The following is a 50,202-nucleotide window of genomic DNA, read 5'->3' as shown; positions in this document are numbered from 1 at the left end:
GACAGCTCAACGAAAGACCGAGAAAAACGTTAGACTATGAATCACCCGCAGAGCGTTTTAACCAATGTGTTGCATCCATCAGTTGAACTCACAGCTCTAAGCGGGCTTTGACTCGCGCGCCTGTTTGCGTTGTGCCAAAGCGGACTTAATTTATTTTAAAGATTAACTAACCGACAATTCGCAAAACCTATTTGTGCATAAACCCCGGCAGAATCAATTTGCTTTTCTCTCAGCCCGCTATCCCTTCCAGCGTGACCGATGCTCCGCCGCAAACAATGACCAGTACGTTATCAGCAGCGTTAAACCTGATCTTACGGTCGTACAAAAGTGAGAGTGACACGCCGCATGCTGGCTCAGTAAGTACTCGATGGTCATCGAGAAAGCGCCGGCAGGCTTGCAACGCTTCCTGGTCGGAAACCAGCATACTTCTGACATCCAGCCGTCTGGCCACATTGAAAACATTTTCGCACACCTGACTTGCGGCCAGCGTCGTGGCTATGCCGCTGACCTTATCAAGACGCACCAGCTTACCGGCATTAAGCGAGGCGTGAAGAGAGGCCGTGCCGTGGGTTTCTACGGCGTAAAGCGGAATATGGCCAAGCTGATGTTTCTCCAGCCCCTGAGCGATGCCGGACAGCATGCTTCCGCCACCAGTGGAAAGGATCACCGCATCAGGCTTTACCCCTTCGCTGATGACCTCATCCACGATTGTGCTGATGCCCTCCCACAAAAGTGGATGATCAAAGGGATGCACACAGATGATGTCATCTGTCGCCAGTGACAGGGCGTAGTCGTTCGCCTCACTCCATACCTTCCCGTGCACAATAAGCCTCGCGCCTTCCTGCTCGATAAGCTCTTTTGCCCTGGCAGACGTGCTTTCTGGCACCACGACAGTCACCGGCAACCCCAGTTTGCGGCCGCAATGTGCCACCGCTATGCCTGCATTGCCGCCAGATGAACTGATGAAGGCTGTTGCGCCCCTTTCCGCGTAGTGGCGACAAATATTCTCCGCGCTCCTGAGCTTGAACGATCCCGTCGGCTGGGAAGATTCCATTTTAAGCCAGACATGGCATTCGCAATGCTGACTTAAAGGCAGTGAATGTATAAGAGGAGTCCGGATACTTATTCCCATGAGTGTGTTCCTTATGATTTCTTTTCCTGATAAACGGGAGCGTTTCAGTCTGAGGGACAGATTTATCATAAGGGGTACGAGCGTAAAGGGATGGATACAACGTCTAACGAAAGTACTGGTTACAGTTACGTCCTAACAAAGTAATGGTTCGTCCGCTTCTCGCTCATAGCGGACCTTGTCTAAGACGCACTTCTGCTTCGTGCCAGAAGAGGACTTTAAGCACCTTAGCCGCCCTGAGGGCGGCTCTCAGTCTCAACTCATTTCTCAGAGTGAAAGGCCCAGTCAGCTGCTGTCGCGAGCGACACAAACGGGCCAGCTAGTGTGACGTTGTGGTGGCTGATGATTTCATTTGCGGAAAGGTAATTGTTATCCATTGTCGTGTGCGCATCTGAAATCAGCACGGTCCTGAATCCCTGTTCGGGTGCTGCGCGGCAGGTAGTGTCCACACAGAATTCTGTTTTCATCCCGGCGATAACCAGTTCCTTAACACCTCGCTGACTAAGCTGATGCTGCAGGTTCGTATCCCGGAAACAGTTGGGGTGCTTTTTGATAAACACGACATCGTGCTCAGCGTTCACATTCATTTCGGGTATCAGTTGTGTCAACGGACTTTGCTCAGAGAAGTGAGAATCATCAGGTCCGGTGTGGCGGGCAAAAAATACGGGCACCTTAGCCTGCCTCGCTTTTTCAATCAGCAAGCAGATGTTAGACAGAACCGAGTCGGCAAAATACGGTGAGGCGGTGCCACGGAAAAGTCCCTGCTGCATATCGATAACTAAAAGCGCATTTTCAGATGAAATCATGATGTATCTCCATTCAGTGAGTCATGAACGGAGAAATTTTCTTCCCCGTCCGGTTTGGCGGGGAGTCAGAGTCTGTTTTGTCAGGAGCCAGTCACAGATACGCCCACGCCGCCGAAAGTTCCGGTGGTGGTAACGGTTGTAACTGGATGAACTGACTTAATCATTTTCTGACTTTCTCTTATGGGTTGGGTATCAGGAACAGGAAACACAACGAATCCAAAAAAACTGCTCTTTTCTTTTAGCACTGAGATTTACCGGATTCAACAAATGTGTTTCCTCAATATTGCCGAGCTTTGTTGGCACCCCCTGCCCCGCAAAGGAAAGCAATTTGGCTTCCGCTTCTCGCTAACATGGGACATTGGCCTGACGTCATTACACTTTTTGGCAGAAGCAGATATTATCTGAGTTATGCAGTTTCACTTGGCTTAGCTCGTCTATTTATCTCATTGCATCTTATAGCAGGTTAATGCTGTTTATCAGATAGCAACGGCTTCATGAAACTGCGTTCGTGGCTAAGGATGAACTTTTTGTGGTTAGTTTCATCGAAAAGTTTGACACATTCAGCCTTACTTAAAGTGGCTACTCTGTATTCTTCATACTGCACAGGTGGCAGTAGCGGCCTGGATCAAAATGGCTCACCTGCGAAATGGCGACTATCTATTCCAGTCTCGCGTCGGCTCAGAACGCCACATCTCAACCCGGCAATATAACCGTATTTTTCACGGATGGATTGAGAAGCTCGGTCTCGACGATTCGCTTTACAGCACGCATTCTATGCGCAGGACTAAACCTTATCTAATTTACAAAAAACAAAAAATCTGAGGGTAATCCAGCTTCTGTTGGGCCATAAAAAACTCGAAAGCACAGTTCGTTACCTGGGCATTAAAGTCGATGATGCCCTGGAGATATCTGAATCGATTGAAGTCTAACTAGCGAGGGTTGCAACAGCAGCCCTGTGCCAGAAGCAGACGTTGATGATTTATTTATATGCTCTGCTAAAAAAGTCCCCTAAGCCCAACACATTCAATCCTCACTGGCTTCATGATTAACAAGACGCGCACGGCAGACATCCAGAATTTCATCAGCCAGAGCGGAATTATCTGGGCAGGCACGAGACAACACCAGTGCTCCCACAAGATGGGCGATGGTATCTATCAGGTCAGCGCGCGTGCCATTTTCAGCTCCTAAAACGGCGAGTTGGCTTTCAAGTCCGGCGGCAAATGTCGCCTTAATTGATTCAGACTGACGGGATGTATCGGTGCCCAGTGCTGACATCACGCACCCTTTTCCCATATCATCGCGATGTTGTCGGGAGAGGTAGTATTCAATAAATTTTTCCCGGTCCACACCTGCCGTGCTTTCTGCAGAACGCGTAAATCCGCAGCTCATCGCTTCCGCCATCAGGTCTGCCTTTGAAACAAAGTGCTTGTAAAACCCGCCATGGGTTAAGCCTGCCGCTGACATCAGTTCCGCCACGCCCACGCCATCGTAACCGCGTTCGCGAAAGAGTTCTGAGGCCGTTTCAACAATGCGTCTCCGGTTTTCCCGAACCTGTTCTTTCGACACTTTCATGCTTTCCTGCCCCTCTTAAAAATTGAGTTTAAGTATACATTGATGATGACCGTAATCAAACGAGTTGACATTATAGATTATGATCATCATCATTATATTGACACCTTAACCCACCATTAACGGGCGAATAAGCATGACGAATCAGACATTATTTCAACCCTATGAACTTGGCTCACTAACACTGGCCAACCACATCGTGATGGCACCGCTGACACGTAACCGAGCCGGAACGGGGCTGGTACCGAGCGAACTGGCGGCGACCTACTACGCCCAGCGTGCCACAGCAGGATTGCTGATCACTGAAGCCACGCAGATCTCCGCACAGGCGCAGGGCTATCAGGATACGCCGGGGATCTACACGCAGGCTCAGATCGATGGCTGGCGTAAAGTGACTGACGCGGTGCATGCCAAAGGTGGGCGCATATTTGTACAGTTATGGCACGTAGGACGAATTTCTCATGTCGATTTACAGCCGGGTGGTGCTGCACCGGTCGCGCCGTCTGCCATTCGCGCCGAGACAAAAACCTTTGTGAACAATGGCTTTGCTGATGTTTCTGAGCCACGTGCGCTGGAGTTGCAGGAAATACCGGGGATTATCGACGATTTCAGAACGGCATCGGCCAATGCCATTGCCGCCGGCTTTGACGGCGTAGAGATTCACGGCGCGAATGGTTATCTACTGGAACAGTTCCTCAAAGATGGCGCAAATCAGCGTACTGATGAATACGGCGGCTCTGTTGAGAATCGTGCGCGCCTGCTGCTGGAAGTCACGGCGGCTGTAAAAGATGAGATTGGTGCTGACCGCACCGGCGTACGTATTTCACCGGTTTCTCCTGCTAATGCGATTTCGTGCAGTGATCCGCAGCAGCAATATGATTACGTCGCTGACCAACTCAGCGCATTAGGCATCGTGTACCTCCATGTAGTTGAAGGTGCGACGGGCGGCCCGCGTGATGTATCCCCGTTCAATTACGACTCCCTGCGCCAGCGTTTTAAACACACCTACATTGGCAACAATGGCTATGACCTGGAACTGGCGTCTGCTCAGCTTGCGCAGGGTAAAGCCGATCTGTTCGCGTTTGGTCGCCCATTCATCTCCAACCCCGATCTGGTCGAAAGGCTGAAGACGGGCGCACCTCTGGCCTCAATCAATCCTGAAACACTTTATGGCGGTGGCGCAGCGGGATATACCGATTACCCGTCGCTGACTGAGACCAGTGAGTAAAGCACCGGTGTGACGGTTCTTCATACATCGCACATGGCGAATTCTGTTTACACTTTAATAAAGAAGATCAAATTATGACTAAAGCTTCAGTTCTCATTACAGGCGCATCCACGGGTATTGGTGCGGTTTACGCTGAACGGTTCGCCCGCCGGGGCCACGACCTGGTTTTGGTTGCGCGCGACAAAACGAAGTTAGAAATACTGGCCGATCGTCTGCGACAGGAAAATGGCATTTCTGTCGATGTTTTGCCTGCTGACCTTACGCAAACGAGCGATTTAGCTGTGGTCGAAGCTCGCCTGCGTGAAGACGCGCAGATTGGCATTCTTATCAATAACGCGGGTATTGCACAGTCCGGCAGTTTTACAGAGCAGACACCTGATTCAATAGAAAGCCTTATCGCGCTTAATGTTACTGCGCTGACGAGACTTGCCAGTGCCGTGGCACCACGCTTTGTGCAAGCAGGCGAGGGATCGATCGTCAACATCAGTTCCATCGTCGGCCTCGCCCCAGAATTTGCCATGACGGTTTACGGCGCCACCAAAGCCTTCGTGCTTTTCCTGTCTCAGGGAATGAATGTCGAGCTGTCATCTAAAGGCATTTATATCCAGGCGGTGCTCCCTGCCGGCACTTACACGGAAATCTGGGACCGTGCGGGTATCGACATCACTAACTCGGCAAAATTCATGGAAGTGGGCGAGTTAGTGGATGCCGCACTGGTAGGTTTTGACCGCCGTGAACGGGTTACCATTCCGCCTTTACATAATGCTGCCCGCTGGGACACCCTGGATGCTTCGCGTCAGGCTCTGCTTTCAGACATCAAACAAGATGAATCCGCAGAACGATATAAATCACTGTAATCAATGAGGTGTCCTGTGCAGAACGGTCTTCCGGCTGTTCTGCACAGCGGTAAATCCGACATAAATCCATTACAGCCTGTCGTCTCATCAGCGATGAGAAACCTAAAACATCTCATGAAGGCCTTATTCAGCATGGCAAAAAAACGTGTTGCACTGATTACCGGCGCGTCCTCGGGTATCGGCGAAGCGTCTGGTCATAAACTTTTAGCCGCAGGATTTACGGTATATGGTACGAGCCGGCGTGGCGCTCAGGCGGGAAAGCATCCATTTCCTTTACTGGCGCTGGATGTGACGGACGACGCTTCTGTCGAGGCCGCCATTGAGGAGCTGTTGCGTCTGGAGGGGCGAATCGATGTTCTGGTTAATAATGCGGGCTTTGGGGTTGCTCCTGCGGCGGCGGAAGAGAGTTCTGTCGAACAGGCCAAACACATTTTCGACACCAACTTTTTGGGCATCGTCAGGTTGAGCCGCGCAGTGATCCCTCATATGCGCCGTCAGGGCAGCGGGCGCATCATCAATATCGGTTCGATACTCGGCATCGTTCCGTTGCCGTATGTGGCACTTTATGCTGCCAGTAAGCATGCGGTCGAAGGGTATACCGGAGCACTGGATCATGAACTGCGCACACAGGGCATCAGAGTGTCTGTCATCGAACCTGCCTACATGAAAACACAGTTTGAAGCCAATAATATCGAGGCGGATGCAAAGCTTCAGGAGTATGACCAGATCCGGGCTAAGCTGACGAAAGTGGTGAGCAAAGCAATGGCTGAGGCGGAAAGTCCGGAGGTGGTGGCTGACGTGGTGGTTAAAGCTGCTCAGACTTTACGCCCGAAGGTGCGCTACACGGCGGGAAGGCTGGCAGGTCAATTGAATTTTATTCTCAGATTCGCCCCTGCGTCATTCCTGGATAATGTGGTGCGCAAAAGTCTTCAGCTTGATGCGAAAAAATAAATGAAGAATAAGACGATGAAAGCACTTACGTTTAAACGCTATGGTAAATCCCCTGAGCTGGGATTCGATAACATCGATTGCCCTTCCCCCGATGATAATGAAATCCTGGTAAAAGTTTTCGCTGTGGGTCTGAACCCGATTGATAACATGATCCCAACCGGAATATTCAAACCGGTTTTGCATTTTAAACTCCCCGCCACTTTGGGAAGCGACTTAGCCGGGGTTGTCATCGCCGTGGGGAGTCGAGTGATGCGGTTCAAGCCTGGTGACGAAATTTTCGCCAGCACTTTCGACACGGGAATAGGTTCTCTTGCGGAGTTTGCAGTGGTGCCAGAGAGCGCTGCAGCCATAAAACCCACGAACCTGGATTTCGTGCAGGCGGCTTCGCTCCCGATGGTGAGCCTCACATGCTGGCAGGCGCTGACAGAGCGAGCCGGGTTGCAGCCTGGTCAGAAGGTCTTCATCCCGGCAGGTTCCGGGGGGATTGGCAGTTTTGCCATCCAACTGGCGAAGCACCTTGGCGCACAGGTGGCCACGACAACCAGCACAGACAACGCCGGATGGGTGAGTCATCTTGGCGCAGACGAAGTGATTGATTATAAAAAGCAGGAATTTGAAAACGAGCTGAGCGGCTACGATGTGGTTCTCGGCACTATCAGAGGCGATTCAATTGAAAAATCCACCCAAATTCTCAAACCGGGTGGAAAGATTGTTTCTCTCATCGGTCCATTAGATGCTGCGTTCGCCCGGTCGCGGAGACTAAACGTCCTGCTGCGTTTAGTTTTCGGGTTGATGAGCCGCAAGATCATACGTCTTACAAAAAATCGAGGCCTCATTTATTCATTTCTTTTTGTCCGTCCTGATGGCGATCAGCTCGCCCAAATCGGCAAACTCATTGAGGCGGAACAAATCAAGCCGGTGATCGACGAGGTATTCCCTTTTACAGAAGCAAAGGAAGCTCTTGCCTATTTGGGTCAGGGGCACGCGAAGGGCAAAGTAGTCGTTAAGATGCAGGAGTCATAACTAATGAAATTTGAATCTGTTTAAGAATATCGAAAGAAAAACTCCACTAATTTGACGATATATCAAGGGCATGTTGTCTGCTAAATTGATGGCCGTGAATGTCCGCTATTCGCTCATAGCGAGCCTGACGCGCGCGTCCGTTTCCTGCCGTTAGCGGATGCGACGGCTCTGAATGAGAAATTAATAGTTGAAGGTATAAGATCTCTGGCTGACGGTGATTTTAATAATGAGCGAAAAGATCATCGGCTTAGTATCTTGTAGACGAATGTCATTACCGCCCATGAAACGCTCTTTGTTGAATTATTCAATAATGCGTATTAATAAAGATGATTTATACATTGCCGAATTTATTGAAAAGGCCAAAACCGAGCTTAAATTCAGCAAAGAGATCATCGCCCTTACCTTCAAAGGAGAACCGGTAAAAAAATCAGGGAAGAGCTTATCAAAGTAGTGAAGGTGCATTATATCAGGGCTAGTTAGCATAATGCTGCTCGGATTAAAAAATCGATTTAAAGCCACCTTTGATATTTATCTGCGAAGCGCCAATTGATGCTATCGAATTAGCTACGTTAAAACGTTAACATCTGGTGCATCGTGGCGGAAAGAATAAAGACGGAAATGCGGTCGTGGTGACAGATCATGATTTGGATGAGTTAATTGATAATGCCATGGCTATAGGTGAAAAAATTCACCTCAGTCTGGAAAATGCGATTAATGGTGAATCGGTTGAAACAAATACTGATTTCTAAACCGGCTTTAGCTGACTTATTGCTTTTGAATGAAATCACACTAACTGAACTCTGCATCAGAAGACCATGCCACGCATGACAGGTACGGCTTTGATATGTGGCCTGCCCGACCTCTGTCGCCAGAACACTCACGGCAGAACATCGGGCAATTGCGCGCTATCCCTGCCCGTTACGTAGCATAAAGTCAGACGCAGAGCCGTCCTCAGGGTTCACAAAAATGATATCATCAGGTTCCCGACGGGGACTGTCGATGGACAGGAAAACGACAGGCTCTTCAATGAGCGTTGGCAGCGCATGAACCACGTTACGCTCAAAAAATAACAGGTGACCCGGAGCAAACTCGGCCTCGGTGCTTTCATCTTCCATCCAGAACGTCCCTCTGCCGGATACAACATATAAATACTCATCACACTGCTGATGGAAATGCGGGGGAACACCTTTGTAGGCTCGGAAGACCCTACAACTGGCTTCAGGCCTGTCCGTCAGATATTCATCCGCTAGCATGCTTTCAGAGGTCTCAGGGAGTTTCTTGGCTATTTCAGCAGGAATGAACCGCTCGGATTTCTTTTGGCTTTTAGTTCCCATATTTAATCCCTTTTAAAGTTAACGAAATTTCAGATGCGTACTTTATGAGATAAATAAAGCAGATATTTTATGAACCCAACCATCTGATTAATACCTCACTACTCAAGCGCACCTGCCCCTTAAAACTATAGGCATACATTTTCATTCTTAATATACTGAGTTTTTTCTCATGCACTCATGAATTAAAAGCCCATTGGATAATTAGTGCTTAATATAAATAACTGGTGTGACAAAATACTTACATCGTGATAACAATTTGCGCGCTTTATTTAGTTTAATTATTCATACAGGCAAGGTCATAATCGTGAATCAACCTTCAAACTTCAAGAACCGTCCAGGATGGGTCGGTAAACTGCTTGCAGCAATACTGTTGCTGTTGGGAATCTACATGCTTGCCGGCGGTGTCTGGCTTATTTCGCTGGGAGGTAACTGGTATTACGCCATTGCAGGCGTCCTCAGCATTCTGTCTGGGGTGGCCCTTTTCAGGGGGAAAGCTATTGCGGTTCTCTGGTTCAGCCTGCTGTTCTTCGGCACGCTGTTCTGGACGATATCTGAATCCGGTACGGATTACTGGCGCTGGGTGCCTCGTTTCGCACTGATACTGGTGCTGGCGATCGCGTTCTCCTTCCACCTGTCAACGCTGCTTCCACGCCTGCAGCGTAAGCACAGCGGGGCTGTGACGGGAGTACTGGTTCTCACCTTTATTGGCGCGGGCGGTCTGGCATTTCTTCCTCATAACACGACCGAAGCCAATGGTTTTCCGGCACCTGACGGTAAAAACTTTTCCGCTGACACCGGCACCGGCACTACGTCACAGGAGGTCAAAAATGACTGGCCTGCCTATGGTGGAAATCTGTCTGCAGCGCGTTATTCCTCTACCTCACAGATTACGCCTGCTAACGTCAGTAAACTGAAGGTTGCCTGGCAGACGCATGCGGGAGATTTGCCACCAGGCGCTCGCTGGGGTACGGAGAACACACCAATCAAGGTGGGTGACTTCCTGTATGTCTGTACAGCTGCAAACAACATAGTCGCCTTAGACCCTACTACGGGAAAACAAAAATGGCGCTTTGACCCTAAAATTAACCGGGATGCGCTGCCATATACCCCCGCATGCCGCTCTCTGGCCTATTTTGACGGTACTCAGAAGCCCTCTCAACAGCCTTCGCAGCCGGCTTCGGCTCCTGCTATTGCTGCTGTTTATCAACACTGTGATCGCAGGATCATTCTGGGCACGCTTGATGCCCGTGTATTCGAGGTGGATGCGCAGGACGGAACCCGTTGCACTGATTTCGGCAATAACGGCGAGGTATCGATCCTTAAGGATATGGGTGAAACCTACACCGGCTACGTTTCGATTACCTCCGGAGCGGTAGTGATCAGGGATACGATTGTTGTTGGTCATCAGGTCATTGACGGCCAGCGTGTCTTTGGCCCGCCAGGCGTTACTAAAGCCTACGACGTTCGAACCGGCAAGCTAAAGTGGGCATGGGATGCTGCTAATCCAGAGGACGCCACGCCCAAGCACGGCAATGACGCTTACAAGCGCGGAAGTCCTAACGTTTGGACCTCGTTTACCGGTGATGAAAAACTGGGGCTGGTGTATCTTCCTGTCGCTAACCCTTCCGGTGACTACTGGAGCGCGCCGCGTACCCCTGCTGAGCTGAAGTACGGCGATTCGCTGGTAGCACTTGATATCAACACCGGGCTCCCGCGCTGGAACTTCCAGACGACCCATCATGACATCTGGGATTTCGATCTGGGCTCACCTCCTACCCTCGTTGACTATCCTCAGGCCGATGGCAGTAAAATTCCCGCTATCATTCTGCCGACCAAAAACGCTGAGCTTTACGTTCTTAATCGTGAAAATGGCAAGCCGCTGTTTGATGTGATTGAAAAGCCAGCGCCACAGGGAGGAACCGACCCGGATAAGCGTTCGCCGACCCAGCCATATTCCACTTTCAATAGCATGCGCAAACCGGATCTGACGCCTGCCAGCACCTGGGGGCTGACGCCATTGGACCAGCTGTACTGCCGGATTAAATTCCAGCAGGCTGACTACAGAGGCGCCTATACGCCGGGCTCAATCGGAAGACCGTTTATTTCCTATCCGGGCTACAACGGCGGAAGTGACTGGGGTGGCGTTTCAGTTGACCCTGTGAATGGTCTAGTCATTGCCAACTATAACAACACCGTTAACTATACCGAGTTTGTGGCAAGGAGCGTTGCGGATAAGCTTCACGTCCATCCTTCGGATAAAATTGGCTATAACCTTGACACCCATGCCAGTCCGCTGACACCACAGAGCGGCGCGCCGTTTGCGCTGAACATCAATCCGGGCTGGCAGAATGGCTTTACCGGCATGCTCTGCAACGAGCCCGCGTACGGTGGCATTCGTGCAATTGATTTGCGTACCGGGCACACCGTCTGGGATCGCCCGCTGGGGACGGCCAGGAAAAATGGTCCATTTGGCATTCCAACCGGTATGCCGATCAACATCGGAACGCCTAACAATGGGGGTTCTGCCGTCACCAAAGGCGGGCTGGTCTTCATTGCAGCAGCGACGGATGACCTTATCCGTGCCATTGATATTAGAACCGGGAAAACGGTCTGGTCAGCGCCGCTGCCGGCAGGTGGCCAGGCAAACCCAATGGTTTATGAACAGAACGGTAAAGAGTATGTGGTGATCGAAGCAACCGGACATCATTTCATGAGAACAGGTAAAGGCGATTACGTCATCGCCTACGCGTTACCGGACACAATCTGATAGCCATCACGGCACCTGCGGGTGCCGTTTTTGCGGCTGCTACACTCAGCGATAATTAAATTTAAGGAGAGTGTATGAAGGATGAACACGCTAAAAAAAACCGCTGCAGGTTTACCTGCAGCACGAACTCCTACTTCAGAGCGACAAAGCATGGAGCGGGCAGCCTTATTAGCACTATCCTTCGGGCAGGCCACAGCTTTCCGTCATGCGTATGACCCTCCCACCCCACACGGAATTACCCCGGCATACCCACCCATGCCGATGCAGCCTAAGTGCTGTCAGGCAAGTTAACCATGCAGTAAAAAGAGACGGGATAATGCTATACACTTTATGCGAGTGAGACGCTTAACGAGACCACAGACAGCACGCAACGGGGATTTACCCTCGTTGATGCGGTAGAAATGGTTAAATTTTTTGCAGACGTGGAGGTGCAGGCTCTATCAGAGTCATTAAAAGGACAGATGTCTGAGTTTTAGTTTTTTTGCCGCCACTTTTTTGATTAAGGGTGTAAAACCCGACTCAATGCCCTATGCCCTTACACAGCACACGCGCACAGCCCATTGCCAGCTCTTCCAAAGTCATTTCATCCCGGGGAACCCTGGCAGCCTGATCGATCATCCCGACGAAGCATCGCGCGACCGTCAGCGCATCGACGTCCTTGCTGAACACCCCCAGCTCCTGCTCCTGTGCAATATTGTCCGCGATCCATACGGCGAGCGAGGCTTTAGTTTCCGTGCAGCCCGGCGGCTGGAACAAACCAATTTCTGTCAGATCCGGATCTTGTGCGAGAAAACTCAGAAAACTGATAAAGCTGAACTGGAGACTTTTGACCAAGGCTTCTCCGCCGATGGGCTTTTGGATCAGCAAATCTTTCGTGATGATCCTGAGTCTGCGGCGAAACTCATGAATGAGCTCCTCATATGCGGCTTCTTTGCTGTCAAAATAGATGTAAAACGTGGGTTGGCTCAGCCCGCTGGCTTTGACGATATTGCTCACTTTAGTGCTGTGAAATCCCAGTCTGGCGAATTCGCGGCAGGCATGCTCCAGCAGGCGCTGGCGGGTTACTTCGCCTCTGGTAGGCTGCGGACTGTTCTGAGGCTGGGTAACGCGATGTGACAAAGCAGGGCTCCGATAAGTAAACTGGATCAGCAACGCATCTAGTGTAATCACTCTCTAACAGCTAAGTAAAATAATGGATTATGTGTGGACACCAAGATTACTCACAAGTAACATTACTTTTGAGTAATGTTACTTGTGAGTAATCTAGAATCTACAGGGAGGCTGCTTGATGAAGTTATATATTTACGAGCATTGTCTATTCTGCGTCCGGGCCCGCATGATTTTCGGGATAAAGAAAATTCCTTTTGAACTGCGGGTTATGTCTGAAGCTGATGCTGAAACGCCCACCAGCATGGTCGGTAAAAAGATTGCTCCCATTCTTGAGAAGGACGACGGCACTTTCATGGCTGGGAGTAGGGATATCGTTCACTACGTTGATGGGCAGTATGGCGGGAGGTTCCTGAAAGGCACAGGGAATGCCAGCTCGGTGAACTCGAGACTCTCCTGGAGTACTGGGAAGAGATCAATGAATCGGACTTCAGGCTTTATCCCTTATTGCGCTCGCTCACGATTGTCAATGACATCCGATTCGGTGCAAAGACGCGCATCTATCTTGATTTCATGTCTGCCCTGAGCGGCGTGAATAACTTGTTTGATCAGGCTCAATAAGCCAATTGTTACTATTCAGGAGGCACTATGACTGTACCGGTCGTCGCATTATTTACTGTTAAGGAAGGCTTTGAAGATAAGGTTCAAGAAATGTTTTGCAGCGTCATTGCGAGAACTCTGAGTGAAGAAGGCTGCATTACTTATCAGCTTAACCAGGACGCAGAGAATCCCCGTCGTTTTGTCTGGACCGAAGAATGGTCTTCTCTTGACCTACTACAAAAGCATCTGAATGCTGACCATATCGTTAAACTCTTCAGCGAACTCCCGCCGTATATTGAGCATTCAGAAGTCGTGGCACTGAAAAAAATAGCGGGCGGAAACGCCTGAAACCATCTGACCGGCAGGTAATGGTCTGATTTCATTACCTGCGGGGAGAACGGGTAACTTTTGCTCAGAATGCTGTTCTGTCCCCGCCCGGCACGCCTCTTATGTTGTCATCCCCTGATGCAGGCGTTAGGATATTCGGTAACCCACCCGCCCTCTGTAATCATCTTATGTGATAAACATGACCGGAATCCCCGAAGAAAGTCAGTCCCTGATCAAACGGATACTCGCGACTGCTGCGATTGATAAAAATGGCATATACAGACTGCCTTCTGAACGGGTCCTGGCGGAAAAAATGGGGGTTCAGCGATCCATTATCCGAAATGCCCTTTCCTCTCTGGAATTTTTTGGTTTTATTGAGCGTAATCAGGGAAGCGGAACGTTTCTCAGAATGCCTCGCCTGTCATTTGCCAACCTCTATTTTGATATTGCCTCACAGTTAGGCTACATCTCGCTCGATACCATCGAAGACGCCCGGGAAATGTTCGAGAAAATGCTGGCCGAAGAAGCGGCCACGCATGCATCTGATGAAGAAATTGCCGAACTCGAACGCCTGAGCGATCTGATGGTGGCGGTTGAAGGTTTTGAAGAAAAGGTTGAGGCAGACTATCAGTTTCACCTGGTGCTGGCTGGTATGACCCATAATCCTGTCATCATGCTTTTTTATCAGAGCATCGCTTCTTTCATCGCCGATTTGCTAAGAAAACGACGCAGCATCATGAAAGGTCTGAACGAATCGGAAACCCGCATTAACAGCAATCACAAAGATATTGTTAAGGCCATTGCGGCCCGCGATCCCGATGCCGCCAGGGCAGCCATGGAGGCACATTTCGCCCACTGGGAGCGGGAAAATATGCTGATGAATCTGCTTATGCAGTGATCATGCAACCGGCTGCATGCCGCCGGCTACATTGGCTGTTTGTCACTCCAGTTCAGCACCTGCAGGCAGAGGTTCACGAATGGTAAAGACCACCACCAGACAAAGTGCCGCGGCGATACCCAGCGTGATGAACACCGCATTCCAGCTGTAGTTATCCAGCAATACTCCGACGATCAGAGGCATACACACCGCTCCCAGCTGCCCGCCCATGTTAATAATCGCGTAAGCGACCGGATAGGTTTCCCTGGACGCCCGGGCCATGGCATATACCGAGTAAGCTGAGTACCCCAGCGCTATCAGAAATCCCAGGCAGAACAGCAGCAGGCCCAGCAGGTAGGGGTTCTGTGGCGCTATAGTCATCAACCCTGTCATCACAATCGTGCAGACTGCACTGAACATCATTAGCGGCTTGCGGCGCTTGGCCAGCAGATTATCCGAAATCCAACCGCCGCAAAGATTCCCTATCACGTTTCCAGCGAACGGCGTGGCAGCCAGCGCCGCGGAAGCCACGATGGACAGCTTATGTTCCTGCAGAAGATATTTTGGCAGCCAGGACATAATCACGCCGTCAACAATCCCCACCATGCACATGTAACCGATTGCTGCACCGTAAATATCCCATGACCGGAAAATAGACCGGGATGAGTCGAGTGGGGTGAGCTTTGTCGTTCTGATCATGCGGTCAATGAAGCCATAGCGGAACGCCCGGCTTTTGAAACGTCGCTTGCTCCCTTCTTCATCACGGCTGACTTCCGCGATGTAATCCGCCTCCTGCTGATTCACAAAGCGGCTTTCTGCCGGGGTATTCCTGACCAGGACATACCACACCAAAGCCAGAATGACTCCCGGTATTGAAAAGAACAGAAAGATATGGCGCCAGTCATAATGAATCAGAATCCAGGCACAGATGGGAGGAACCAGCAACGGGCCGAATTTTGAACCGGCCAGAAAAATGCCCGTGGCCGTCCCCTTCTCTTTCGTTGGAAACCAGTTGTTGATGGTGGCTGTTGAGCTGATCACGACGGGAGCTTCGCTGACGCCCACCAGCGCGCGCAGAATTTTAAGGTGCCAGACAGAATCAACTTTGCCCATCATAAACGTGAAGACGGATGTCAGCAGCATACCGGCGGCATAGGAAAACCGGATCCCTTTACGTTTAACAAAAAAGCCCGCCGGGATCTGACATAGTCCGTAACCGGCAAAAAACAGGCTGATGATGAGACCTATCTCTGAATTGGTCAGGTCATATTCTTTCTGGATAAAAGGAATAGCGAAGCCGATGTTTGCCCGGTCTGCCTGTGCAACCATAAAGAGTATAAAAATGAGTGCTATCACAAACCATCTGTACTGACTCTTCCTTTTTAATTTATCAATCATGATAAGCCCTTTATCTTTCGAATATTTTCAATGGCAAGGCTTTAAAACAGAGTCGCACACACCCCTGCACACGCAGAGGCGTGTGGATGACATGCTTTATTGATTAATCCAGGATGCAATGTTGGAGGCAAGTGAACGTGCGGATATCTCATAGCGGTCATGAAGCGTTGGCAGCGCGCCAGCATCCAGGAATCTATCCGGCAGCCCGACCTGCCTGAATGGCCGGAATATTCCGTTTCGCATCAGCGCGGAGGCTACGGCTTCGCCCAGTCCGCCAATCACCGTGTGGTTTTCTGCGGTGATCACCAGACAGTTACGTTTTTCCGCCTCACGGCAAATAGTTGCTTCATCCAGGGGTTTGATGGTTGGGGAGTGCAGTATCGCGACGCTGATACCCTCTTTTTCCAGCAGGTCACGGGCCTGAATGGCGCGCATGGTCATCAGGCCAGTCGAAATAATCAGCGCCTGGTGGCCGTCTGCCAGCAGCTTCGCTTTTCCGACCTCGAACCTGTAGTCAGGGAACCGATCCAGAATGACCGGCACTTTTCCTCGCAGCAGGCGCATATAGACAGGACCTTCATGTTCATATATGGCCGGAATAGCCTGCTGAATATCAATCGCATCGCATGGATCGATGATGGTCATGTTCGGCATGCCGCGAAAAATAGCAATGTCCTCTGTTGCCTGATGACTGGGGCCATATCCCGTTGTGAGCCCCGGCAATGCACAGATGATTTTGACGTTAAGCTTTTCCTCTGCGATAGCCATACAGATGAAATCATAGGCTCGTCGTGCGGCGAACACGGCATAGGTGGTGACAAAAGGCGTAGCCCCCTCGCGGGCCAGCCCTGCAGCGGCGCTCATCAGCAGCTGCTCAGCCATACCCATCTGATAAAACCGTTCCGGGAACTCGCGCGAGAAAATGTGCAAATCGGTATAGGCCGCCAGGTCTGCCGACATGCCGACGATATCATTGTGTTTTTTTGCGAGCTCGACCAGGGCATGGCCAAAGGGAGCCGGAATGGTTGCCTGCCCCTCTTCAGCAATTGAAGCAATCATGGCAGATGTGGTCAGTTTTTTAGTGGTCATAGTGGCCTCATTGAGTCGGAAGTGATTTTCAGATATGGCGTTTCAGGACATCAAGTGCCTGCTGCCACTCGGCATCAGCTACGCGAATGAAGTGATTTTTGTCTCTCTCTTCCAGGAAAGGCACTCCCTTGCCCATCAGCGTATCGAGAATGATCACGCGTGGCTGATCGCCCGCGTGATGCCGGGCCGCATCGAATGCACTGACAAGTGCCTGCAAATCGTGCCCGTTCACGCGCTGAGCAAACCAGCCAAACGCCTCAAACTTTTTATCGACCGGCTCAGTGGCCAGAACTTCCTGACTGTCTCCGTCCGCCTGTTGGCGGTTAACATCTACCAGCGCGATCAGGTTGTTGAGCTTCCAGTGGCTGGCGGAAAGCGCGGCCTCCCACGTCGACCCTTCATTCAGCTCACCGTCCGACAGCAGGTTATACACCGCCGCATTGTTCCCTTTTCTCTTAAGGCCCAGCGCCATGCCAACAGCAATACCCAAACCATGCCCTAGCGAGCCGCCGGTAATTTCCATCCCCGGGGTATAGGCCGCCATGCCGGACATTGGCAGAATGCTGTTGTCGCTACCGTAATTCTCGATCTCGTGCTCAGGAATGATTTTTGCCTCGATGAGAGCGGCGTACAGGCCAATTGCGTAATGACCGATTGAAAGCAGAAAGCGGTCACGACCTTCCCATTCAGGATCTTCCGCCCGGAAGGACATGGCATGGAAATAGGCCACCGTGAGCGCATCGGCAATGCCCAGTGCCTGCCCTATATAACCCTGCCCCTGCACGGCGCCCATACGCAGGGCATGCCGGCGAATCGAATAAGCGTGTTCAGAAAGGCCGTGAAGGTTGTGATTCAGTTCTGACATCAGAAGTCCCCTTGAGTGATATGTCTTAATGGTTTACCACTTAACAACAAACCTCGTTCTTATGTCCATTTACGCTTGCTGTATAAATAAATAACTGTGAGAGCGATCTCGATAAATGGTTAACCATTTAATGAGAATTGACTGTGACCGCCTTTTTGAAGCTGATAAAATAGGGTCAGTCTGGTGTTACAAGGTTTGAAAAATGAGAAATTATGCGGAGATCCCTTCACTGAAGTGTCTCCAGGTTTTTGAGCATATTGCCCGGGCGGGAAACGTGGTTCGTGCGGCTGAAGCGTTGGGTATTTCTGCGTCAGCCGCGAGCCATCAGCTAGCCACGCTGGAAAAGAGCCTGGAGTGCCAGCTGTTCGAACGTCACGCTGCCGGCGTGAAACTGACCGCCAGGGGAGAAGCTTACCTGGAGATCATTGGCGTGCATCTACAGGGGCTGATTCAGGCAACCGCGGAGATGAAGGCCGCAGGCCGCGTGAACAAAATCCATATTCACAGCTCACCCACCTTCGGCTACCTGTGGCTTTTACCGCGCATTCAGTCATTTCAGCAGCAGTATCCCGGCACCGAAGTTAAGCTGGCATGCTCGTATGAGGACGTGGATTTCGGACGCGGCGAAGTGGATATCGCTATCCGACATGGTCTTCCGTCATGGGAAGGTTTCGATATCAGGTCCGTGAGAAATGAACGCATTCTGCCCATGGCATCACCGGAGTACCTTGCGCACGCACCCGTTAGTGCGCCAGAGGATTTGATCTCACGCAGGCTTATCTATTCGGAAAATACATTACTACGCTGGCCTGAGTGGTTCCGGGCACATAACATCGCCCAGCCCGCCCAGCCCTGGCTTTTCAGGTTTGATCGTTCATACATGAGCCTGGAAGCCGCCGCGATGGGGCACGGTGTAGTGCTTGAAAGCGAGCTTCTGGCAGAGAAATTCCTGCGTCAGGGTACGTTGGTCAGGATCCTTCCTGAGCAGTTTAGCCATACCATCAGCGCACATCATCTCGTCATGCCGCTGGGCTACCGGAGCAGGCCAAAGCTGCAGAATTTTCTGGGATGGTTTGAAGAAAATTTAGGCTCTGCCGGGACTGTAAATACACCTGCCCTTACCGGCCCGTCTGACAGTCAGACAACGTCCGTATCTCCATCATAATCCGGGTGCATAAGATGCTCTCTAGACCTACAGCTTTAGGCTGAAGACTTCCTTTTCACTTGATGAAAGAGAGGAAATATCCAGAGGGCTGATAGCAAAAGTCAGCATCATGAACTGACGCTTCTCACTCATAGCGGGTATACGCTCCCTGCATCGAGGCTCTGGCTTCATGATAAAGACATAACAGTCGCTTCAACACATCTGGCTTTTGCTGCCAGTGAACGGGCCATAGTCGACGAATTCTGGCGTGCCGCTCTACAGGTAGGCGGTAGAGACAATGGCGAACCGGGAATTCGCCATCATTACCACTCTCACTATTACGCCGCTTATATCTTAGACCCTGACGGTAATAACATCGAAGTCGTCTGTCAGAAAGGATGAGTAAGATGGCCGGACGACACTTTGCGAAATTGAACCCCATCTGAATTACGGCCTGCTAGTTTCGCCTGTCTGCTACCCGCGAAGTGAAATATCGTGTGGTGAGTTATTGCTTTGTTACGGCAGCAAAATTTACTGCCGCATCAAACGTGGTGATTCAGCGGGCTTTCTGCACCATCAGCGTCGTACCTTAGACTTGCAACGTCTTTCAAAGGAGAGCGGCCAAAGAAACGGGCGTACTCGCGATTAAACTGAGGCACGCTGCGATAACCCACCTCCATGGCAACAGATGTGACGCTCTGCTGGCGCGCCAGTAATTTGGTTCTGGCATGGAGAAGACGTACGCGCTTCTGATACTGGACCGGACTCATGTTTGTCACGGACTTAAAATGACGATGAAAAGCCGATACGCTCATGGCTTCCTGTGCGGCCAGTGATTCAACCACAAATTCATCAGCAAAATTATGTCTTATCCAGCGAATCGCATTACCTATCCGCGCCAGCATGGTTCCCGGTGAAGCAATATCCCTCAGCATCCAGCCATGTGGGCCTTTCAGAACATGATAAAGGATTTCACGTTCATATACCGGTGCGAGAGCCGGGATATCTTCAGGGCTCTTCATCAGGCGAAGCATTCTTATCCAGGCATCCAGCAGCTCGGGCGTGACTGCAGCAACGGAAAAAGCACCCGACTGTGGATCAGCCTTCACGGGAGGTAAATCAGCCAACAACGTCGCTATCCGCTCAGGTGTCAGGGTCAGACTAACCGCGAGATAAGGAGCACCGGTGGCCTCGGGAAGGACTTCGCCTACGGCTGGCAAATCTACTGACATGACAAAGTAAGAAGCAGGGTTGTAGTGGAATACCCGGTCACCTACCGTCATGGATTTACTTCCCCGCAGTATGAGATTAACCATCGGCTCATAGACCGCAGCCAGAGCATGCGCGGGAACGTCCCCCTGCACCATTGCCACACGCGGTATACCGGTTTCGGTTCGCCAGTTTCGGGCATGAGCGGCCAGAAGGCGCAGTTCGTCAAGCAGGGATTCCAGTGTCAAGGTCAGCCTCCTCAGTATGATTAAAGCGAGCATAAAGCAGAAAAAGGCAAGAATCGAGCAGGAACGCAGAGGCTGAGCTGTCCCGGAGGTTTTATCCTTTTTCCTCTCGCAGACAGAAAGGATGAAACCTTGAAAATTGTACTGATTACCGGCGGCAGTGGCGGAATTGGCGCCAGTGTGGCGCAGCAGTGCGCGGCTAAAGGGATGGGGGTGATTGTGACTTATAACAGCCATCCTGAATCTGCCCTGAGGGTTGTGAAGGAGATTGAAGCGTCAGGCGGCCATGCCGTTGCGCTGCATCTGGATGTGGCTCGCACCGAAACCTTCGGCACTTTCCGCGATGCCTTACTTGAGATAGTCAGTATCACCTGGGAACGTGAGCACATTGACGTGCTGGTAAACAACGCCGGGTTTGGGCTCTTCAACCCGATTGAAACGGTGACGGAGAGTGAGTTCGACACTCTTTTTGCCGTGCACCTGAAGGGCCCTTTTTTCCTAACCCAAAAGCTGCTGCCTCTGATTTGCGATGGAGGACACATCATCAACGTTACCAGCGCCACCACGCGCGTGGCCACGACAGGTGTTGCGCTCTACGCTGCCTTTAAAGGCGGCCTTGAAGTACTGACCCGTTATATGGCCAAAGAGTTCGGGCCGCGGCGCATCCGGGCAAACGCAGTCTCTCCGGGTGCAACCCGTACGTCGCTGGGCGGAGGACTGAACGAAGAATTTGAGAAACTGCTCGCCTCACAGACCGCGCTGGAACGCATGGGGGAGCCGGATGATGTCGGCCGGGTAATCGCAGGCCTGGTCTCTGATGACAGCGTCTGGATCAACGCACAATCCATCGAGGTCGCCGGCGGCTACCAAATCTGAATCCTTCCGGAGATTTTATGCTCGATCATCTGTTTTTAACGGTCAGCGATACAGACCGTTCTGTCCGTTTTTATACGGAAGCGCTTGCTCCTCTCGGCATCACGGTTCGTCATGATTATGACGGAAAAGAGGGGCCGCCAGGCCACCCGGATTTGAAAGGGTTCGGTGTTCAAGGCCGGATCTTTTTCTGGCTACGCGAAGGAACTATTGCGCCAGCTACTGTACATGTCGGGTTTGTCGCGCGAAATCAAACAATGGTGAATGAAGCCTATGCTTCAGCCATGCGTGCCGGCGCGTCTGACAATGGCGCACCTGGCGCCCGGCTTCACTACGATCCCCGCTACTACGCCGCCAGCGTTTTCGACCCCGATGGCTACAGCCTTGAATTTGTCTTTAAAGAATGGCAGCACCCTCAATCATGAAAACACTACTGATTTATGGCGCCACCGGATACACGGGACGTATGACCGCCGCACAGGCTAAAAGTGCCGGCCTGAATATTATCATTGCCGGCAGAAACAGGCAGCGACTGGGAGTATTTGCCGGTGAACTTGACGTCAGTATGCGGGTTTTCGGCCTGGAGGACACTGGTGAAATCGCGCACGCGCAGTTGCGGAAGTTACCGGGGCTGACGGGAAGATCCACCGACTTATGGCGCTGAGTATAAAGCCGCCAAGTTTTTATGCTGCATATGGCAGTAAGGTTAGACTGTATGAACGGAGCCTGAAGCGTTATTTTTCCCTCTTCACTCATTGCAGACCTCATTTCTAAACATGTCCCCTTTGTGCCAGAAATGGGCGCTGGTAGTCTTGCATTACATTAATAATTTCTGAGCAGGTCGGGTATATCCTGAACAATATTGAAACCATAAGTATCTAATCATAAATAGAAAGCAAATCAGCAGGATTGAGTTGGAAGCCTTTTTTTCTGCATGTGAAAAAATAAATTAGCATACCTGATTAGTCACTTCAGCCACACAAACCATCACCTCCATAAATAATTATGTGGTACTATTTATACCTGACCAAAACAGGATAGCGTGATGAATTTCAAGATACATGACAAACTCATACATGAAGTTGAATCTCCTAAAGGACTTCTTTATAGGATGGTGATCACTTATACTTGCTTTATGGCAACCTTGATTATTGTTCTCTCTTTTGCTATTGGTGACACTTCAAAAATCAACTTTTATTTCTTCATTAATTCTTGCACTGTAGCAGTGATGGCATGGTTTATCAGGAAATCTTTTAATATCCAATCTACTGAGGTGAACTTGCTTGTTTTTAGAGTGAGTTTGTTTCTGCTTTTGAACTCATCCCTGGCTTCAATGGCAGGCGGACTGGGTTTAATAGAAAGAGATACAGCATCATTAATTGCTTCAATTATTTATATTCCAGCCATATTAATGATTATTTTTTTATTTGAAAAGTTTATATCCTACGTGAACCATAATTATAAATCAGCGGTTAATCTTTCACTTACAGACGAATTAACAGGGTTGCCTAACAGAAGACATTTGAATGTTATATTGAGAGGATTGGAGAACCGGTCAGGAACTATCTGCATTGCTGATATTGACCACTTCAAAAAAATTAATGACACATATGGTCATGAGGCTGGAGACAGGGTGTTGAGAGATACCGGGCTGAGGCTAAGTAATCTTGTAAGCGAGAATGTTTTTATTGCAAGATCGGGTGGTGAAGAATTTGCCATCGTTATCTTTGATAATATCAACGCAGAAGATATCATCAGAAAAATTAAAACTTCGGTTTCAGATGCATGCAACGGAAGTTTCGGTATCACGCTAAGCATTGGTGTGGCAACCAAGCTTAAACATGACTCATCTTCCTCTGCTATCAATGCAGCTGATGATGCCCTGTACAGAGCTAAGAGAGCAGGTAGAGATTGCATTATCTACGACCAGTCTTTTAAAAATAATTAATTTTCCATAAAAGGGAGGAAGAAAGTTAAGGAGAATTTCCGCCCTCTTTTGTTTGATTAACTGAAAGCTAACGGTTTTTATGGAAAAGTCGGATGTCCGCTTTTCGCTCATAGCGGAGCTGACATACCAGTCCGCTTAATGCCAGAAACCGACACAACTATTATTTTAGTGCCCACGCCTAAAACTATCTTTTGGCCACAATCCGCATTTCCACAAGGGCATTCTCAGGAATGAACTCTGACACGCCTATAGCTGACCAAGCTGGATATGGCGCCTTTACATACTCATCTTTTACTCTGGAAAAAACGTCGATATGTTTTTTGAGGTCAATGTGAAAAGTGGTCATCTCAAGTATGTGTTCATAGTTTAAACCAGCGGCATTTAAATAAACGCCAAGCTTATAAAAGGCATCATGAAATTGTTCTTCAGGATGCTTACTTATAGGTTTATCTCTTCGTGCTGCGGTAACACCGGAAAGATATACTGTGCCATCTGCTTCGATAACGGGGGAAAAGTGCCAATCATCGAAATAGTGTTGAAATTCTTCAGGGACGATAGATTTTTTCATAATTTCATCACCAGTTGATGAGTTAATAAATGTCAGCATTTACAACATTAAATGCTCTCAGCGCTCAGGATGTTCAACCTATCCACCCATTGCTCATTGAGCATAGAAGATATTGCCATGCGCGCATATCCTTATTGTGCCAGTCGCGGACGACTCTTATGTCACGATTCATTCATGAATATCGAATGAATCCCTGATACGATAAAATAAATAATCTGCCTGAAGTACGTGCAAAACAAAGAATTATCGTTGTGCATACTTCCTGCAGAAACTGCGCAGCCTGTCAGGAAACTAAAAATAAAAAAAAGTTCTCAGCTTGCTGCCTAATTATATGGCGCTTACCGTCAGCTGAGAACTGTCGCGTTACCTTTGAGATAAGCCATCCGGAGTCATGGAGCGATCAAAGGAGCGCCGAATTAGCCTGATACTTAACCCTGTCCCTACAGCCAGGCAGATAGCCATCGTCAGAAGCGCGACGATAAAAGCATGGGTAATGATTGCGACGCTGTTACCGTTCCCCAGCATGCTGTAAAAAATGCCGCCGATAACCGCGACACTTAGCGCAGTGCTAATTTGTAATGTCGAGCTGGTTACGCCAGCAATCATACCTGAAAACTGTGGCGCGACCCGGCCTGTCACCATCCGCACCAGAGTTGGCATTGCCAGCCCCTGCCCCAGCCCAGTCAGGAAAAGTAGCATGGCGAGCGGCAGCATCGCGGGAGAGTGACCGGGCATCGTCGTAGCGATCAATCCTGCCATACCTGCCAAACCTGCGGTTTCACATCCCATTCCGATGGCGCTAAGGTAATTTCCGGCATACTGCCTCAGATACGGTGTCAGTAACGGACCAATGAGAAATCCGACACCAAAGGGTAGAAAAAGCGTGCCTGCAACCAAGGCATTTAAATGTAAGGCACTCTGCAGATAGACAGAAAACAGAAGAAAGAACGCGCCGATTGAATAAAACAATAAAACAATCATAAGTCCCTGGCCTAGCCCTGGCGCACGTAACACGCTCGGGTTGAGCAGTGGCGATCCCCCTTTGCGACTGAGGTTGTGCTCATATCGCCATAACAGTGAGGCCAGCAGCGGGAAAGCAGAAAATAACAGCCACGTCCACCAGGGCCACCCCGCCTCACGCCCTTCGATTAGCGGCACAATCAGTGTACTCAGCGTTAATGTGGCCAGCAGTGTGCCAACGGGGTCAAGTCGCTGAGCAGCTCGCGGCCGTTTTTCTTGCAGCAGTGGCAGGCCAAAGAGAATCACCAGCAGCGTCACAGGCAGATTAATGAGAAAAATTGTCCGCCATCCAAGGTGGAAGAGATCGGCTGATATCAGAATGCCGCCCAGAACCTGTCCAATAACGGAGGCCAGACCAAACACGGCTCCATATATACTGAGCGCTAAGGGTCGCTCCGCTTCGGGGAAAATGGACTGCACGGCGGCGAGCGCCTGAGGAGCCATAATGGCGGCCGTGGCGCCCTGTAATATGCGTCCAGCAATCAGTATCCAGGATGACCAGGCAAAACCACACAGCAATGATGCCGCGGTAAAACCAATCAGCCCAAGAAAAAACATTTTTCCCCGACCATAAATATCGCCCAGACGACCTCCGGTGATTAATGTCACGGCATACACAGCGGCGTACGATGAAATGACCAGCTGTTCTGCTGAGGAAGATGTGCTCAATTCATTATGAATAGCAGGCAGTGCCACATTAACGATAAAAAAATCGAGCGGTGGCAAAAATGCACCTACCAATAAAATGACAAACATAGCCCAACGGCGTGGCTCGGCTTGCAGGATGCTATGTGCCGACATAGATCACTCCTTATGGAACGGTACGGTCCCTGTTAGGGATGTGTGGTCATCGCAGAATGTGCAGTTGACCAATCAGTGCAGGTGACGCCGCCTCGGGGAAGCGCAACACCGATCCGATCAGCGCATGCCGCCGGAAGCCAGAATAATCTCCCCAGTAATCCATCTGGCCTCATCGGAGGCGAGAAATGAGACGATTGGGGCGACGTCCTCCACCTGACCTATACGGCCAAGCGGCGTTTGCTCTTCATTCCAGGTTTGGAAGTCCGAGCCTATTGCGCCTGCGCTATGGCTTCCTTCCGTTTCGATCAGGCCCGGGTTGACCGCATTCACGCGAATTCCCCTGGGACCGAGCTCAAGTGAAAGCACACCGGTAATGGCATCAATCGCCCCCTTAGCACCGCTGTAGATGGCACTTTCAGCAATAAAGACTCGGGTGACGAATGAACTGATATTGATGATGCTGCTGCCGTGACCCAGGTGCGGTGCGGCCGCGGCGCTTACTAACAAGGGTCCAAGCACATTGATATCAAATTGCCTGCGGTACAGCGCTTCAGTGCTCTCTTCAATTTTGGCGAACTGGTAAACACCGGCGTTGTTCACCACGATGTCGAGCCGCCCGAAAAGAGCAATGCTGGTATTAATTAGTGCCTCGACCTCAGTCTGACTGGTGACATCCGCTGCGACTGCCACAGCCTCACCCTTGGTGGCTTTAATATCGACAACAACCTTTTCAGCAGCGTCTCTATCTGAGACGTAATTGACGATAACCCTGGCGCCATCAGCTGCCAGCTGACGGGCTATACCTGCTCCGATACCTTTTGAACCTCCGGTAACCAGAGCAACTTTGTCTTTTAATTTATGCATAATCTCAGCTTCCTGTTCGTGTCGCCTGAGGCGACGAATTTAAAGAAGCCATGGTGATGCCTGCAAAGTTGTTTGAGAACTGACACTTTTGTATATTGGATGTTCATTTTTGAACGGTGGGATCGAAGCATGGATTGGGGGGATGTTCAGGTATTGCTTGCGGTCATGCGTAACGGCTCTTTCGGGAAAGCAGCCCTGAGTCTGGGCGTAAGTCATCCTACAGTAGGACGCCGTATCAAGGCGCTTGAGGATGAAGCGCAGCAGGCGCTGTTTCGCCGGACAACGGAGGGATTGGTGCTGACAGATGCCGGAGACGGGATCATGAAGCTGGCAGAAGCGATGGAAAATTCCGCGCTTGCCATGGAACGTCGTCTGGCAGGCAATCACGATCGCCTTGAAGGAATACTGAGAATATCATCAGCAGAATGGTTTACTAACTATGTGCTGGCCCCCGTGCTGAGTGAATTGAAACGTCGTCATCCGGCGATTGTGCCGGAAATTATTGCAGGTTACCGTCTGCTCGATCTGTCGCGCCGTGATGCCGACATCGCGTTTCGCATCGTACCCTTTACCGATCCGAATATTGTTCAGCGCCGTTTGATGCGTGTGCCCTACGCACTTTATGGCACGCCACAGAATGCACAGGCACTGCTCACAGCCCCCTCTTCGGTGGGGCTGATCCTGATGAATACTGGGCAGTCACACTTTCCTGACGTCTCATGGCTTCTTGATCATTTCCCGCAGTCAAAACCTGCCTTTAAAAGCACAAGCCGCGCGGTTCAGGCGCAGATGTGTCTGCGGGGGATGGGCGTAGCCGTGCTGCCACGGCCTTTGGGTGATGCCACCACCGGGCTGCAGCGTATTGAAATGCCTGACATTCCGCCTTCAAGAGACATCTGGGTCGGCTACCATCAGGATCTTCGTCATATGGATCGCCTGCGTGCATTGCTGGATATCGCAGATAGTATGCTGGCTTCACAACAGGAATAGTCTGACGTGCCGGGGCACCCAGGTGAAACCAGCGGGCAAAAGCGCTTCAGGTATGTTTGTGCGTTTCCTCACGAACACTCATCTGAGCAAAGACATGGGCTAACTTACGACGAATTGATAATAATCAAAATGTCGACCAGATGGATTCTCCTACATGCCGGGTTATCAAGTTCGCCCTAAGCAGCCCGTTAAATACTGACAGTCACACCATTTTTCTGAACACTCAGTAGGCAGCTTTGTCTTTACGCCCATTCTTAATGGTCAGCGTGATGGCTGAAATCAGGAAATAGAGAACACCAAAAGCGGCGTAGGGTGCAACCGTGGTGACATCCAGAGCAGCATTACTACTCGCCTGTTTAAACATAAACACACCCGCCAATGCAGATTGCGCTCCACTCAAGACCATAGCCCATTGTCCATTTGAATTTTTCCAGCGACGGATGGAAGCAGAAAGCTGCAATACACCAGAAAAAATCGCCCATATTCCAAAGACTTTAATGGTTGTATTCATGCTGATAGAAAGAGCCCAGATAATAGCCGCTGCGACCACCAGGCTAACGATAAAGTTAAATTTTTGGGGTGGGTTTAGTGCTAAGCCCCCTGACTGTCTTGCATCAAGATAATTGGCGAATGCGTCCCATGTAGGATACAAAACAAGCAGAATGGTACCAACTGTGGGATTATGTTTGCCAATGAATAGTGCAAGTGCAATCCAGATAATTGAACCCGCTGCACGAATATAATAATAAGATTGAAGCCATTGATTTTGAATGTAGGTAGATGTAGCGAAATTGGATTTCATTATGATTCTCCGAAATAGGTTGGACTTCACAGAATATTCCAGACGAATGATGGCCGAATTAGAGTCGGCAATTATTCAGTCGCAGAATTAAGAAAATGTGTAAAGCTTATAAAAACACGCTTTTTAAGGAAAAGCAGAGCGTATAAAAATGGTTGTTCGATAAAAAAGACGACACTGTGTCAAAAAATTAATCTTAATTTTTTAAACGGTTTTGGATTAACGATATAGGTTTAGGTCGTAAGCATTCTGGCGATAACCTGTTCTGTCTAACCTACGTAGTCTGCGTATACGCAAGGGCTGCCTTATGTAACCTGACACAGAGATCCGGACTAAGTCAGGAAAAACTCCGATAAAAAAGTAGGTTAAAGGCGCCATCACAGCAACCGGAATCGTTTGCTGACATTCATATTTGAAATCGGTATTAAGTGAATAACTGCAGGAATCTCTGCGTACTTCAGGATGTTTTTTGTTCATTATCACACACGAATCAGAAGCGGATTCAGGAACATATTCCGCCTTACTGACGTCAGCTATCTCCCTGCAAAAACCGCCAGTTACGCTACGTTGTCTAAGGTGTTCACAATACTGTTTTCCTGAAAAAGAAACTGACCTGAATGGCTGTAATAACATCTTCCTGCTAGCGAGTAGTTGAGCAACCAGCGAGTCGATGTCTGCCGGGTGTGGTGGCATACTGATCGATTGCTTCAATACGGCTGGCTCATTCAATCCATAATTTCCGGAGAGTTTGAGCTGAGTCTGTAAAAAGGGCTGAAAACCTGACGCAGTGGTAACAGAAGACCGGGAATTCATTCTTTCGATGTTTAATGCTGCCAGGTCCGGCATTGAATGCAAAGCGCGGATAGTGTTCATTAATAATTTCTCCATCAAAGTAAAGTCACATTGAAATAGCCTCAATTAAAATCCTCGCTGGCTATATCACTTCCTCCAAATCATGCTTACGTCGGTACGAACAAACACTGCATCACAGACCTACTAGAAGATAGTCTGAGTTGCGACAATGCCACCTGCATTTATTCTTTCTATGATCCGGATATTTCATTCAACGTCACGAAATAGTCACGAATTCCAGTCAAATATCTAACCGGCATAAAGGCTGCCCATCAACTATTTCAGCCTGAACAGCCGAACACTTGAAGACTTCGGCTAGTAACGTTTTATTGTCTGAATTACCTCAGCTGGTTTTCGTTAATCTTCTAATCACTGGCTCGACAATTTGCTGAAATACATCAGCGTTATTAAAGGCACGCGAAGATATAATTGCACCATGCACCGTAGCCATCAGCGATTTGGCCTCTGTAGCTGCACTTTCCCGTAGAATAAAAACGCCATTTTTTTCACCTCTGCTCAGTACATCAGTGAGCCAGTTAGTGAGATCGTTGAAATGCCCACTGACTTCCTTAGCCACTTCTTTAGGTAAAATCGTTAATTCAACAGCCAGCATCACGCAAATGCAGAAAGGAGAATTGTTCTCACGGATGCAGGTCGCCCAGAAATTCACGTAGCTGTTAATTTCACCTAATGCATCACCGGAGAAATGCTGGCTGGTTGCCGCCATTCCTGCTTGTGCCTGCTGTCGATAATCACTCACGACTGCCTGAACCAGATCCGCTTTGCCAGGGAAATGGTGGTGAATACTCGACTTACGAATCTGCACCCGCTCGGCTAAATCAGCATAACTGAAGCTGTTATAACCGCCTGCTGTCAGCAGAATTCTGGTGTGGTGCATAATCTCTTCGGCTTTCTGTGAACGTTCTGTACTCATGCTTGCTCCAGCAGCAACGGTAAAATAACTGCGAATCGATAAACGGCCACGAACCTACTCAGCGTCAGCCGGATTGTCAAGCGCACCGCGCGTCAAGCGTTTGCGTTTATATGCACCCGCCATACTGCTGAATACGCCATCGCGCAGAATCAAAGCGTGGTACAAAGCTGCGGCAAGATGCAACATAACAGTGATGAAAAGCGCCATGGCTACCAGGCTGTGGAGCGGACGTAAAATGGCATAAGCGTTGTTGCTGATCGGAACAATGGGCGGCAGCACAAAATGACCCAGTGTGACGGGATACCCCGCCGCCGACAGCATCGCCCAACCGATCAGGGGCTGAGCCAGCATCATGGCATACAGTGCCCAATGAGACAGATGCGCTAAGAATTTCTGCCAGGCAGGCAGCGTGGCTGGAAGTGCTGGCTTAGCAGTGCTGAATCTCAGCCAAAGCCGCACAATGACCAGCATTAAAATCATCAAACCCAGCGGCTTATGAATCGCAACCAGCAGGCCGTGCAATGATGAAACCGTGGATACCATTGCGACACCAATAAATAACATGGCCATAATAGCCGCAGCCATCACCCAGTGAAGTACGCGCAGTGCCGGGTGAAAAGTGTTGTTATGTTTCATCAGTGGGCTCCGGCCTGTTCATGAGTGCGTGCATTATAGGATTTAGCGTAAGCGGATGAGCGGGCATTAAGAAGCGGGTCATCCGAAGCCGTAATACCCTCAGGTAAAATCAGCGGGTCATAGTTAATGTCGTTACAAACGCCCTGCTGTTGTGCAGTTGTCTTATTAATTGTCAGCGTTCCGGCATTGATCACCTGACGATCGGCAGGCCATCCAATCGATGCGTCATTGCCTTTATCACCAGAGCCCGCCACTGTAACCATCAGATCCCATTTCTGCGGCCCGTTCGCTAGCCGCTGCTGTAAATCACGCTGCAAGAAATTGGCGTCGTTTTTCTCATTTTCATCCATCGCCTGATAATCAGCGTGCGGCACCATACTCCAGCGCACCAGGTGGGAATGGCCCTCTTTATCAATGAAATTAAAGGCATTCAGACTGTTAAATTGATCGCGGACCCAGCTGGAAGAGGGAACATATTGCTTTGCCCAGGCAAAGAAAGGTTTGATCTCTGGATGCTGACGTACAAAAGCCTGCATTCTGGCTGGATCAGGTTTACCGGTTTTTGTATCCGGTAGCGTGGCGGTTTGCAGGTCATAGAAGCCCTGCACGCTTTGTACCGGAAAAAAAGGCATTGCATTCATGCCTGTGCGCCACTGTTCACCATTTTTCTGATAGAAAGCCAGCGCCATACTGCGTATCGGTACTGCATAATCAGGCGCATTCGGATTTCCGCCTGCGATAGCTAAACGGCCCACCACGGGCGTAACGCCTGAGGCAAACAGTGCCGCACGTGACAAGGCGCTGGCGTTACCGTTGGCAGAAAAATCCCCCAGGATACAGACGCCCTTTGCATGATTACGGCGATAACCCGGGTGATTGCCATTAGATTTTTCTAAGGCAGTAATCAGCTTATCCGATGTCAGCCTGCCAGTATCCAGCCACCCGCCCGCCCACACGAACAAGGCGATCACCAGTAATGGGATCACAATTATTATCGCCAAGCGCACTATTTTATGACCGACAGAAAGAAAAGGTTTATTCATGAAAACACTCAACATTGCAGAATTTAGTTCACTGTTCATCCGGGCGTAATCATTAAGATTTTGCTTTTAATAACTGGATGACATTCAGAAGTCATGTAAGACGCTCGATAAATCTACTAGTAGGTAGGCTGCACTGTCAAACAATTATTCCTCCTTTCATAAGTCGCTGTCACCTCCATGTCATACCGGCTTGTTCACATTCTGGAGTGGCCCCGTTCCCGCAAACAATTGCTGTCCTTACAATGAGGGCTCTGCTCCTCACTCATAGCAGACCTCAAGACATTGCAAACTGGAGCCTCTTTTGCCACGGTTGTGGCAATCAGAAGGCAGGCAAGCCTGCCTTATTTTCACTTTAATGGGATTCAACAGCCTGCGGAGTGACAACGTCGCGTGACCGCAGCGTGATACGTACCGGCGCAGATTTATACGATGGCGTACCGCTCTCCTTGTCGATGTAATCCAGCGGGATCAGGACGTTAGCCTCCGGATAATAGGCTCCAATCGATCCTTGTGAGATGGCATAGCGAATTACCGTCATGGATTCCAGACGCATACGGTAGCCCGGCACTGCTGACTCCAGATCCACAACATCCCCGTGCTCAAGCCCCAGACGTTCCAGATCAAAGTCACACATAAACAGGACATCACGGCGGCCAAATACTCCGCGGTAGCGATCATCCATGGCGTAAATCGTCGTGTTGTATTGATCGTGACTGCGAAGCGTAATCAGACGTAGCACATCGTCACCCGGCACCGTCAAGTCTTCATGCGTGCCTTGATAAAGCGAAAACATCGCTTTACCGCTCGGGGTCGGCCAGATGCGATCCCGCGGCGGCAGTGGCATCTGAAAACCACCGGGTTGGCGAATGCGGGCATTGTAATCATCGAATCCGGGTATGGTTTTTTCGATCAGGTCGCGGATGAGATCGTAATCGGCTATCAACTCATTCCAGTTAACCCGCGTTCTCGGCAGAGCCGCGCTGGCCATCCCGGCAACAATGGCCGGTTCAGAACGCAGCAGCGGCGACGCTGGCTTCAACTTTCCGGAAGAGGCGTGCACCATCGACATGGAATCTTCAACAGTGATCGACTGGCGATTGCCAGACTGCTCATCCAGTTCGGTACGGCCGAGGCACGGCAACAGCAGTGTCTCTTTCCCGGTCAGAAGATGAGTACGGTTCAACTTGGTCGCGATGTGAACACTGAGTTCAAGTTCACGCATCGCCGGAAAGGTCACGTCTGAATCGGGCAGCGCCACGGCAAAATTTCCTCCGAGGCAAATGAGCGCCTTCGCCTGCTTGTCGACTATCGCTTTCATCGCCTGCACCGCATCATGACCATGATGCGACGGTGGTGTAAATCCAAACACGTTTTCCAGCTTATTGAGAAAATCGGACGACGGTTTCTCAGTGATCCCCACGGTACGGTTACCCTGCACGTTGGAGTGGCCTCGTAACGGACAAACGCCTGCGCCGGGTTTACCTATATTGCCTCGCATTAGCAGCAGATTGACCAACAGGCGCACATTATCCGTACCGCGGTTGTGCTGTGTAATGCCCATACCATACGTCAGGATAGTGGCATTCGATTTGACGTAAGCTTCAGCGACGCGCCTGAGATCTGCCTGCTTCAGGCCTGAGTCTTGCTCGATTAATGCCCAGGATGTGGCTTCGATGTCCGCCGCGAAGCGCTCAAACCCTTCTGTGTGCTCGCGGATAAAGGCATGATCCAGTGCCGTACCGGTTTCAGCCTCAATCGCCAGCACCGCTTTGGCGATACCTTTAAGCGCAGCCGAATCGCCACCGGCACGGACCAAATAATACGTTGACGCGATATCGGTTGAGCTGTTGGTTGCCATCTCCATGACATTCTGCGGGTCGGCAAAACGCTCAAGCGCGCGTTCGCGCAGCGGATTAAACACGATAATCGGTACGTTACGGCGCGCCAGCTCGTGCAGCGTTCCCATCATGCGCGGATGATTGGTCCCTGGATTATGACCCATTGAGAGAATAAGCTCTGCACTATCGAAATCGTCCAGTGACACGGTGCCCTTACCGATCCCAATCGACTGAGGCAAACCTACGCTGGTTGCCTCGTGGCACATATTTGAACAATCAGGAAAATTGTTAGTGCCATACTCCCGGGCAAAAAGCTGGAACAAATAGGCCGCCTCGTTTGATGCGCGACCGGAGGTATAGAACTCAACCTCATCTGGCGGCAGTTCAGCTAACTTATTGGCAATACGCGCAAAAGCCTCTTCCCAGCTCACTTCGATGAAGGTGTCGCTTGCTGCATCATAGCGCAGCGGCGTGGTTAACCTGCCGTATCCCTCCAGCTCATAATCGGAACGCTGTAGCAGCGACGTAATAGTGTTTTCGGCAAGAAATGCCGGCGTAACGCGCTTGGTGGTCGCTTCCCATGTGACCGCCTTAGCGCCATTTTCACAGAACTGGAAGGTTGAGCCATGATCCTTATCCGGCCAGGCACATCCGGGGCAATCAAACCCATCGGGCTGATTAGTGCGCATCAGCGTAGGCGGCGCTTTTAAGGTATCCATTTGGTTTTTAACGGCTATTGCGGTTGCCTTAAGTGCTCCCCAGCCGCCTGCCGGGCCATCATAGGGGTGTACGCCTGGTACTGTGCGATGATTTTTTTTGCTCATACAAATTCGGCTCACGTGAATGTAATTTATGATGCTGCAGCCCCTGCGGAGGTTGCTTAACGTAACAGCGATATGTGCAGGTGTTATTTGAGCCTGAATATCCCTTCATCCACTGGTGTTATGGATAGTTTGAAGGTAGCAAAGAAAAACAGATCTCCCACGCTGGTTATCAATTGGTTACTTTTTTAATTCATTCCTCTATGTGGCTAGCCAAGAGCAACGACCGGAATTTCGATCTATCCACTCATTGGAAGTGTATTGCCGCTTAAGGAAGGCGTACCTGAATGATTATTCTGGAACGTAAAGAGTGTCCCGTCGGGAAAGCCGTCATTTGTACTTTCTTTAACGAAATAATTATCTAATGACGATACATTTATTTCATCGTGCAAACGTTTTACTTTTTCCAGCTAACTGTCACAATAAAAAAGCTACATAAATAGCGCGCTATTATAAAGCACGCGACATATATAAATGATAAAAATTCTTATTTATAGTGACAACACCGGGGAAAACCTTATGCACACACGCTTTTGTTGGGCAGGTTTACGACGCACCGCAAGTTATCGCGGGCATGTATAAGCAGCACTTCGCTACCACAAGGTCCGTTCGCCACCCTCACGGGGGTGGTTAACGGTTGACCGGCACTAACGTGTTGGGCGAGAAGTGGGGGTTGTCTCAAGCCACGCGCGCACGTTCTCCAGGTCCGGCCCGACTTCGCGCAGGGCCTGACTCAGTCGGTCTTGTGTGGTGCTTAACTTCAGAGTCCAGAACGTGATTTGCCACTGCTCGCGTATCTCTACCTGACTGAGGTCTGCGGGAATACGCCGCTGAATGTATTGACGGTTTTTCATTATTTTTATCCTTTTCTGTTTTATGCAGGAACGCCCGGCATGAGGCTTGCCAGCGCAATACATTCCCTATATTGAACAATCACCCTGGATAAAATAGAGGAATATTCCTGCTGTTGAGGTGGGGATAAAAAAGGAGAGTAATCCTGGCGAGGCCAGCGATTTATTCTGACATGTGTTAACAATATCTATTTTATTAAACTAAAAAATAATTATTTTCATTTCTTCTTAATAAGCCTTTGATAAATGAGAAAATTAAAACACTGAATCCAGGTCAAGTTAACGTGATGTTTAGAGGCGGGTGAGCGATTCACCCAAATTCACTCCATCCCGTATTTAAGGAGTATTCTTTGAGAAATCAACTTTTAGAGCGGCCCGTGGCCGTACAGCATAATATTCGTGATCTCAGGCTTGCCGCTGGCCTTTCACAACAGAGTGCCGCTGAGCGTTTCGATCTTAGCCTGCGTGTTTGGCAGTCGAAAGAGTCTGCGAAGAATCCAGGGCAGCTCAGCCAGGGCGAATATGAATTGTTATTGTTGCTGGCTGGGCAACATCCATATTTTGCACTGGTGTCGCAACAAAAAAAGTAAGCTGCCTTGTCCGTATCATTCGATAAAGAGCAAGCACTGCATCAATGTCACAGAGTTAGCCGTATCACTGGCTAATCAAACTGAGTAGATGCATCACCGTCCTGGAGGGATTGTTGCGCCGCCAGGCAAAGGCGATATCGGTAAACAGGGTGTTATTCTCTATTTCGCAAAATGTAACATGCGGGTTGTTCACACAGCACATGGAATCTGGTACCAACGCGATGCCGCAACCTGCCCCGACCATGCCGAGAGACGAGGTGATTTGGGGAGCCTGAATAAATCGTGTTGGGGTGAACCCCGCGCGCAGACAGGTGCTGACGATGAGCTCATACAGGCTGGGAGCGACTTCACGCGGAAACATAATCAATGTTTCGTCCACCAGCTGCGCTAATGCAATGGTGCCAGAGGAGCTACATGCATGGCCCGCAGGTAACGCAATCATCATTCTTTCGGTAGCGATGACTTTCATATTAAACGCCTTGCTGCTTTCACACGGCAAACGAATAAACGCCGCATCAAGCAACCCATCCCGCAGATCCTGCATCAGCAAAGCCATATTCTCTTCCCTGGCAATGAGTTCCATTGCCGGATAACGCGCTCTAAAACGCTGAAGAAGGTCAAACACGGGTGCCCCGAAAGCGACAGAACTGGCAAACCCGAGCGACATCTGTCCGCTTATACCCCGCGCCATACCACGGGCTTTCTCAAGCGCATGGTCGGCCAGCTGCACAATCTCAGTGGCGTCATTTAGGAATGCCCTTCCCGCCTCGGTGAGTTCAACGCCGCGCGTCAGACGTTTCAGCAATGGTGTCCCAATCTCATGTTCCAGCCGCTGTATTTGCTGGCTCAGCGGTGGCTGAGAAATGCCGAGCATTTCTGCAGCGCGGGTGAAATGAAGCGTCTCGGCGACAGCAACAAAATAACGCAGATGGCGAAGTTCCATATCAAAAACGTCTCAAAGTTAACAGGTTTCGCTATTGGATTCGTTAAGCCAAAAAGCCCACCATGATATTAACACGGCTTAACTATTGGTTTGCGAGGTGGCAAATGTGTAATTTTGTATCTGCCTGTTCATGCGAGGAACAGCTGAAAGAAACCGTCTTTAAACTCCATGATGATTCACCAGAAAAGGTTATCTATCAGACTTCACTGATGAGCGCGCTGCTGAGCGGTGTTTATGAAGGATCCACCACGGTGTCCGATCTGTTAAAGAAAGGCGATTTTGGCCTGGGTACGTTCAACCAGCTGGATGGAGAACTCATTGCCTTCGACAGCAAGGTCTATCAGTTACGCTCCGATGGCAGCGCCAATCCTGCCCAGCCCGAGCAACAAACGCCGTTTGCTGTGATGACTTTTTTCAAACCTGAACATCGCCACCGCTTTACCGAAACCGCCACGCGAGAAGAGGTTCATCAGGTTATCGACAGCAAAATCACTTCAGATAACCAATTCTGTGCCATGCGTATCAGTGGTCGCTTTCATGCCGTACGGACTCGAACCGTTCCCTGCCAATGTCGCCCTTATCGCTCGATGCCGGAAGTGCTGGGCGATCAGCCAACCTTCGCATTTAAAGAGACGCAGGGTGAACTGATTGGCTTCCGTACGCCGCAGTACATGCAGGGAATCAACGTGGCGGGTTATCACGAGCACTTTATTACGGATGACCGGCAAGGCGGTGGGCACATCCTCGATTATGTGCTGAAGGAGGGAACGCTAACCTTTGGCTCCATTAACAAGCTTGTCATTGATCTTCCCCGGGATACCGAATTTCTTCAGGCAGAGCTCACGCCGCACAATCTTGATGAAGCCATTCGCGCCGTCGAAAGCTAACAATAGGGGGCAATATGAAAACGTTAAAAACCCACACCCACTGGAACAGCGGCGCCGATCTCGTGGTCGCGCAGCTTGAAGCACAAGGCGTAAACCACGTGTTTGGCATCCCCGGAGCCAAAATCGACAAAGTGTTTGATTCATTATTGGATTCTCCCATTCAGCTCATTCCTGTCAGGCATGAGGCAAATGCTGCCTTTATGGCCGCAGCGGTAGGCCGACTTACGGGACATGCCGGTGTTGCACTTGTGACCTCCGGACCAGGCTGCTCGAATCTGGTTACCGGCATGGCAACCGCCACCAGCGAAGGCGATCCGGTGGTGGCCATTGGCGGAGCGGTAAAACGATCGGATAGCGCCAAACAGGTTCACCAGAGCCTGGATACCGTGTCGATGTTTCGTCCGGTAACGAAATATGCTGTTGAGGTCACCGCCCCCTCCGCGCTGACCGAATGTGTCTCTAACGCATTTCGTCATGCAGAAAACGGACGCGGTGGAGGTGCCTTTATCAGCCTGCCGCAGGATATTGTTGATCAGCCGGTTTCCGGCAGCCCTTTGCAAAACAGTGGACACGTTAAGTTGGGCGCGGCCCCCGATGCCCTAATTGAGGCTGTCAGCCAGGACATCAGCCGGGCAAAAAATCCGGTTATCCTGCTGGGCCTGATGGCCAGCCAACCAGAAAACAGCGCCGCAATCCATGAACTGCTGTCAAAAAGCCAGATCCCCGTGACCAGTACTTACCAGGCTGCAGGCGCAGTCAGACAGGAGCACTTCTCAAGGTTTGCCGGACGGGTTGGATTATTTAACAACCAGGCTGGAGACCGGTTATTACAGCAGGCGGACCTGATCATCACTATCGGTTATAGCCCGGTTGAGTATGAGCCGGCAATGTGGAACAGCGGCAAAGCCATCCTGGTACATATTGATGTGCTACCGGCTGATACGGATAACCGCTACCAGCCCGACGCTGAACTGGTAGGCGACATTGCGCAGACCGTATGCAAGATTGCCGCTCGTATCCTCTCACCATTAACGCTAAGTCACGCTGCGGCCGCTGTACTGGAAGACCGCCAGCAGCAACGGCAGTTACTGGCGATGCAAGGTGCCAGCTTAAATCAATTTGCGCTGCATCCCCTGCGCATCGTGCATGCGATGCAAGACATCATTAACTCTGACATCAGCCTTACCGTTGATATGGGAAGCTTTCATATCTGGATAGCGCGCTATCTGTATAGCTTCCGTGCGCGCCAAATCATGATCTCTAATGGTCAACAGACCATGGGTGTCGCCCTACCCTGGGCTATTGGTGCCTGGCTGGTTGATCCTTCACGCAAGGTGGTATCGGTATCCGGGGACGGCGGATTTTTGCAATCAAGCATGGAACTGGAAACTGCCGTCAGGCTGAAGGCCAATATCCTGCACATCATTTGGGTTGATAACGCCTACAACATGGTCGCCATGCAGGAAGAGAAAAAGTATCAGCGAATTTCAGGCGTCAGTTTCGGTCCGGTGGATTTTAAAGCCTATGCCGAAGCCTTTGGCGCAGCCGGCTTCTCCGTTAACAGTGCGGCAGAACTTGAGCCAACATTGCGCAAAGCAATGGATGTCAGCGGCCCCGCTGTGGTCGCAATTCCGGTCGACTACAGCGATAACCCGCTACTGATGAGTCAGTTACACCTGAGTCAAATTCTCTAATTGAAAGGATATGATTATGAAAAACAGAGTTGCGTTTGTAACCGGCGCCGGACAGGGCATTGGCGCAGCCATTGCCTTACGCCTGGCAAAAGACGGCTTTTCCGTAGCCATCGCGGATTTCAATCTTGAAACGGCGCAGCATGTCGCTGATGAGATTGTCACATCAGGAGGAAAGGCTATCGCGCTGCAGGTTGATGTCACCCAACGCGATAACGTTTTTCACGCCGTTGAAGAAGCGCGCCATGCGCTGGGTGATTTCAACGTCATTGTGAACAACGCCGGTATTGCGCCATCAACTCCGATTACCGATATCACCGAGGAGATTGTTGATAAGGTTTATAACGTCAACGTTAAGGGTGTGATTTGGGGAATGCAGGCGGCGATTAGCGCTTTTTCCGCGGAAAATCACGGTGGCAAAATCATTAATGCCTGCTCTCAGGCAGGACATGTTGGCAATCCGGAGCTGGCAGTTTATAGCTCCAGCAAATTTGCCGTTCGCGGGCTGACGCAGACAGCGGCTAAAGATCTTGCGTCTAAAGGCATTACGGTCAATGCCTTCTGTCCGGGTATCGTTAAAACCCCCATGTGGGAATCGATCGACAGGCAAATTTCACAAGCGGCGGGTAAACCGGCTGGCTTTGGGACGCAGGAATTTGCAAAACGTATTACTTTGGGCCGGCTATCTGAACCGCAAGATGTGGCCGCATGCGTCGCATTTCTGGCGGGACCGGATTCCGACTACATGACCGGGCAATCGCTACTGATCGACGGCGGAATGGTATTCAACTGATTCGCGGATCGTGCTTACCCATACTGCCGTGTGGGTAAGCTATTAATCATGCACTGTTGCCCGCCTGTCTCCACCCAGCGCCTACCTTCCTGGGATTTTTCAGGACTGATGCAGCCGGATACCGTGATTGGTGCAGTCCGAAAGTAGCCACCTAAACAAGGTTGGTCAAATAGCAACCCACATATCGGGTTTCGCCCATAGTGGACATGCATTCTCCAAAGGCAGCTTTGTGCCAGAAGCGGACATTGCTATGTCCTCATGGCTGGCACATCAGCAGGCCTCATTACATCTGCGATTCACTATGTTCCAATAGTTTTTTTGCAGAAGCATTAGTCGCTCTTAGCTGCTCTTCCAGATTAATACCCTGTAGTTTTCCATCTGCTTTGATAATGCGGCCGTCGACAATGACCGTCTCTACATTTTCCGGTTGAGCTGAGTAGACGATGAGGGCTGCCGGGTCGCCACCGCCAAATCCTGCCATATTCAGCGTGTTGGGAATAATTATCTGAATGTCTGCCCGCTTACCCTCTTCAAGGGTGCCGGTTAATTCCCCCAGCCCTATCGATTCAGCAGAGCGACGCGTTGCTAACGCCAGAAGCTGGCGCGCGTCTGGAAGCGTTTCATCTTTTGCTTTACCACTTTCAGTAAGCGCGGCTGTGCGGAGCGTTTCAAACATGTTAGCCCCGCCAGACAATGCATTACCATCTATGCCCAGCCCCTGCCTTTCAACGTCCTCAAAGTGATTAAGCAGGGTCAGCCCATAACCAACTCGTTGCTCGCTGACCGGTGTTAATACCAGCCCACCCCCCGATTTTTGCAGAGCATTTAACTGCTGCGGGAGCGCATCGCTTGCGTGTATCACTGTCAGCGATGGCGATAAATACTGACGGTCTATAAGTGCATCGAACATTGCGCGGGCATCGCCGCTGACATGGACCTGAATGGGCAAATTGTGTTGAACAGCAAACCTGTATTCTTTATCCCGCATGGCCCAGTTCTGCTGGCTGGATAAGTCCCTGGGGATCCGCCAGCCCAGCCCGAGTTGAACACGATCCGTTGACTGCTTTTTGAGTTCAGCCAGGTGCGTCAAATCAATCATTCTTTTTGTGGTTTTATCGGGACCACCGTAATACATGATGGCGCGAATGCCGCTTTTTTCGAGCGCTCTGAAGCCAGCATCACCCCATGCAGGGCCATGAATGTTATCAAAGAAGTCGCCAGTAGTCGTGATTCCAGACTGTAACAGTTCAAGCGAACCAGAATACATTGCCAGCCAAATATCATCCGGCTGCATCTTCTTTGCTAACTTGTTACTGACAGGGAAAAACTTTCCCTGTTTATTTCTGAACTGGCCACGCATGGTGGTGACCCATAAATGATTATGCGCATCGACGAACCCCGGCATTACATATTTACCTCGGGCGTCAATTATCTTTGCGTCGGCGGCGACAAGATTTTTTCCGATCTGTACTATCTGGTTATTGCGGATCAGGATGTCGGTCGAGGGCTGATCCTGTCCGTTGGCTGTCATGGGTAACAGGTAACCCTGGCGGATAAGTAGAGTATTCTGAGGGGCGGCGCTAACTGAAGCAGAGAAAAAACAGGCGATAAATAGTACTGCCTGAAGTTTACAGGACATACCTACTCCTTCGTAAATCAATAGGGTTAACTCAGAGTATAGGCATTGTCATTGCGCTGATGAGACATCTGTTGATTTGATGCCTTTTTAACTCAGTGCAATATTTGTGATGCTTCTATCGGGCTGTGAGAAAAATTCCGAACGTCCGCTTCTCACTATAAGTTCAACCGATGGATGCAATACACTTATTGAACCGTTCTGCGGGTGATTCATAGTCTGGCGTTTTTCTCGGCCTTTAAATTAGCTGAGTGGCAACACTGTAGGTCTTTGCTGGCTGTTAACAGACAGGTCAGTTCATTTGGAAAATATTGTCTGAGCAGCCTGTTAGTATTTTCATTTGAGTCACGCTGCCAGGGAGATTGAGGATCACATAAATAAATCTGAATGTCTGTCGCTACAGTAAATCGAGCGTGGCTGGTCATTTCAGCGCCTCGATCCCATGTTAATGCTATATAAAGCTCAATAGGTAATTCGCGCGCTTGTTTGATGAGTGCAGATATAACAATTTTGTTTTTGTTGTCCGTGATTATGGTGAGCATAACAAAGCGGAAACGGCGTTCAACGAGGATGACTAAAGAGGAGTTTTTAGAGCCCTGGATCAGATCACCTCCCCAGTGGCCAGGTATGGTTCTGTCTGCGGCTTCAGCTGGCCTTTTGGGTGACAGATATCGCATTCGGGATTGATCCCAATCCTTTCCCTTTAAGTGATGACTTTGGGGATCAACGTACCGTTCTTCCGCTGCTGAGTCATTGATGCAGTTGTTTTTTAATGCTCCACGGATTTGTATAAAATGCGTTTTTTAAACCATTTTGTGTGACACATGCATTTCCTGATTATCCGGATAACAGGGTTTCAGCCAACTGGCGATTTATTCCGGCGACCAGTCCTGATGCATCTTCTCAGCAATAATTTTACACAATGTGGTGCTTTCATTAGCTTGCAGGGTTTTGGTCTCAGAGTACTTTCCCACGCGGCAGTATCCGCTTTTGCTGCCCGGTATTGTTTTGCACCTCAGTACCTCCTGATCAAGCGGCTGATCGTTGAGGGGGCTCTTGATAAGTTGTTTGCGATCGCCCTGATGGTGATTTTTGCAACCAGCCCTCTGGATATTTCCTCTCTTTCATCAAGTGAAAGAGATTACCGATACCGTTTTCTCACCAGGGGCGATACCCACCAGTCTGCTGAATAGTGTGCATAATAGAAAAATGATATCTGTCGAACATTCTGGCGATATCATGCAGGGAATCACTTCGCGATTATCTGTCCCAGATAATCGCTTTCTGTTCTGTCGTGTAATAAGTACGCGTTCTTCGTTTCATGGCAACGTCCCCCCATGGTTAAGGATAGCGTTGAACTCACAACCCGAAGCGAACATTGCCTGGCTTCATTGTACTACAGCCTGATAATGGATAAGTGTTACCTGCCTGTGGGGAAAGGGGGCTCGAGTACCCATACCAAAAAGTTGACCAATTAGTTTCGGCAGCGCCACTCTTTATCTTACTGTGCATTCGGATTTCCTTGTGTGAGCCGGATAAGCTCAGGCAGCCGCATGTACCGCCGGCTGTCTGATTTTGTCAGCACTTAGCCCAGTTGTCGTCGCTACTGTGGAATGTTTCAGACAACGGCTTTTACGTTACCGGCTGCATAACAAGTCTGCTGTTGTGTAGCTTAACTTCTGGTTTAAGGATAGAAACGCCTTCACTAATAGTAAACGCTGAGACCAGGCCATTCAGCGCTTCAGCCTGTTCGGTCAGTGAATGGGCAGCTGCAGATGCTTCTTCGACCAGCGAGGCATTCTGTTGCGTCACGTCATCCATCTGATTGATCGCCTGATGCACCTGGCTTATTCCCAGAGACTGTTCCTGCGCGGCAACCGAAATTCCGTCTATCAGCTCATTGACCTGACGAACAGCGTCATCCATCCGCGTCATGTTCTCACCAACTTCGCTGGCCTGTAACGTACCCGCCTCAACAAAAGCAATCGAGGATTCAATCAGCGCCTTGATTTCACGGGCAGAGGCGGAAGAGCGCTGTGCCAGGTTTCTGACTTCGCCAGCCACAACCGCAAAACCACGACCCTGCTCACCGGCGCGGGCGGCCTCGACCGCTGCGTTAAGTGCGAGGATATTGGTCTGGAATGCCACGCCCTCAATCAGGGCTATGATGTCTGTGATTTTGGCCGAGCTGCTCCGGATGTCTGACATAGTACCAATCATGGTGCTGACTTTGACGGAACTGTCATCAGAAATCTCACGGGCATTTTTCGCCAGCTTACTGGCCAGCCGGGTGTTTTCGGCCGTCTGCCGGACCGTCTCGCTGAGCTGATACATGCTGGCTGCGGTTTCCTCCAGGGAGGCAGCCTGCTCTTCGGTCCGCGAGGATAAATCATCATTGCCCGCGGCTATTTCGCCTGAAGAAACGCTGACGGAGTATGCCGCCTGACCGACGGTCTTAAGTGAAGTGTCAACGTTGCTTACAAGTTGATTAAACGCTTTCGCGGTAAGCCCTATCTCATCGCGACGAGACTCATCTGCCCTAAGGGTTAAATCAAGATTTTCACTTGCGCTCTCCATTACGGTACGCATGCCATTCATATGGCGGCGAATAGACAGAATGGTTCTTACCGTGAAATAACCCAGTATCACGATACCCGCGGCAGAACCCGCGATGAGTGTCCATAAAGTCTTATGATAAGTACGGGTGTTATGCGCGTCGAATGCGTTGCCGATGCCGACGTTAAGCTGACGCTGCTTCAGATAGTCATAAATCAGGCTACGGGTGGTAGCGCCTACACCGTCATTTCCCTGCAGGTCGGGCATCGCCACATCATCATTGTGCGCTCTGGAACCAGCAAAAAAAGCCGGTAACCTGGCACGCATTTGCTGAATAATGGCAAGTTCACGCTCAGTCATCTGTCGATCTTCGTCGTTAGAAACGTTCACCTCAAGATAGTGCCGGGTACCTTCCGTCAGCTGGTCGATATTTTCGTTAATCTCTTTTTCAAACTTTGCCTGCTGGCTGAGGATTTTTGAACTCTGATGCCGGTAAAGACTAATGATAATTTTGTTGCTCGTGTCAATCAGGTCGTCAATATCTGTAATGGAAGGGATAGTGTTTTCTTGCACGTACTTAAAACGTGCCTGAAATCCGGTCACCACATTAACGGATGTGGTAACGAGTGCGATCAGTGATATCGCCAGTAGCGAGAAGGTCAGGAAAAGCCGCTGTGAAATGGTCATTACGTGCTCCGATGTTTGCTGTGTTTGGTAAGTTATTGCTTACTTTCATCAACAGTTTCGGGCGAAATAATGCGGGCTTTAGTTACAAGTGTATGCAGATGTGTTAGCTGATTGTTGCTTTCAGAAGAGGCCATCAGCAATGTGCCAGAAGCGGATTTAGCAACCATTATGTTAATTTATCACCGGGAAATAATCGGGCCAATGCCTGTAAGCTTACGTTGAAGAACAGGCCAACCGCCTTTCACTACTTAATCCAGATAGCCTTTTCAGGCTTAAGGAGCGCAGCACAGCCGACGATTTTTTGGCCAGGAAGGTGGTCATGGTTCTTGAAAAAGTTGTGTAATGGCTTACTCTAGTGCACTAGAAGATATCGTTCGAGATAATGATGACTATGTCCCGCAGCGTTGGTATGCAGCTCTCTTTTGCTCTCTATGGGGCAGCTAACCGTATGGCCCGGATGCACAAGCCGTTCCTGGAGCCGTTAGGGCTGACGTTTCCGCAGTACCTGGTAATACTCGAACTCCTGAACGGATCGCCATTATCAGTTGGCACGCTTGGCACCTCTCTCGATATGGACACGGGCACTATCACGCCGCTTGTCAAGCGTCTTGAGACAGCCGGCTTTGTTACTCGTACCCGAGACCCGAACGATGAACGACGTGTGCTGGTCAATCTGACCCCACGTGCCGAGAATATCCGGGAAGAAATCTTGGGCGTTACTAAGAAGATCAAGAGTGCCTGTAAGCTGGACGAAGCTGGACTTATTTTGCTTCGCGAGACTTTGCAGGACCTCTGTAGACCTCGAAACGATTAAAGAGGCCGACTACAGTCTGTTTTCGCTAATTTATCTAGTACGCTAGAGTCTTGCTGACTAGAGATGTTTGGGCGGAATATGACCCGCCATTAAGGTCATCTGATGATCGAAAGAAACTGTCGCCCAAGGCCGTCGTGTCCATGACGTTATGGTTATGGCTACCTGACAGACACTCACCCTAACAAAGGAAGCAGTTATGACTATGAATCTCATTCATTCCAGCGCCGAAACCTCACCAGATGAAACGCTGTCGTTCAGAGAAACTATCCGCACGCGTCGCTCTGTCCGTGGCTTTCTCGATAATCCCGTGCCTTTAAGCATTATCCGGGAGGTGCTGGAAGATGCTCAGTACGCACCTTCTAACTGCAATACGCAGCCCTGGAATACGCACATCGTCCGCGGCGAGAAGCTCAGGCAGCTCTCCAGAATTCTGCACGTCAAAAACGATGCTGGAGAATTCACACCGGGCTTTACTTTCGACCAGAACGACTATTACGGCGAATATCGTAAGCGTAACGACGCGCTAGGCAAGGCCTATTATGAAGCCATGAACGTGATGCGCGAGGACAAGGAGGGGCGGCATCGCGTGGGCGCGATGAACTACTCGTTCTTTAATGCTCCCCAGGTCGCGTTCCTGTTCATGCCCTCATTTGGTGACAATGTGCGCGTTGCAGGAGACATCGGTATGTATGGACAGACCTTCCTGTTGTCGCTCGCGGCGCGTGGTCTCGGTGGTATTCCCCAAACTTCGCTTGGTTTTTTTGCCCAGACAATCCGTGAATTCCTCGGCGTGCCTGACGAATTAAAACTGCTCTTTGGCATATCTTTCGGCTACCCGGATGAGGCGGCGCCCGGTAACCGGTTCCGCATGGATCGTGTACCGGTCGACACCAGTGTCACCTTCCACGACTGACAGAGGATGGGGCGTCATTGTTTTATCCGCCCCGTCCTCCACCGCATCGATTACACAGCGATTAATCGTAACGAGGATGAGATCATGAATATTGGCATACTGGGCACCGGCAATATCGGTAAAACGCTGGTTATGAAACTCAGCGCTGCTGGTCATGACGTCAAGGTCGCCAATTCACGCGGTCCTGACACGATCGAAGGCGAAATCCTGACTCATGGCGCCCGTGCCGTCACGGCCACTGAAGCCCTGACGGGCGTCGACGTAGTGATCCTGTCGACACCACTCAGCGCCATTCCGCAGATCGCCCCGCTGTTCGCCAGCGTGCCTGCCAGCACCGTTATAATCGACACCTCCAACTACTATCCAAAACGTGACGGTGAAATCGCTGACATCGAAGCCGGCCAAACCGAAAGCGAGTGGGTTGCAGAGCAGCTTGGCCGCCCCATCGCTAAAGCGTGGAACGCCATTACTTCCGCTTCCTTTGCACAGAAAGGCCTCCCTGCAGGGACAGCCGGGCGGATCGCCATTCCCGTTGCTGCCAGCGGCGAGCGTGAACGGGATGTGGCGATAAGGCTGGTCGACGAGACCGGGCTCGACGCTGTTTATGCGGGACCGCTCAGCGAATCATGGCGCCAGCAGCCCGGAGCGCCAGTTTACTGCACGGATCTGACGCGCGATGAGGTGCCGGATGCTCTGACCGCGACCGAGCGGGCCCGCCTGCCGAAACGTCGTGACCTCGCCATCGAGGCGATTATGGAACGGGTTGGCGACAGCACCACTAACCCCGACTCGGACTATGCCGTGCGTCTGACGCGCGCGCTCTTTATGTAGCTCACGCAGCGATCCCGGTATGCAGCCGTTGTGGCCGGTTCAGACATGCCCTTTCCTGAAACGTGTCGACGCTCTGACGCTCAATCAACAAACTGAATAAGGTACTGAACTCATGGCAATGCATCAGAAGCCCGTCGTACTGATTCTGGGCGCTACCGGAACTATCGGTAGCCATATCGTCAAAGAACTCGACGACAAAGAGGTTCATCTTCGTATCGCTTCACGCAAGCAAGACACGGTAGACCAGCTGCGCAGGGATGGAAAAGATGGCGTTTATCTCGATCTTGATAAACCGGAGACCTTCGCGCTCGCGCTCGCGGGCGTAGATCGCGTTTTCCTCTTAACCGGCTACAGCGTTGCCATGCTCACGCAGAGTAAAACCCTGGTGGATGCAGCCAAAAAGGCAGGTGTGAGCCATATCGTGCATGTGGGTGTGTTCGCTGAATGGGATACCACGGATGCCCACTTTGCATGGCATCAGATGATTGAAAAATATATCGAGGCGAGTGGTATTGCCTGGACGCATCTCCATCCAAATATGTTTATGAATGTATTCACCGGCCTTTATATCCCCAAAAATTTCACCTACACGACTTACTGGGGCGATCGGAGAGTCGGCTATATCGCGCCCGAGGACATTGCCGCCGTGGCCGCAAAAGTGCTCTTCGATGGGCCTGCGCGTCATGCCGGTCAGCATTACTGGCTGAGCGTGGAAAGTTTGAACGGTGAAGAAATTGCCGCGCTTATGAGTGAGGTAACCGGGCTTGAAATCAGGTGCGAAGACAAAGGACTGGAAGGATTCCGTCAGTTGATTGATTCACTTATCTCTCAAGGGGCTGACAGCTGGTACGCCAGTGCAAACATTGATTTCGTTACCCAGATGCTTGATGGCAGGATGTCCTATATGTCGATGGTGCAAAACGATCTTCCTTATATTCTCGGCAGGCCAGCGAAAACGGTGCGGGAATATTTGACTGAAAATAAAAGTGCGCTAATTGCTTCAGCAAAGAACCTCCAATAAGAAAGAACCGGTGCTCGTGAGATGCTGGCATTTTATTCACGAGCACGTTTTGCCAGCCTTGTTGAGTTAAGATTTTTTGCGGCAGGTTCCCTGCCCGGACGCAGACACGCGTGACTTAGCGCATGTAAAGGCCTCTCAGGCCTCATGTAAATCGTCTCACGGGACAATAACAAGCGGCTTTACTTTCTCAGGCATTCAACAACGCATCTGTTTTTGCTCATGAACATGGGTAACAAGCGATGCGTAATTTAATGATGCACCGGGACCAATCCAAATGAAAAGTTTTACCCGCGATCTCATTATCTGGATTGAAGAGAATCTTGATAAAAAAATCATCCTCGACGAAGTGGCAGAGAAGTCCGGTTACAGTAAGTGGCATCTCCAGCGATTGTTTCGCCAGGAAACGGGCATGAAGCTGGCCACCTACATTCGCGAACGCAGACTGTCCGAATCGGCCATCCTGTTGAAAATGACCAGCGCACCTGTTATCCATGCGGCTGAAAAGTTCGGCTTTACCAATCAGCAGGCTTTCACCCGGACCTTTACAAAATATTTTTGTCTGCCCCCGGCGCGTTACAGGCAGACCAGGGAGTGGCATTTTCGCGGCCTGCAGCCCAGTCTTTTATCAACCGCTGGCACCATGTCTGAACCGGAAACTACATGGCTTAGCGCGCCCGCGCTTTCTGATGTGACCTTCAGCTACCAGTGTGAAAGCGCCGACCTTTACAGTATTGATTTCCACACGGAGCAGCGTGAGCAGGGCCTTAAGAAGGCGGCGCGCCTCCTTCGCGGAGAATCCCCCACCTGGTTCGCAGAACGTTTTGAGCCTGACAGCTCCTCCGGCAACATCCGATTGACACTGACCTTTGGCTGTCGCGAGGATAAAGATGAGCGTGGCGGGAAGAAGAGGTCCAGTCCATGCATGTTCCTGCGCTTCCCGTTTGAAGGTAGTGCGGCAGAACTGACTGAAATGCAGATGAATGTTTACCGGCACATTCTGCCGCGCCGTACTGAAGCCCGGCGGGACGGGCACGACTTATTCATTTTGGGGCCGGGCCATGAGGCAAACCTTATGTCATCTCACTTTCAGGGGGATTATTATATACCGGTGACAGCAATCTAAACGCGTTGTGGGGCGGTTTCCTGACTTCCTAAAGAATATTTAACGCAGCTATGAATTAATCTTTCAGATGAAATACTAATAAGCCTTGAAAAATTTATTTCCGGCAAAATACCTGGTGGGAATGTTGCGCGGGGCACGCATTTTGTTCCAGTAGATACGCAGATTGCATGTCGATTGTTTCTTATAAACGTGCCGGTAGCTGCCTATATACAGTGTAAAAATTGAGTATATGCAAGTTAAAGTTGGTAAACGTCCGCTGTTCGCTGTGAGTTCAATGGGTCGATGCAACGCTATCCTTAATCAAGGGGGGCGTTGCCATGAAACGAAGAACTCGGATTAACTACACGCCAGAGC

At 50.3% G+C, this 50,202-nt stretch carries 48 protein-coding genes and 3 pseudogenes; 28 read left to right on the top strand and 23 right to left on the bottom strand.

Features of this window, described 5'->3' with window-relative positions; genetic code table 11:
• Positions 1 to 229 precede the first annotated feature (229 nt).
• On the bottom strand, positions 230 to 1,132 hold the full coding sequence (locus DEU53_RS22380) for a pyridoxal-phosphate dependent enzyme (RefSeq protein ID WP_110868409.1): 903 nt from the start codon (positions 1,130 to 1,132) through the stop codon (positions 230 to 232).
• 257 nt (positions 1,133 to 1,389) lie between these two features.
• Positions 1,390 to 1,935 (bottom strand): cysteine hydrolase family protein, encoded by a 546-nt coding sequence (locus DEU53_RS22375; protein ID WP_110868408.1) that lies wholly within the window; start codon positions 1,933 to 1,935, stop codon positions 1,390 to 1,392.
• 609 nt (positions 1,936 to 2,544) lie between these two features.
• On the opposite strand from DEU53_RS22375, the pseudogene DEU53_RS23250 reads away from it, so the two are divergent.
• A pseudogene (locus tag DEU53_RS23250) lies at positions 2,545 to 2,864 on the top strand (tyrosine-type recombinase/integrase); the annotation flags it as partial.
• A 94-nt stretch (positions 2,865 to 2,958) separates the two neighbouring features.
• Here DEU53_RS23250 and DEU53_RS22365 read toward each other — a convergent pair.
• Complete coding sequence (locus DEU53_RS22365) at positions 2,959 to 3,507, bottom strand: TetR/AcrR family transcriptional regulator (RefSeq protein ID WP_110868407.1); 549 nt, start codon at positions 3,505 to 3,507, stop codon at positions 2,959 to 2,961.
• A gap of 133 nt (positions 3,508 to 3,640) precedes the next feature.
• Here DEU53_RS22365 and DEU53_RS22360 point away from each other — a divergent pair, with 133 nt between their 5' ends.
• The 6 genes from DEU53_RS22360 to DEU53_RS23350 all read left to right on the top strand — a co-directional run bounded on the left by DEU53_RS22360 (position 3,641) and on the right by DEU53_RS23350 (position 8,312).
• On the top strand, positions 3,641 to 4,732 hold the full coding sequence (locus DEU53_RS22360; protein ID WP_110868406.1) for an alkene reductase: 1,092 nt from the start codon (positions 3,641 to 3,643) through the stop codon (positions 4,730 to 4,732).
• A 74-nt stretch (positions 4,733 to 4,806) separates the two neighbouring features.
• Positions 4,807 to 5,589 carry an SDR family oxidoreductase gene (locus tag DEU53_RS22355; RefSeq protein ID WP_058960726.1) on the top strand — a complete coding sequence of 261 codons (783 nt, stop codon included), beginning with the start codon at positions 4,807 to 4,809 and terminating at the stop codon, positions 5,587 to 5,589.
• Positions 5,590 to 5,721: 132 nt separating this feature from the next.
• On the top strand, positions 5,722 to 6,540 hold the full coding sequence (locus DEU53_RS22350; protein WP_110868413.1) for an oxidoreductase: 819 nt from the start codon (positions 5,722 to 5,724) through the stop codon (positions 6,538 to 6,540).
• On the top strand, positions 6,541 to 7,563 hold the full coding sequence (locus DEU53_RS22345; RefSeq protein WP_110868405.1) for an NADP-dependent oxidoreductase: 1,023 nt from the start codon (positions 6,541 to 6,543) through the stop codon (positions 7,561 to 7,563).
• A 226-nt stretch (positions 7,564 to 7,789) separates the two neighbouring features.
• A complete protein-coding gene (locus DEU53_RS23355) occupies positions 7,790 to 8,014 on the top strand; it encodes a hypothetical protein (protein ID WP_146222861.1) in 225 nt (74 codons plus the stop codon).
• A 136-nt stretch (positions 8,015 to 8,150) separates the two neighbouring features.
• Positions 8,151 to 8,312 carry a hypothetical protein gene (locus DEU53_RS23350; protein WP_370445579.1) on the top strand — a complete coding sequence of 54 codons (162 nt, stop codon included), beginning with the start codon at positions 8,151 to 8,153 and terminating at the stop codon, positions 8,310 to 8,312.
• A 156-nt stretch (positions 8,313 to 8,468) separates the two neighbouring features.
• On the opposite strand, the gene DEU53_RS22340 is transcribed toward DEU53_RS23350, so the two are convergent.
• Positions 8,469 to 8,897 (bottom strand): cupin domain-containing protein, encoded by a 429-nt coding sequence (locus DEU53_RS22340; RefSeq protein ID WP_110868404.1) that lies wholly within the window; start codon positions 8,895 to 8,897, stop codon positions 8,469 to 8,471.
• Positions 8,898 to 9,201: 304 nt separating this feature from the next.
• Between DEU53_RS22340 and DEU53_RS22335 the strand changes: the two genes are divergently transcribed.
• Positions 9,202 to 11,664, top strand: coding sequence for a membrane-bound PQQ-dependent dehydrogenase, glucose/quinate/shikimate family (locus DEU53_RS22335; protein WP_233501838.1), 2,463 nt, complete (start codon positions 9,202 to 9,204; stop codon positions 11,662 to 11,664).
• Between the two features lie 519 nt (positions 11,665 to 12,183).
• Here the strand turns inward: DEU53_RS22335 and DEU53_RS22330 are convergent.
• A complete protein-coding gene (locus DEU53_RS22330; RefSeq protein WP_110868403.1) occupies positions 12,184 to 12,783 on the bottom strand; it encodes a TetR/AcrR family transcriptional regulator in 600 nt (199 codons plus the stop codon).
• 169 nt (positions 12,784 to 12,952) lie between these two features.
• On the opposite strand from DEU53_RS22330, the pseudogene DEU53_RS23240 reads away from it, so the two are divergent.
• From DEU53_RS23240 to DEU53_RS22315, 4 genes and pseudogenes are all read left to right on the top strand, one after another.
• Positions 12,953 to 13,120, top strand: a pseudogene (locus tag DEU53_RS23240) (glutathione S-transferase N-terminal domain-containing protein); the annotation flags it as partial.
• 107 nt (positions 13,121 to 13,227) lie between these two features.
• Entirely contained in the window at positions 13,228 to 13,392 is a 165-nt protein-coding gene (locus tag DEU53_RS23235) for a hypothetical protein (RefSeq protein WP_255610334.1), read from the top strand.
• Between the two features lie 27 nt (positions 13,393 to 13,419).
• On the top strand, positions 13,420 to 13,719 hold the full coding sequence (locus DEU53_RS22320) for a putative quinol monooxygenase (protein WP_110868401.1): 300 nt from the start codon (positions 13,420 to 13,422) through the stop codon (positions 13,717 to 13,719).
• A gap of 178 nt (positions 13,720 to 13,897) precedes the next feature.
• Entirely contained in the window at positions 13,898 to 14,596 is a 699-nt protein-coding gene (locus tag DEU53_RS22315) for a FadR/GntR family transcriptional regulator (protein WP_110868400.1), read from the top strand.
• A gap of 42 nt (positions 14,597 to 14,638) precedes the next feature.
• Here DEU53_RS22315 and DEU53_RS22310 read toward each other — a convergent pair whose 3' ends face one another.
• From DEU53_RS22310 to DEU53_RS22300, 3 genes are all read right to left on the bottom strand, one after another.
• Positions 14,639 to 15,973: an MFS transporter gene (locus tag DEU53_RS22310; RefSeq protein WP_110868399.1), complete on the bottom strand. Its 1,335-nt coding sequence runs from the start codon at positions 15,971 to 15,973 to the stop codon at positions 14,639 to 14,641.
• Positions 15,974 to 16,069: 96 nt separating this feature from the next.
• The gene (locus tag DEU53_RS22305; RefSeq protein WP_110868398.1) at positions 16,070 to 17,062 is read right to left on the bottom strand and encodes a transketolase family protein; all 993 of its coding nucleotides are present in this window, start codon (positions 17,060 to 17,062) and stop codon (positions 16,070 to 16,072) included.
• A gap of 28 nt (positions 17,063 to 17,090) precedes the next feature.
• Positions 17,091 to 17,927 (bottom strand): transketolase, encoded by an 837-nt coding sequence (locus DEU53_RS22300; RefSeq protein ID WP_110868397.1) that lies wholly within the window; start codon positions 17,925 to 17,927, stop codon positions 17,091 to 17,093.
• Between the two features lie 202 nt (positions 17,928 to 18,129).
• Here DEU53_RS22300 and DEU53_RS22295 point away from each other — a divergent pair, with 202 nt between their 5' ends.
• Both DEU53_RS22295 and DEU53_RS23230 read left to right on the top strand, forming a co-directional pair.
• Positions 18,130 to 19,092, top strand: a complete 963-nt coding sequence (locus DEU53_RS22295; RefSeq protein WP_110868396.1) for a LysR substrate-binding domain-containing protein — start codon at positions 18,130 to 18,132, stop codon at positions 19,090 to 19,092.
• A 78-nt stretch (positions 19,093 to 19,170) separates the two neighbouring features.
• Positions 19,171 to 19,473: a VOC family protein gene (locus DEU53_RS23230; protein WP_110868411.1), complete on the top strand. Its 303-nt coding sequence runs from the start codon at positions 19,171 to 19,173 to the stop codon at positions 19,471 to 19,473.
• Positions 19,474 to 19,613: 140 nt separating this feature from the next.
• Here the strand turns inward: DEU53_RS23230 and DEU53_RS22285 are convergent, their stop codons facing one another.
• Positions 19,614 to 20,561 carry an AraC family transcriptional regulator gene (locus DEU53_RS22285; protein WP_110868395.1) on the bottom strand — a complete coding sequence of 316 codons (948 nt, stop codon included), beginning with the start codon at positions 20,559 to 20,561 and terminating at the stop codon, positions 19,614 to 19,616.
• Positions 20,562 to 20,657: 96 nt separating this feature from the next.
• Here DEU53_RS22285 and DEU53_RS22280 point away from each other — a divergent pair, with 96 nt between their 5' ends.
• The 4 genes from DEU53_RS22280 to DEU53_RS22260 all read left to right on the top strand — a co-directional run bounded on the left by DEU53_RS22280 (position 20,658) and on the right by DEU53_RS22260 (position 23,346).
• A complete protein-coding gene (locus DEU53_RS22280; protein WP_110868394.1) occupies positions 20,658 to 21,401 on the top strand; it encodes an SDR family NAD(P)-dependent oxidoreductase in 744 nt (247 codons plus the stop codon).
• A 17-nt stretch (positions 21,402 to 21,418) separates the two neighbouring features.
• Positions 21,419 to 21,823 (top strand): VOC family protein, encoded by a 405-nt coding sequence (locus DEU53_RS22275; protein WP_110868393.1) that lies wholly within the window; start codon positions 21,419 to 21,421, stop codon positions 21,821 to 21,823.
• Entirely contained in the window at positions 21,820 to 22,062 is a 243-nt protein-coding gene (locus tag DEU53_RS22270; protein WP_110868392.1) for a hypothetical protein, read from the top strand. Before DEU53_RS22275 ends, DEU53_RS22270 begins: the two co-directional genes overlap by 4 nt.
• 381 nt (positions 22,063 to 22,443) lie before the next feature.
• Entirely contained in the window at positions 22,444 to 23,346 is a 903-nt protein-coding gene (locus DEU53_RS22260) for a GGDEF domain-containing protein (protein ID WP_110868391.1), read from the top strand.
• A gap of 184 nt (positions 23,347 to 23,530) precedes the next feature.
• Here the strand turns inward: DEU53_RS22260 and DEU53_RS22255 are convergent, their stop codons facing one another.
• From DEU53_RS22255 to DEU53_RS22245, 3 genes are all read right to left on the bottom strand, one after another.
• Positions 23,531 to 23,914 (bottom strand): Rid family hydrolase, encoded by a 384-nt coding sequence (locus DEU53_RS22255; protein WP_101761070.1) that lies wholly within the window; start codon positions 23,912 to 23,914, stop codon positions 23,531 to 23,533.
• A 363-nt stretch (positions 23,915 to 24,277) separates the two neighbouring features.
• Positions 24,278 to 25,735: an MFS transporter gene (locus DEU53_RS22250; RefSeq protein WP_110868390.1), complete on the bottom strand. Its 1,458-nt coding sequence runs from the start codon at positions 25,733 to 25,735 to the stop codon at positions 24,278 to 24,280.
• 117 nt (positions 25,736 to 25,852) lie between these two features.
• The gene (locus DEU53_RS22245) at positions 25,853 to 26,599 is read right to left on the bottom strand and encodes an SDR family NAD(P)-dependent oxidoreductase (RefSeq protein ID WP_101761072.1); all 747 of its coding nucleotides are present in this window, start codon (positions 26,597 to 26,599) and stop codon (positions 25,853 to 25,855) included.
• Positions 26,600 to 26,728: 129 nt separating this feature from the next.
• Between DEU53_RS22245 and DEU53_RS22240 the strand changes: the two genes are divergently transcribed.
• Positions 26,729 to 27,589 (top strand): LysR family transcriptional regulator, encoded by an 861-nt coding sequence (locus tag DEU53_RS22240; RefSeq protein WP_110868389.1) that lies wholly within the window; start codon positions 26,729 to 26,731, stop codon positions 27,587 to 27,589.
• 223 nt (positions 27,590 to 27,812) lie between these two features.
• Here DEU53_RS22240 and DEU53_RS22235 read toward each other — a convergent pair whose 3' ends face one another.
• From DEU53_RS22235 to DEU53_RS22210, 7 genes are all read right to left on the bottom strand, one after another.
• Positions 27,813 to 28,391: a DUF308 domain-containing protein gene (locus DEU53_RS22235; protein ID WP_110868410.1), complete on the bottom strand. Its 579-nt coding sequence runs from the start codon at positions 28,389 to 28,391 to the stop codon at positions 27,813 to 27,815.
• Between the two features lie 216 nt (positions 28,392 to 28,607).
• Positions 28,608 to 29,261 carry a hypothetical protein gene (locus DEU53_RS22975; RefSeq protein WP_146222860.1) on the bottom strand — a complete coding sequence of 218 codons (654 nt, stop codon included), beginning with the start codon at positions 29,259 to 29,261 and terminating at the stop codon, positions 28,608 to 28,610.
• A gap of 322 nt (positions 29,262 to 29,583) precedes the next feature.
• Complete coding sequence (locus DEU53_RS22230) at positions 29,584 to 30,174, bottom strand: TetR/AcrR family transcriptional regulator (protein WP_110868388.1); 591 nt, start codon at positions 30,172 to 30,174, stop codon at positions 29,584 to 29,586.
• Positions 30,175 to 30,228: 54 nt separating this feature from the next.
• On the bottom strand, positions 30,229 to 30,810 hold the full coding sequence (locus tag DEU53_RS22225) for a cytochrome b (protein ID WP_110868387.1): 582 nt from the start codon (positions 30,808 to 30,810) through the stop codon (positions 30,229 to 30,231).
• Entirely contained in the window at positions 30,810 to 31,853 is a 1,044-nt protein-coding gene (locus tag DEU53_RS22220) for a catalase family peroxidase (RefSeq protein ID WP_110868386.1), read from the bottom strand. The genes DEU53_RS22225 and DEU53_RS22220 overlap by 1 nt, the downstream gene beginning before the upstream one ends.
• A 352-nt stretch (positions 31,854 to 32,205) precedes the next feature.
• The gene (locus DEU53_RS22215) at positions 32,206 to 34,515 is read right to left on the bottom strand and encodes an FdhF/YdeP family oxidoreductase (protein WP_110868385.1); all 2,310 of its coding nucleotides are present in this window, start codon (positions 34,513 to 34,515) and stop codon (positions 32,206 to 32,208) included.
• A gap of 644 nt (positions 34,516 to 35,159) precedes the next feature.
• Positions 35,160 to 35,366 carry a DUF3606 domain-containing protein gene (locus DEU53_RS22210; protein ID WP_110868384.1) on the bottom strand — a complete coding sequence of 69 codons (207 nt, stop codon included), beginning with the start codon at positions 35,364 to 35,366 and terminating at the stop codon, positions 35,160 to 35,162.
• Between the two features lie 347 nt (positions 35,367 to 35,713).
• Between DEU53_RS22210 and DEU53_RS22205 the strand changes: the two genes are divergently transcribed.
• Complete coding sequence (locus DEU53_RS22205) at positions 35,714 to 35,953, top strand: transcriptional regulator (protein WP_110868383.1); 240 nt, start codon at positions 35,714 to 35,716, stop codon at positions 35,951 to 35,953.
• Between the two features lie 64 nt (positions 35,954 to 36,017).
• On the opposite strand, the gene DEU53_RS22200 is transcribed toward DEU53_RS22205, so the two are convergent.
• On the bottom strand, positions 36,018 to 36,896 hold the full coding sequence (locus DEU53_RS22200; RefSeq protein WP_110868382.1) for a LysR family transcriptional regulator: 879 nt from the start codon (positions 36,894 to 36,896) through the stop codon (positions 36,018 to 36,020).
• 104 nt (positions 36,897 to 37,000) lie between these two features.
• On the opposite strand from DEU53_RS22200, the gene budA reads away from it, so the two are divergent.
• Genes budA through DEU53_RS22185 form a run of 3 tightly spaced genes read left to right on the top strand, consistent with a single transcriptional unit; the run spans position 37,001 to position 40,267 of the window.
• A complete protein-coding gene (gene budA, locus DEU53_RS22195) occupies positions 37,001 to 37,783 on the top strand; it encodes an acetolactate decarboxylase (protein WP_110868381.1) in 783 nt (260 codons plus the stop codon).
• A 14-nt stretch (positions 37,784 to 37,797) separates the two neighbouring features.
• A complete protein-coding gene (gene alsS, locus DEU53_RS22190; RefSeq protein WP_110868380.1) occupies positions 37,798 to 39,477 on the top strand; it encodes an acetolactate synthase AlsS in 1,680 nt (559 codons plus the stop codon).
• A gap of 16 nt (positions 39,478 to 39,493) precedes the next feature.
• Positions 39,494 to 40,267: a (S)-acetoin forming diacetyl reductase gene (locus DEU53_RS22185; RefSeq protein ID WP_110868379.1), complete on the top strand. Its 774-nt coding sequence runs from the start codon at positions 39,494 to 39,496 to the stop codon at positions 40,265 to 40,267.
• 283 nt (positions 40,268 to 40,550) lie between these two features.
• Here DEU53_RS22185 and DEU53_RS22180 read toward each other — a convergent pair whose 3' ends face one another.
• The 3 genes and pseudogenes from DEU53_RS22180 to DEU53_RS22170 form a co-directional block, all read right to left on the bottom strand.
• The gene (locus DEU53_RS22180; RefSeq protein WP_110868378.1) at positions 40,551 to 41,906 is read right to left on the bottom strand and encodes an amidohydrolase family protein; all 1,356 of its coding nucleotides are present in this window, start codon (positions 41,904 to 41,906) and stop codon (positions 40,551 to 40,553) included.
• Positions 41,907 to 42,069: 163 nt separating this feature from the next.
• A pseudogene (locus DEU53_RS22175) lies at positions 42,070 to 43,226 on the bottom strand (IS30 family transposase).
• Between the two features lie 309 nt (positions 43,227 to 43,535).
• Complete coding sequence (locus tag DEU53_RS22170) at positions 43,536 to 45,146, bottom strand: methyl-accepting chemotaxis protein (RefSeq protein ID WP_110868377.1); 1,611 nt, start codon at positions 45,144 to 45,146, stop codon at positions 43,536 to 43,538.
• 391 nt (positions 45,147 to 45,537) lie between these two features.
• On the opposite strand from DEU53_RS22170, the gene DEU53_RS22165 reads away from it, so the two are divergent.
• The 5 genes from DEU53_RS22165 (at position 45,538) to DEU53_RS22145 (ending at position 49,848) form a co-directional block, all read left to right on the top strand.
• Positions 45,538 to 45,960 (top strand): MarR family winged helix-turn-helix transcriptional regulator, encoded by a 423-nt coding sequence (locus DEU53_RS22165; protein ID WP_225608267.1) that lies wholly within the window; start codon positions 45,538 to 45,540, stop codon positions 45,958 to 45,960.
• 196 nt (positions 45,961 to 46,156) lie between these two features.
• On the top strand, positions 46,157 to 46,873 hold the full coding sequence (locus DEU53_RS22160; protein WP_110868375.1) for a nitroreductase: 717 nt from the start codon (positions 46,157 to 46,159) through the stop codon (positions 46,871 to 46,873).
• A gap of 84 nt (positions 46,874 to 46,957) precedes the next feature.
• Complete coding sequence (locus DEU53_RS22155; protein WP_110868374.1) at positions 46,958 to 47,704, top strand: NADPH-dependent F420 reductase; 747 nt, start codon at positions 46,958 to 46,960, stop codon at positions 47,702 to 47,704.
• A 112-nt stretch (positions 47,705 to 47,816) separates the two neighbouring features.
• On the top strand, positions 47,817 to 48,725 hold the full coding sequence (locus DEU53_RS22150; protein WP_110868373.1) for an NmrA family NAD(P)-binding protein: 909 nt from the start codon (positions 47,817 to 47,819) through the stop codon (positions 48,723 to 48,725).
• 274 nt (positions 48,726 to 48,999) lie between these two features.
• Positions 49,000 to 49,848 (top strand): helix-turn-helix domain-containing protein, encoded by an 849-nt coding sequence (locus DEU53_RS22145; protein WP_110868372.1) that lies wholly within the window; start codon positions 49,000 to 49,002, stop codon positions 49,846 to 49,848.
• The last annotated feature ends 354 nt before the right edge of the window (positions 49,849 to 50,202 follow it).

Source organism: Pantoea sp. AG1095 (assembly GCF_003208415.1).
Lineage (GTDB): Bacteria > Pseudomonadota > Gammaproteobacteria > Enterobacterales > Enterobacteriaceae > Pantoea > Pantoea leporis.
This window is presented reverse-complemented; position numbering and strand designations above follow the sequence as displayed.

Excerpts from the sequence above, each read along its gene's own strand:
- DEU53_RS22380 (WP_110868409.1), bottom strand. The coding sequence starts at position 1,132 with ATGGGAATAAGTATCCGGACTCCTCTTATACATTCACTGCCTTTAAGT.
- DEU53_RS22375 (WP_110868408.1), bottom strand. The coding sequence starts at position 1,935 with ATGATTTCATCTGAAAATGCGCTTTTAGTTATCGATATGCAGCAGGGA.
- DEU53_RS22365 (WP_110868407.1), bottom strand. The coding sequence starts at position 3,507 with ATGAAAGTGTCGAAAGAACAGGTTCGGGAAAACCGGAGACGCATTGTT.
- DEU53_RS22360 (WP_110868406.1), top strand. The coding sequence starts at position 3,641 with ATGACGAATCAGACATTATTTCAACCCTATGAACTTGGCTCACTAACA.
- DEU53_RS22355 (WP_058960726.1), top strand. The coding sequence starts at position 4,807 with ATGACTAAAGCTTCAGTTCTCATTACAGGCGCATCCACGGGTATTGGT.
- DEU53_RS22350 (WP_110868413.1), top strand. The coding sequence starts at position 5,722 with ATGGCAAAAAAACGTGTTGCACTGATTACCGGCGCGTCCTCGGGTATC.
- DEU53_RS22345 (WP_110868405.1), top strand. The coding sequence starts at position 6,541 with ATGAAGAATAAGACGATGAAAGCACTTACGTTTAAACGCTATGGTAAA.
- DEU53_RS23355 (WP_146222861.1), top strand. The coding sequence starts at position 7,790 with ATGAGCGAAAAGATCATCGGCTTAGTATCTTGTAGACGAATGTCATTA.
- DEU53_RS22340 (WP_110868404.1), bottom strand. The coding sequence starts at position 8,897 with ATGGGAACTAAAAGCCAAAAGAAATCCGAGCGGTTCATTCCTGCTGAA.
- DEU53_RS22320 (WP_110868401.1), top strand. The coding sequence starts at position 13,420 with ATGACTGTACCGGTCGTCGCATTATTTACTGTTAAGGAAGGCTTTGAA.
- DEU53_RS22315 (WP_110868400.1), top strand. The coding sequence starts at position 13,898 with ATGACCGGAATCCCCGAAGAAAGTCAGTCCCTGATCAAACGGATACTC.
- DEU53_RS22310 (WP_110868399.1), bottom strand. The coding sequence starts at position 15,973 with ATGATTGATAAATTAAAAAGGAAGAGTCAGTACAGATGGTTTGTGATA.
- DEU53_RS22305 (WP_110868398.1), bottom strand. The coding sequence starts at position 17,062 with ATGACCACTAAAAAACTGACCACATCTGCCATGATTGCTTCAATTGCT.
- DEU53_RS22300 (WP_110868397.1), bottom strand. The coding sequence starts at position 17,927 with ATGTCAGAACTGAATCACAACCTTCACGGCCTTTCTGAACACGCTTAT.
- DEU53_RS22295 (WP_110868396.1), top strand. The coding sequence starts at position 18,130 with ATGAGAAATTATGCGGAGATCCCTTCACTGAAGTGTCTCCAGGTTTTT.
- DEU53_RS22285 (WP_110868395.1), bottom strand. The coding sequence starts at position 20,561 with ATGCTCGCTTTAATCATACTGAGGAGGCTGACCTTGACACTGGAATCC.
- DEU53_RS22275 (WP_110868393.1), top strand. The coding sequence starts at position 21,419 with ATGCTCGATCATCTGTTTTTAACGGTCAGCGATACAGACCGTTCTGTC.
- DEU53_RS22270 (WP_110868392.1), top strand. The coding sequence starts at position 21,820 with ATGAAAACACTACTGATTTATGGCGCCACCGGATACACGGGACGTATG.
- DEU53_RS22260 (WP_110868391.1), top strand. The coding sequence starts at position 22,444 with ATGAATTTCAAGATACATGACAAACTCATACATGAAGTTGAATCTCCT.
- DEU53_RS22255 (WP_101761070.1), bottom strand. The coding sequence starts at position 23,914 with ATGAAAAAATCTATCGTCCCTGAAGAATTTCAACACTATTTCGATGAT.
- DEU53_RS22250 (WP_110868390.1), bottom strand. The coding sequence starts at position 25,735 with ATGTCGGCACATAGCATCCTGCAAGCCGAGCCACGCCGTTGGGCTATG.
- DEU53_RS22245 (WP_101761072.1), bottom strand. The coding sequence starts at position 26,599 with ATGCATAAATTAAAAGACAAAGTTGCTCTGGTTACCGGAGGTTCAAAA.
- DEU53_RS22240 (WP_110868389.1), top strand. The coding sequence starts at position 26,729 with ATGGATTGGGGGGATGTTCAGGTATTGCTTGCGGTCATGCGTAACGGC.
- DEU53_RS22235 (WP_110868410.1), bottom strand. The coding sequence starts at position 28,391 with ATGAAATCCAATTTCGCTACATCTACCTACATTCAAAATCAATGGCTT.
- DEU53_RS22975 (WP_146222860.1), bottom strand. The coding sequence starts at position 29,261 with ATGAACACTATCCGCGCTTTGCATTCAATGCCGGACCTGGCAGCATTA.
- DEU53_RS22230 (WP_110868388.1), bottom strand. The coding sequence starts at position 30,174 with ATGAGTACAGAACGTTCACAGAAAGCCGAAGAGATTATGCACCACACC.
- DEU53_RS22225 (WP_110868387.1), bottom strand. The coding sequence starts at position 30,810 with ATGAAACATAACAACACTTTTCACCCGGCACTGCGCGTACTTCACTGG.
- DEU53_RS22220 (WP_110868386.1), bottom strand. The coding sequence starts at position 31,853 with ATGAATAAACCTTTTCTTTCTGTCGGTCATAAAATAGTGCGCTTGGCG.
- DEU53_RS22215 (WP_110868385.1), bottom strand. The coding sequence starts at position 34,515 with ATGAGCAAAAAAAATCATCGCACAGTACCAGGCGTACACCCCTATGAT.
- DEU53_RS22210 (WP_110868384.1), bottom strand. The coding sequence starts at position 35,366 with ATGAAAAACCGTCAATACATTCAGCGGCGTATTCCCGCAGACCTCAGT.
- DEU53_RS22200 (WP_110868382.1), bottom strand. The coding sequence starts at position 36,896 with ATGGAACTTCGCCATCTGCGTTATTTTGTTGCTGTCGCCGAGACGCTT.
- budA (WP_110868381.1), top strand. The coding sequence starts at position 37,001 with ATGTGTAATTTTGTATCTGCCTGTTCATGCGAGGAACAGCTGAAAGAA.
- alsS (WP_110868380.1), top strand. The coding sequence starts at position 37,798 with ATGAAAACGTTAAAAACCCACACCCACTGGAACAGCGGCGCCGATCTC.
- DEU53_RS22185 (WP_110868379.1), top strand. The coding sequence starts at position 39,494 with ATGAAAAACAGAGTTGCGTTTGTAACCGGCGCCGGACAGGGCATTGGC.
- DEU53_RS22180 (WP_110868378.1), bottom strand. The coding sequence starts at position 41,906 with ATGTCCTGTAAACTTCAGGCAGTACTATTTATCGCCTGTTTTTTCTCT.
- DEU53_RS22170 (WP_110868377.1), bottom strand. The coding sequence starts at position 45,146 with ATGACCATTTCACAGCGGCTTTTCCTGACCTTCTCGCTACTGGCGATA.
- DEU53_RS22165 (WP_225608267.1), top strand. The coding sequence starts at position 45,538 with ATGTCCCGCAGCGTTGGTATGCAGCTCTCTTTTGCTCTCTATGGGGCA.
- DEU53_RS22160 (WP_110868375.1), top strand. The coding sequence starts at position 46,157 with ATGACTATGAATCTCATTCATTCCAGCGCCGAAACCTCACCAGATGAA.
- DEU53_RS22155 (WP_110868374.1), top strand. The coding sequence starts at position 46,958 with ATGAATATTGGCATACTGGGCACCGGCAATATCGGTAAAACGCTGGTT.
- DEU53_RS22150 (WP_110868373.1), top strand. The coding sequence starts at position 47,817 with ATGGCAATGCATCAGAAGCCCGTCGTACTGATTCTGGGCGCTACCGGA.
- DEU53_RS22145 (WP_110868372.1), top strand. The coding sequence starts at position 49,000 with ATGAAAAGTTTTACCCGCGATCTCATTATCTGGATTGAAGAGAATCTT.